The following is a 49,629-nucleotide window of genomic DNA, read 5'->3' as shown; positions in this document are numbered from 1 at the left end:
GGTGACCTCCCTTCTTCCGGCAGTGTCGAGAAAGAGGGACCTTTTCGGCACAGTGCGCCCAGGGACGGGACCCGACGACGTCGCGCGATAGCGCGACTGAGGGGGAGCACGGTGCCGGAAGGAGGGAGGTCACCTCGGACGGCGCCCGCCACCGACGCCTCTTCATCCGAATCCAGCTCAGCCCAGTAGACCGGTCAACAGGAGCGCCAAATAAAAAGGGCCGGACGCAAAGTCCGGCCCTTGTTCCATTCGACCCGGAAGAGTGCGCTTAGCGCACGGTGCCGCGGCGGAACAGGTTGACGATCGCCAACAGAATGACGGCGCCCAACAACGAGACCAGGAAGGTCGCGACCGAGATGCCCTCGTTGATGGTTCCCACGCCGATCATCGGCGAAACGATGAAGCCCGCCAGCAACGCGCCGACGATGCCCACGATCACGTTCAACAAGATACCTTGCTGTGCGTCGGTGCGCATGATGATGCTGGCCAGCCAGCCGACCACGCCGCCGACGATCAACCAAACCAGAATACCCATAAGACCCTCCTCCGGGGCGTCGTAACCAGTGTCAGCGACGAAATGAGGGGGCCTCGCGGTTGGTTCCGTCGTGGCCGTTCGTTTTAGTCAGTAAAACGGGACACCAGGCGCGCGATCACTGCCTGATGCGGCTGGTCGGGTAAATATCGGACGGACACGGTGGTGCCCACCGCCGGCAGCGAAGCCAGCGGTTCCGCGGCGGAGCGACGGTCGACATGACAACCGCGCACCGGGCCGTCCATGCCGGCAGGCTCGAACTCGAAATAAATGCGCGTGAAAGCGCCCCAGAGCTTGGGCCGCCAGACGTGCAGGATCCGGCCGTGGGCGACTTGCCCGCGTTTCAGGATGTCCTGTTGTAACTTGGCGGCGCGCGACACGCTCAACGACGACAAAATCGCCGCGACCATGGCGCCTGACAGGAAGGCGATAATGGGCATCAATTCTGCGGACATTGTTGGATCCAAGGCGGAGAGGGCGTGCGCAGGATGCGGGAGCCGCATTGCGACGGTCAGTGCAGTGGATCACGAATCCGCGCGCATTACCTTGAGGCGGAGCCTGAATTGCCGCGCCCGAAAGTCTTTTACCGACAGACTAATGTTTGCTGAGCCACGCGCCCAACCCCTGCGCGTTCAGCTCGATGTCAGTAGCCAGGACTTCACGTAGGAAAGATTCCTGCAGCGTCGATCCCGAACGCCGCAGCTCGGCGATATAGATATCAGCAAACGCTCGCTTCAACTGTTCATGCCGATGCGGCGCTTGCGCCAGCTCGCGAGCGACCACCACCATCTCGTCCACCTGCGCCAGAAACTGCACCGCCAGCTTTTCCGGATTCCCCACCGCGCCGTAATGCGTCAGGTACATCAATGACGGACGTTGAGCCAGCAAACGCGCCACCGACTCGTGCAGCGCCTTTTGGTCGAATTGCACCGGCGCCGTCGCCGGGACCACATAAGGTCCTTGCGGCGTGTGCAGCTCGGGATAAGCAATGCCGAAAGTATCGCCCGTGAACCAGCCGCGGTTCGCCTCGTCCCAAATGCAATGGTGATGCTTGGCGTGACCCGGCGTGTCCATGAAGCGCAGCGGCCGGCCGCCCAATGTCACAACCATGCCGTCGCTGGTCGTGGTCACTCTATCTTCGGGCACGGGCACGAGCTCGCCGTAATCGCGATTCGCCACTTCGACGCCATACACGGCTCGCACGCCTTCCATGAGCACCGTCGGATCGATCATGTGACGCGCCCCGCGCGGATGAATCAACATGCGCGCGTTCGGCAGCTCTCGCATCAGCAAGCCAGCACCACCGGCATGATCCAGATGCACGTGAGTTGGAATCACGTAATCGACAGCGCTTCGTTCCAAGCCCACCGCCTCAAGCGCGGCAAGCAATCTCGGCACGGCATTGTTGGGACCGGTATCGATGTACGCTGCGTGGCCGTTCTCGACGACCAGAAAAGCAGCGTCGAAGCGAGGACGAACGAAGCCGGTGTCGATGACCGTGATGCCGTGATCCAGGTGCTCGCAAAAATCAGCGGTGCTCATGAGGCTCGTTACGCAGCAGGTGAACTTCGCTGTGCTCGCTCGTCGGACGTTGCTGGCCGAGCATCCGATCCAGGACGCGGCTGACATGCTCCGGCGAACGCGTCCGGCGCGCGAAGATGGAATACACCGCCGGCACCGCGAACAACGTCAGGAACACCGAAACGATGGTGCCGTAGAACACCACGATGCCGATGGGAATACGCTGCTCCGAACCCGCGCCCGTCGCAAACAACAAAGGCAGCGCGCCGAACGCCGTACACAAGCTCGTCATCAGCACCGGCCGCAGACGCGTCTCGGCTGCCTTCACCACGGCCTCGGTGAACTCCACGCCCCGATCGCGCAACTGATTGGCGAACTCGACGATCAGCACGCCGTTCTTGGCCGCGATGCCGATGAGCATGATCACCGCGATCTGACTGAAGATATTGATGGTCGCGCCATACAACTTGAGACCGAACACCGCACCCAGCAGCGCGAGCGGCACCGTGACCATGATGATGCCCGGATGCACGAAGCTCTCGAACTGCGCCGCCAGCACCAGGAACACGATGGCGAGCGCGAAGAAGAACGTGAGATACATCTGTTCTCCGGCGCGCAGGTACTGCTCCGATTCGCCGTCCCACATCACCACCGCTTCCGGCGGCAACTCGCTGGCCGCGGTTTTTTGGAACCACTCGATGGCGTCGCCGAGGGTATAACCCGGCACGAGATCGCCACGGATCTCGACTGAGCGCAGACGATTGAACCGCGGCAGCTGCACCGGGCCTGCCGTTTCCTCGACGTGCACGACATTGGACAACGGAATCAGCGCATCGCCGCGCGCCGATCGAACACGAATGTTTGTGAGATCGGTAATGGTCTCGCGCGCCTCGTCACTGGCCTGCAGGATCACGTTGTACTCGCGGCCACGATCGACATAGGTCGTGACGATGCGCGAGCCGAGCACGGTTTCCAGCGTACGACCGACCGTTTGCAACGAGACACCCAGTTCGGCCGCGCGGCTGCGGTCCACCGAGACTCGCAACTGCGGCTTGCGCTCCTTGTAGCTGGTGTCGAGGTTGCGCAAGCCCGGATACTCACGCGCCAGGTCCAGCATCTTGTTCGACCACACCGCCAGCGATTCGTAGTCGGGACCGCCGAGCACCGCTTCGAACTGGCGACCCGAACCGCGCCGGCCGAGGCTGCCCATCTGGTTCGCCATGGCGCGCACGCCCGGCATCGTTTTCTGCGCTTCGCGGACGATGGAGTCGGCGATTTCCTGCGCCGACCGTTTGCGGTCGTGCCAGTCGGTCAGCATCATGAAGAGGCGCGCTGAATTCACATCGCCAGTTCGCGCGGGACCGCCTCCACCGCCGCCTGGCACGCGTATCAGGTAGTGTTCGATGTCGCCGTGCGCCTGCTGCTCTTTGGCAGCGATGGCTTCGAGCCGCAGAGCGTAGTCGTACATGTAATCGAAGGTCGACCCTTCCGGCCCCTCGATGCTGACACTCACGCGGCCGGCGTCGCCGGCAGGCACGAATTCCGTTGGCACTGAACGGAACGTCAACGCACCGAGCACGACCAGCGCGCCCACCGCACCGACGATCAGCCAAGGCCGACGAATCAGCGAGCGCAGCCGCCGGTCATAAACTTCGGCGAGGCGACGGAAGAAACGATCCACCGCCAGCGCGAAGCGGTTGCGATGCATGTCGGACTCGGGCAGCTTCGACGCCAGCATCGGCGTCAGCGTCAACGCCACCAGCGCCGAGAACAGCACCGACGCCGCGAGCGTGAAGCCGAACTCGCTGAACAACCGTCCCAGGTCGCCCGGCAGGAACGACACAGGAATGAACACGGCCGCGAGCGTCAGCGTCGTGGCAATCACGGCGAAGCCGATCTCACTGCTGCCTGTCACAGCGGCCACCAGCGGCGGCTCGCCGAGCTCGGTGCGTCGGTGCACGTTCTCGAGCACGACGATGGCGTCGTCCACCACCAGGCCGATGGCCAGCACCAGGCCGAGCAAGGTGAGCACATTGGCGGAGTAGCCCAGCGCATACATCACCGTGAACGAAGCGATGATGGACACTGGAATCGTCACGGCCGGGATCAGCGTCGCCCGCAGGCTGCCGAGGAACGCATAAATCACCAGCAGCACGGCGAGCAGCGCGAACACGACCGCGATGATCACCTCTCGCAGCGCCGCTTCGATCGCTATGCCGTTGTCGACGCCGACCTGCAGCTGCGCGCCGTTCGGCAAGCTGTTCTGCAACTTTTCGATTTCGGCTCGCACGCCGCGGACGATGTCGAGCGTGTTGGCCTTCGACTGCGCCTCCACAGCCATCGACACGCCGCCCTTGCCATCGAAGCGGGCGGTGGTGCGGTCGTTTTCCGCGGCCAGCTGCACTTTGGCCACTTCGCCCAAGCGGATCAGGTGTCCGTCCGAGCCACGCGCAATCACGAGATCCCGGAAATCCTGTTCGTCGTCCAATCCGACCAGCGTGCGCAACGTGAACTCGCGAGTCTTCGACTCGATGCGACCGGCGGGTAGCTCGACATTCTCGCGACGTAGCGCGTCTTCGACGTCGGTCACCGTGAGCTGGCGCGCCGCCAGCGCCTGACGATCCAGCCAGATGCGCATGGAGTAACGTTGGCCACTGTTGATGGAGACGCGCGCCACGCCCGGCACCGTCGACAACCGGTCGATGAGGTTGCGCTCGGCATAGTCGTTGGCTTCCAGCGTCGACATGGTGTCGGAGCTGAAGATGATGTGCATCACCGGATCGGCGCTGGCGTCCGCCTTCAAGACTTCCGGCGGATCGGCCTCTTCCGGCAGGTTGCCGACCACGCGCGCCACGCGATCTCGAACGTCGTTGGCCGCGCCGTCGACCTCACGATCCACGTCGAACTCGATGCGCACCGAGGAGCGCTCGTCCTCGCTGTCGGATTCGATCTTGAGAATGCCCTCGATGCCGGCGACGGAGTCCTCTATGACTTGCGTGATCTTGGTCTCGATGACCGCGGCCGAAGCGCCGGTGTAAGTGGTCGTGATCGACACCACCGGACGATCGATGTCGGGATATTCGCGCACCGCCAGTCGTTGCAGCGACACCAGACCGAAAATGATCAACAACAGGCTGATGACGGTCGCGAAGACCGGTCGGCGCACCGACAGCTCGGACAGCTTCATGACTTAGGAGCTCGTCGTCTGTTCTGCCTGGGCCTGCGCTTGCTGTTCGCGCACGGGCCCGCCATCACGCAGGTTCTGCGTGCCTTCGATCACCACGCGCTCGTGTTCCTTGAGTCCTTGCACGACTTCCACTTCACCGGGGCGCCGCTTACCGAGCTTCACTTCCCGACGCGCCGCCTGGCCGTTCTCGACCACGAATACAAACGTACGGCCCTGCTCGGGCACGATCGCGCCCTCGGGCACCAGCAGCGCTGGCGCGACTTCGCCTTCCAGCTTCACGGTCATGAACATGCCAGGACGCAGCTCGCCTTTGGGATTCGGCAGCTCAGCGCGAACCGCGATGGAACGGCTCACCGGATCGACGCGCGAATCGATCTGCGCGACCTTGCCGGTGAACTCGCGTCCCGGCAGACCCGCGGTCGCGGCGGTGACCGGCAGGCCCTTCTCGAGCACATACAAATAAGTTTCGGCGACCGTGAAATCGAGCTTGATGACGGACGTGTCGTCGAGTGTGGTGATCACCGAGCCCGGGCTCACCAGGCTGCCGACGCTGACCCGACGGAAACCGGTGTTGCCGTCGAAGCTGGCGCGAATGATGGTGTCCGCAAGGCGCGCCTTGGCCACGTCGACGCGCGCCTGATTCGCCTTCAACGTCGCCTCGATCAAATCGAGTTGCGAGACCGAGAGGGCCTTGCTCGTATACAGGTCGCGGCTGCGTTTGAAGTTGTTCTGGCTTTCGGCGAGCGCGGCTTCGGCTTCAGCGAGGGCGGCGCGCTCTGCGGCGTTGTCGAGCTCGACCAGCACCTGGCCCTTGCGCACCCGATCGCCCTCGTCGAAACGAATCGCGCTCACCGTGTTCGACGCCTTGGATGTGACTTCGACCGACTCGTTCGCGCGCGCCGTGCCGACTGCCTCGATCTCGACACCGAGCGGCTTTATCGCGGCCTCGGCCGTCACCACGTCGACTATCTCGGGTCCACCACGCCGGGCCGCTCCTGCCTGTTCACGCGAGCAACCTGCAGCCGCGATCACGAGCATCGCGCACAGGGCCCACTGCAGCGGGCGGAATCGTCGATCTGGCATGGAGTCGTTCCGTATCTTGTCGCGGGACTGAGACACCGATGGTAACCCGCCGCCCTACAGGCGCGGGTGTAACTGACAAACCTTTAAAAGTTGCCTGAGGTTCGCGGCCAGGAAAAATGAAAGTTTATGCGGCAAAACGCCGCGCGAAGCCAACAACTTGCGCCGCCAGCATCTCGAACTGCGTCTGGGTGCGCTCGTCGATGCAAGCGCCCGCCGAGTCGAACAAAGGCAGCGCCGTGTTCAGGGTGATCCCGAGCGGAGTCGGCCAGCCTCGCAAAGCGTGCACGATGGTGCGCACCGAGGTCAGTGTCGTCCCGGCACCCTGCCAGCCATACGCCGTCACAATGCAGCCCACGGCGCGGCCATCCAGATAGGGTCGTGGCTCGTCGCGCAGGTCTTCCAGCAAATCGATGGCGTTCTTCAACAGGCCCGACATGCCGGCGTGATACGCCGGCGTGGCCAGGATCAGCCCGTCTGCATCGCGCACCGTGGCGACGAACTGCTGCTGCTCCGGGGTTCGGGCCGACTCCTCCGGCGAGTACAGCGGCAACCCGGCCAGCTGCGGCCCAGCGATGACGCGAACCTCCGCGCCCAGCTTTTCGGCCGCCGCCAGGCAGGCCAGCAGCGACTTCTCGGTGGAGGAGCCCGCCTTGGTCGTACCGCCGATGCCGACGATGCGCGGACGCGAAGCAGACGAATGGGGCATCGAGAGGCGGACTCCGTTGTTTGGAATCTCACCTTATCACCGGCCGTCTCAACCGGTCATTCTTTGACGGTCGCCGCTTTGGAAGCTTCTTGAGTGGAGACGACGGCTGCTGGCAGCGTGAAGCGGAAAATGGTGCCGCGGCAGGGTTCGCTGTCGACGGTGATCTTGCCTCCGTAACGACGCACGATGCGCGCCACGATCGCCAGCCCGATGCCCACACCGGGAAATTCCGCCGCGCTGTGCAGACGTTGAAACGGTTCGAACAGACGCTGCGAGCGGGACATATCGAAGCCTGCACCATTATCACGCACCGAGAACACGATGCCGCCCGTCGCCTGCGTGCAGCTCACTTCGACCCGGGCATTGGTGGTGCGACTGGTGTACTTCCAGGCATTGCCCAGCAGATTGCCGAACAGGCTTTTCATCAGCCGCGGATCGGCGTTGACCATGAGGTTGGACTCGATGACGCAGTCCACCCGATGCCTGGGATATTGCTGACGCAGGTCTTCGACGATGGTGCGCGCCAGCGCCGAGATATCGACGCGCTCATTCAACAACTCCTGCCGCGAGACGCGCGCCAGCGACAGCAAGCCGTCGATGATTTCAGAGGAGCGCGTGACGTTGGACTGAATGCGATCGATGCGTTGAGTGATGACATCGGTCCTCACGCCCCCGAGGTCGTCTTTGAGCAGATCGTCGCGGAGCAAGCCGGCCTGGCCCGCAATGGTTCCTAGCGGCGAGCGCAGATCGTGCGAGGCGGACGCCGTGAACGCTTCCAGTTCTTCGTTGGTGAGCGCCAGCTGTTGATTGGCCTCCTGCAACTCGTTGGTGCGCGCGGCGACCCGGCTTTCCAGCTCGGCATTGAGTTGACCGAGATTGGTGTTGGCCTTTTCCAGCCGGTTGATGAAATGGCGCAGCAGGAAGGTCAGACCGATGAACAATATGGAGATGCCGACCAGCACGATAGTGAGTCCGCGCGTGCGATCGTGCCACGACTGCAGAATCGCTCCTTTCTCGCGGCTCGCCGACACCGCCAGGCGATAACCGCCAAGGCGGCGAATAGCGTAGATCCAGGTCCCGCTCGCGAACGGGCTGGACGCTTCGACGAAGCCGCCCTCTTCCGAGAGCTCGATGCTCCCTTTGAAAACGTCGCTGCGACTGACGTTGATCTGCCCTTTGTGAGCAAGGCTCGGCATCGGCACGCGTAACAGCAGATCGCCGTTCGTGGAAGTCACGCTCAGCGCGCCGTCGCGGATCGCCATGGTTTCGTACAACTGATCGAGCGCATCGACGCCGAGCAACGCACCGGCCCACACCGTCGCGCCGGAGTTGTCCACCGTGCGAATCGCGATGGGGAAAGCGCGCTGCGTGGACTCGATCGGATCTTCGATGGTGTTGCCGATGAACACGCCGCGTGTGTCGTCGAGAGCCGCCTGCAGCCAGGCCGGAGGCGCATCGAGCATCTTCACGTCGCGATTGCGGACGGCGGCGACGAATCGATTCGGCGTCATCACAAACAGGGCGCGCACATACTCGCCGCTGCTGAGCTCACGGGCGAGCAGATCGGCGGCGGTTCCCGCTGGTGTTTCCATGACGCCGCCGTTGGCGTCGATGTTCTGGGCCGCGGTCCGGGCGGCGCCGAGGCTGTCGTTGAGCACCGCTTGCAGATGAACATACATGCCGGCGGCGATGGCCCGCAGTTCGTGCCGCGCGGATTCGAGTGTTTCGGCTTTGTCGCTGTAGACCCGCCAGGTGGCATAGCTCCACAGCGCAACGAGAATGAGAACAGCTTGCGCGACCACCGCTCGTTTCACGAGCATGGGCAGTGCGCCGTCGATGAATCCTCGCTGATGCGTGCGTCCTGCTACGCGGTGCCAGTTGCCTTCCGTCATGAACTACCCGTGCGGGATATTCTTCGCGGCGGCAGTCTCTCACGCAGGCATGGATCCCGCCACCGAGATCGGGCGCTTCCCGCGCCCGTGCTCTCGGTGCCTCGACTGTTGATTTATCAGCTTGAGAAAGCCGTCACATATTGGCCCGAGCCCGATCCGCTGAGTTGCTTGCCGAAATGTCCGCATGCCCCATCGTGCGGACCACGTGGCCCTTCAGACCGTAGAACACGATGTAGGCGTAGCAAAGGGCCGGGACGAAGAACGACGAGAGCAGGCCGATGGTGTCGGCGAAGTAACCCTGAATCACCGGCACCAGGGCGCCGCCGACGATGGCCATGCACAGCACGCCCGAACCTTCGCCGGTGTGGCGCCCGAGCCTGGCGACGCCGAGTGTGAAGATGGTTGGGAACATGATGGAGTTGAACAGGCCGATGGCCAGTACCGCCCACATCGCGACCTTGCCCGCCGAGGCCATCGCGATCAGCAGCAGCGTGATCGCGCACGCCGAATTGAACGCCAGCACATAACCTGGCTTCACCTTCCGAAGCACCACCGCGCCGATGAAGCGACCGACCATGGCCCCGCCCCAGTAGAGCGCCAGATAACGACCCGCGACGTGCTCCGACAGGCCGCCGACTTCGGGCTGCGCCATGAAATTCACCAGGAAGCTGCCGATGGCCACTTCCGCGCCGACGTACATGAAGATCGCGACGGCGCCGAGCACGAGATGCGAGTGCTTCCAAACGCTGGGCACATCGTGATCGTCGGCGCCGGCGGTGGTCGCGTCAGTGCCCTTGATCACCGGCAACTTGAACTGCGCGAACACGACTGCGATCGCGAACAGCAGGCCGGCGAGGATCAGATACGGTCCCTGCACGGTCTCGATTTCTTTCGCCGTATCGACCGGCGCGCCCGCGCTCAACGCCACCGTCAAAATGAACATCGAACCCAGCAGCGGGCCCACCGTCGTGCCGAGCGAATTGAAAGCCTGCGTCAGGTTCAAACGGCTCGCGGCCGTCGAGCTGGGCCCGAGCACGGTCACATACGGATTGGCGGCGACCTGCAAAAGCGTGATGCCCGAAGCCAGAACAAACAACGCCGCGAGGAACAGCGGGTACGACTGCATGGCCGCGGCCGGATAAAAACCCAGACACGCCACGCCGGCGGTGGACAGGCCGATGATGATGCCGCGCCGGTAGCCCAGCTTTTCCACCAGATAGCCCGAGGGCACCGACATCACGAAATACGCCCCGAAAAAGCTGAACTGAATCAGCATGGCCTGCACGTAACTGAGCGTGAAGATGGCTTTCAGGTGCGGGATCAGAATGTCGTTCAAGGAGGTGATGAACCCCCACATGAAGAACAACGAGGTCAGCACCACCAGTGCAGGCAGATAGCTCGGCTGTTGGCCGCTATTGGCATTCATCTTCTTGGATCCCCCGATTGATGACCGATGCTGTCGTCGATCTGACAACGTTGTCACAGCATGCCAGAGACCGCAGGCCGGGGAAAGCCGCGTGTGCGGGCTTGTGAGTCGCGAAACCTACGAGGGAGAGAAGAAATGTTTTCGGCCGAAAACACGCAGAAACGCCGGAGCGGTGGCATGGCTTGCACCATGCCGCCGACCGGACGCACGATCACTTTTGATTACGCGCCGGTGTTCGTTGACGCCGGCGGATTCCCCTGTTGGCCTGTCGGTGTGCTTTTTAACCTGCTCGATCGAGTAAAAGCAACTACGGTAAATATCCGACGGCGGCCGCCCGCCTCGCCTGGCGACCAGGATCAGGACCGCAAACGGTAGAGATCGGCGAGCACGCCCGCGGCCGCAGGGCCGACGATCACGTGAACACTTTGAGCCATCGGCCGCGCGATACCTCGCACGCCCGCGAGATTCGAGAGATCGGCGGACACCACGGCGTCATCGTGCAACGTGAAGCACAAGCGACTCGCGGCCGCCCGCATGTCGCGAATGTTTTTGAAGCCGCCCAATGTTTGTAACAGCTGCGCAGCCGAGATATTCGTAGCAGAGCTCACAGGACCGGCCGCAACAGTCGGCGTCGCAGGAGCATTCGCCGGCAACTTGAGCCCGGCGCGAATCGAAGACGCCAGCTGATCGGCGATCGGACCCACCACCACCTGCAATGTTTGCTGTGAGGGTCGCACCACACCGCGCGCACCGAGCGACTTCAGCGCCGACTCGTCCACCGCCTTCTGATCCGCGATCGAGAGCCTGAGCCGCGTCGTGCACGCATCGACAGCCACCAGATTGCCCGCTCCACCGAGCGCACGAATCCATCCTTGAATCGAATCATCCTGCGTGCCAGCTTCGACGCGAGCACGAGGCATGTCTTCGATCTCACGCCCCGGTGTCGCGAGATTGAACCGCACGATGAAAAACCGGAACAAGCCATAGTAAAGCGCGAAGTACACCAGCCCGATGGGCACGAGCCACAGCGGCTTCGTTGCCTTCGAGAAATTCAGCACGTAATCGAACAGCCCAGCGGAAAAGCCGAAGCCGAGGCGCACGTTGAAAAAATCCATCGCGGCCATCGCCAGACCCGTCAGCACGGCATGAATGCCGTACAGCACCGGCGCGAGGAACATGAAAGAAAACTCGATGGGCTCCGTCACGCCGGTGAGAAACGACGTGAGCGCCATGGAAAACAACATTCCGCCCACCGCCTTGCGCCGATCCAGCGCCGCCGATCGATACATCGCGAGGCACGCCGCCGGCAGGCCGAACATCATCACCGGAAAGTGCCCGGACATGAACGCGCCCGCGGTGGGATCGCCCGCGAAGAAACGTTTCAGGTCGCCGGTCACGCCTTGATAGTCGCCGAGCAGGAACCAGGCGACGTTGTTCAATATGTGATGCAGGCCAGTGACGATGAGCACGCGGTTCAACACGCCATAGGCGAACAAACCGATGGAATCGGACGCGAGCACGGCCTCGCTCGCCGCATCCATGCCGCGCTCGAGAATCGGCCAGCCGAAACCGAAGCCCAACGCGAGCGCGATGCCAGCCGTGCCACTGGCGATCGGCACGAAGCGGCGACCGCCGAAGAACGCCAGATAAGCGGGCAAACGAATGTCGCTATATCGGTTGTACAACCAGCCCGCGATCAGACCGGACAACAAACCCGCCGGCACGCTCAGCTTGCCCAGCTCTCGTTCCCGAAAGGCAGCGATGGCGAAGTCGCGTGCCTGCCCCACCAATCCCGCACTGACCTCCGGCGGTACGGCGATCAACACTTCAGCGCCCTTGGTCGTCACCAGATATCCGACCACGCTGGCAAGGCCCGCCGCGCCATGATTCTCACGCGCGAGACCGACGGCCACGCCAATAGCAAACAACAGCCCCAGATTGGAAAAGATGGCGTCGCCCGCGGCGGCGATGGCGGGAATGTCGAGCAGATCCTGCTGTCCCAGGCGAAGTAACAACGCGGCGACAGGCAGCACCGCGATCGGCAGCATCAGCGCGCGGCCGATCGACTGCAAGCCGGTGATCACGTTTTTCATGGCAACCCCTGCGAATTCGTTTGTTCCCCGCGCCAGTGGCGCGGCGATTCATTCAGCCGGCAGCAACCCGCGAGCCGGAGTCATCGGCTCGTTCGCCAACGCTCGCACCGCTTCGGCGGTATCCATGCCCAAGGCTCGTTGCGCCAGCGAGCGACAGGCCTCGACGGTCAGCGTGCGAATCAAACTCTTCAGCTGTGGCACCAGAGTCGGCACGACAGACAACTCACGGACGCCGAGACCGATCAGGATTGGGACCGCAGCCGGCTCGGACGCGAGACCGCCGCATACCGCCACCAACTTGTGATGTTCGTCGGCGGCGTCGACCGTCATTGCAATCAGATTCAACACCGCCGGGTGCAGCCCGTCGATTCGATGGGCCAACTCGGCGTGACCGCGATCCATCGCAAGCGTGTATTGCGTGAGATCGTTGGTGCCGATGGAGAGGAAATCCACTTCACGAACGATGCGGCCGGCAATGACGGCAGACGACGGAGTTTCGATCATCGCGCCCACCTGCACTGGAGTGCCGATACTCAACTCGCGACGCACTTCGTCGAGCATGCGGCGGACAGCGCGAATCTCGGCCGGATCCGTGATCATCGGCAGCAGCACGCGGCATTGATCGACCGGCTGCACTCGCAGGATGGCACGCAGTTGCACGCGTAGCAGATCGGGCCGCCACAGGCTGGTACGCACACCGCGCAAGCCCAGCGCTGGGTTCTCTTCGGCAGGCAGCGGCAGATAGGGAATGGGTTTGTCGCCACCGATGTCCAGTGTGCGGATCACTAAAGGCCGACCATCGAGCGCACGCGCGATGCCTTGGTATTGCTGAAGCTGCTCGTCTTCGCTGGGCGGCGACTCGCGTTCGAGGAATAGAAATTCGGTGCGTAACAGGCCGCAACCTTCCGCGCCATGCGCCACGGCTACCTGAGCTTCCGCGATGGAAGCGAGATTGGCGAACACTTCGATGCGTTCACCGTCCGCCGTGCGACAGTCCGCATGAGCTGCCGCGCGTTCGGTTTGTTGACGCTGCCGTCGCGAAGCTAATGTTTGCTCCGCCGCGGCGAGTGCGATCTGGTCGGGCGAGATGCTCAGATTGCCCTGCTCGGCATCGAGCACCAACCACGCGCCGTCTTCCACCGCCAGCACCGCTGGCCCCAGTGCAACCAGAGCGGGAACACCCATCGCGGCCGCCAGGATGGCGACGTGAGATGTCGGGCCGCCGGCCGCAAGGCAGATGCCGGCGAGCTTCGTCGCATCCAGCGAGACGAGCTGAGATGGCTTCAGATCGTCGGCGACCAGAATGGCGCGCTCTGGCAACGCAGGAATTGCAGTGGGCGCTTCGCCGCTCAGTGCGAGCAGGACTTGTGACTCCAGGTCGATCAAGTCATCCACTCGCTCGGCCATGCGTGGATCGCCGAGTGCGCGCAACGTGTCTGCGCTGTCTCGCACGGCGCGGCGCCAGGCAAACGCGGCGCTCTTACCACGAGAGATAGCGCGGCGAGCGGAGGCGACCAGTTCCCAATCGTCGATGAATTCCAGATGCGCAGTGATGACGTCCTTGGCTGCGCCTTGCGAGTGCTGCGCGAGTTGATTCAACCGCGCGCGGACTTCATCGCGTGCACGCTCGAACTCGGCGCTTTCATGACCGATGCCGCGCCCCGCTTCAACGACGGCGATCTCGGCTGCTTTCAACGTGACGGCTCGACCGACGGCAAGGCCGCGGCTCGCAATGACGCCGCGCAGGCGACTGCCACTAGAGATAGATCGCACGCCGCCCGCTGTCGTTTCCGAAGCGCCGCGTTGTTCATGCGCACGTTCCTGGCCAGGCTCGGGCTCGCTGTCTTTGCTCGCAACGTGCGAGCGAGCCGCCTTGTCAGCACTGCCCGCATGCGGGGCTTCGCTGATGCCCAGCACCAGTTGCTTTAGCCGATCGAGCACGGATCGAGCGCCGTCGCCGCTCGCAACCAGTGTCATCTCATCGCCATGCTTCACGCCGAGCGCCATCAGCGACACCGCGCTTCGGGCGTTCGCGCTGCGGCCATGCGCCTTGATGTTTATTTCATGAGCTTGTGTCTTGGCGAAGTTCGCGATCAAAGCCGCCGGCCGAGCGTGAATTCCATGCTCCAGCGGAACGACGAAGCTCAGCGACTCTTCCTGACCTGCGCCGCCCGCCGCGGCGGCGGCATCCTCAGCGGCGTTGACCACCTTGAATAGCGCGTCACCGACATCGACGCCCACCCCCACGCATGCTTCGACGACCGAGAAGCGATCCCCGTTGGTAATGAGCATGGGCGTGATCAAACTCTTCGCGCCGCGCGCCAACACGTCGAGGTCGAACTTCAACAACGGCTGCCCCTGCCGCACACGATCGCCCGCTTGCACGAGCGCCTGGAATCCCTCCCCGGCCAGGACCACTGTATCGATGCCAACGTGCAGAAGAATCTCGGCTCCGTTCTCCGCCCGCACAGCGACCGCGTGCTTCGAAGCGGCGACCGAAACAATCTCACCATCGCAAGGCGCATGCAGCGTGTCGCCTGTGGGATCGATGGCCACGCCGTCGCCCAACAAGCGCTGCGCGAACACCTCGTCCGGCGTTTCATCGAGCGGCGCGCACCAGCCACGCAACGGTGAATGAAGCGTCAGCATGAGACGGACTCCAGGACCAGGACTGTATCGCTCATTCCGTCGCCGCCGTAGTGGTCTGCAACGCAATCGAGTCGATCACCCAGGTCGGATCGATGCTCTTCTGGGTGAACATGAAACACAGATCATGCTTGCCCTCGCGCGCCTCGAGCTGCGCCGGCGGCAAGGCGGTCACCGCATGGTTGCCAACAGCAGGCGCCAGCGGCAACACCGCGATGCGCTCGCCTTTACAGTCATCGATGCGTACCTCCAGCTCACCCGCCGGCGTGGCGGGCGCGCGCAGCGGAATCGCTTTCACGGCGTCGCCGATCTGAAAATTGAATGGCACCTGGCCGACGGCCGCGACCAGCGAGGTCACGTTGGAAAGATCGGCGTCCTTGAATAGCCAGCACGGCTCCATGATGTCTACCAGGAACACCGCCCGGTCACCGCTCACGGGTGCATCGTCCTCCAACGACAAAGCAATCTTGTCGCTGCACAAGGACAGCTCATGACTGTTGCGCCGGAACGGATCCAACGGCCGCGGCGGCGGCGGTTCGGCATAGCGAACATTGAGCGCCTTGTAGCGGTCCAGCTGCGCTGGCAAGCGAGCCGAGAAGCCCGCCCAATCCTTGACCGGCGACCATGCCACCTCGGCGAGCGCGGCGGCCCGCGGAAAGGTCATCGATTCGACACGATCGAGCGTGCGGATATGCTCTGTGAAGATATTCGCCTGCACGCCAAGGATGTGCTTGCGCTGCTCTTCATTCAAAGCGGCCGGCGCCGGGTCGAACGCATACACATCTTCCACGGTAACGACGCGAGCGCGACCCGGCAGGCTCGGCGCAGCGACAGGACGATTGTCGAAATATAACGTCGGCTGTGGCGACAGGACTGCGTCGTGCCCAGTCGAAGCCGCAGCCACCGCACCCTCGACGCCACGCCACGACATCACAGTGGCGTTCGGCGCCAGGCCGCCTTCGAGAATTTCGTCCCAGCCGATCAGGCGACGGCCCTTGCCGCTCAGAAACTTTTCCATGCGCCGGACGAAATAGCTCTGCAGCTCGTGCTCGTCTTTTGCGCCGAGCTCGCGCATGCGAGCCTGCACGCGCGGCGACGCCTTCCATTGATCCTTCACGGCCTCGTCGCCGCCGATGTGGATGTATTCACTTGGAAACAGCGCGACGACCTCGTCCAGCACGTCCTGGAAAAACTGGAAGGTGGATTCCTCGACATTGAACAGATTGGGATAGATGCCCCAATCCGCCGGCACCTGCGACGAAGGTTTATCGATCACCGCGAGTTGCGGATACGCCGCGATGGCGGCGCTCGCATGGCCGGGCATATCGATTTCCGGAACGATGGTGATATTGCGGGACTTCGCATACGCGACGATGTCTTTCACATCCTGCTGCGAATAGAACCCGCCATACAAGCGCGGCTTGCCAGTCGCCGGATCGATATCCGCCGCCGGCGCCGCACCGGCCGGCACACGCCACGCGCCGACTTCAGTGAGCCGCGGATATTTCTTTATCTCGAGCCGCCAGGCTTGATCGTCCGTGAGATGCCAGTGCAGCACATTCAACTTATGCAGCGCCATCACGTCGATGAACTTGCGTATGAACTCCGGCGGCTGATAGTGGCGCGCCGAATCCAACAGCAGCCCGCGCCAACCGAAGCGCGGCCAGTCCTCGATAAGCCCCTCGGGCACGACAATGCCGCTGTCGCTCTTTCTCATGAGCTGCCACAGCGTGACTGCGCCATAGAACACTCCGCGGGAATCGCGTGCTGAGACCAGGATTCGCGTTGGGGATGAAGCGAGCACATAGCCCTCTGTACCGAGCGCATCTGCACCATCTCTCAGCTCGAAACGAATGACATTGACGTTGGAGGCGTTGCCCGCGCCGCCGCCACTCTTGAGAGCAACGCCATGGGTTCGCCGGACGAGGTCGACCAGGTATCCGCCGAGCTGCTCGCCCTCGACGCCAGCGCCGAACTCCAAACGCGTACGACCCGTAATAACGAATTCCCCGGCGCCGATCTCAACGTCGCGAGGCGCCGGAATGACAGAAAGCGCCGCGGCCGCCGGCTCAGTGGCGGGTTTCGGAGCCTCACCGCACCCCGCCAGGACCAGGGCGGCCAGCACCCCGAGGACAGTGCGCTTCGCAGCAGCCGTTTGCTTCATGCGTGAATACTTGCCGGCTAGGGGCGGTCACCCGACGCTGACCGCCCGATGATGGATTGGCGCGACTGTACTTCGCACACGAGGACGTGCGCGAGCGTCTTGCCATGGCGAGCCCGGATCCGGGCCGCGAAGGCTCGCGGCCCGGAGGCGCTGGCTACAGGGAGAAGCGTACTCCCGCGAAGTACCGACGGCCGTTCTTATAGAGATTCAGCAGCCGGCTTTCCTCGCCCGCGTACTCGTAGTGAGTCTCATCGAGCATGTTCAGCACCTGCGCCGTGAGCTCGAGGTGGTCGGTCAACCGCCAGCCGAAGGCAGCGTCGAGCTGGGCGTACTCGTCAGTGGTGACCGCCACGCCGTTACGGCCAATCTCACGGAAGTACTTCGAACGCCAGCCGTAGGTGAGGCGGGCGTTGATGGTGCCGTTGTCGTAGTACGGCGTGAGATTGATCGTGTGCTTGGAGCTGAACGGAATCTGCAAGCCCTCGTCCGTGCTGCCATCGGCATAGGTGTAGTTGGCCTGCAGGCCGAAGTCGCCCCATAGCGAGGTCTGGTAAGTCAGCTCCGAGCCCTGGATCTCACCGCCCGCGCCGTTACGCGGACGCGAGACATCGAAAGTCTCGATCTGGCCGGAGTTGGTGTCGAACTGCTGCTCCGGCGAGGACTGACGAACGATGAACGAGCGCACGTCCTTATAGAACAGCGTCACCGCGAACAGGCCTTCATTGCCCAGATACCACTCGGCGGACACATCGAAGTTGCTGGCGCGGTACGGGTCGAGATCGGGATTGCCGCCGTTGCCGGAGTTCGTGGTGTTGTCCAATTCCAGGAACGACGCGAGATCGGCGAAGTTGGCGCGCGCCATGGTGCGTGAAGCCGCCAAGCGCACCACCACGTCTTCCGATACATCCATCGCGAAGTTGAAGCTCGGCAACCAGTCGTTGTAATCGCTCGAGAACGAGTTCGGCACGAACACGCCGTTACCCACGCCGGTCGAGCCTCGGCTGAGCTGATCGGTCATCACATAGCGCAAACCGATGTTGCCGCGGAATTCCTGGCCGCTGAAGTTGAACTGCGTGTAAGCGCTGGTGATCTCTTCTTCCACGTTGAACGCGGCATTGGGGAACTGCGTAAATACGCCGACGCCCAGCGGGGTCGGCGGCGTGGTGAACGGGTTCACCAAGGGCGCGCCACGCACGAAATTCTCCAGGGCGTTGCGATCCACGGTCATCCACCGCTCCAAGCCGGAGTTCGTGTCCGCGCCGTCCAGCATGTTTCCAGGAGTCAGGCCGCCCGCGAAATTGGACAGGCCCTGGCCCGCGAGTGCGCTACCGGCGATATTGCCCAGACGCGCTTCCTGATCCGTCTTGTGCTCGCGATATTTCGCGCCAAACTGCCATTGTTTGATCGGACCCCAGCCCAGCTCGCGCGTGAAATCGGCCTGCACATACTGCTCTTCGTCATGCGTCGGCTGCTGTCGCGACTGGCCGAAACCGATACCCGGCATCGAAGCAGGATCGGTCGGATCGTTGGCGAAGGTGACCGAGGCGCGCTCGTTGCCAATGTTGTAGCTGAAACCGCCCAGTGCCTCGTACTCGAGGAAATACTGCTGCTGAGTGCCGCCGTCGGCCTCGGTGGTGCCGATGGTGGCGCTGCCCGCCCAGCCATCGCCGCGCCAGTCGGCCTTCAGGTCGACAGCATACGTTTCCACTTCCGAACGCCGCGAGATCGCGTCGAGCAGCGTGAGGCCGTTGGAAAAATCAGCGGACGTGATCAGACCATTCTCGACCGTGGCCCGCGTGACGTTGGGCGCCGAGAGGCTGTGACCGAAGAAGGCATACCGGCTCTGGTTATAGTTGTCGTACTCGGCGTTGACGAACAGACCGGTGAGATTCAGCTCGAAGCTGTCACTCGGCTTCAACTGCACGCCGAGCGTGCCGCTGGTGCGCTTACGTTCCTGCACGAACAGCGCCGAGTTGATCGCATTGGGGAACACCGCGGAGCCATCTGCCACGACGCTGGACGGAATCCCCGCGCCGCCGGCGGTCGGATAGCTGAAGGTCTCGATGCCGTGGCGGGTCAGTTCCTCTTCGGACTGCAGCGCCGTGATGAGGACACCGAATGTATCGGCGTCGTTCTTCCAGCTGTACAGCGCCGAGTAGTTCGGCGCGCCCTCTTCGGCGCGATCGTTATATGCATAGTCGAGCGAAGTGCGCAGCGTGCCGGCGGGCAGATCGATGGGCCGGCGCGTGTTGAGAATCACCGTGCCGCCGATGCTGCCCTCGTCGATGCGCGCCTCGGGGCTCTTATAAACTTCGATGCGCTCCACGATCTCGGGCGCGAGCAGTGTGTAATTGAAAGTGCGGCCCGGGGAATCGAGGATGAACCAGTCGGCGGAGGCCACCGTTTGCCCATTGAGCAGCGTGCGGTTCAACGCGGGGTCCGTGCCACGGATGCTGACGCGCTCGCCCTGGCCGAACTGACGATCGATGTTGATGCCCGGCACATGCGACAGCGACTCGGCAGCGTTCTTGTCCGGGAACTTGCCCATGTCCTCGGCGGAAATGGCGTCGACGATGGCGGTCGACTGGCGCTTGGCTTCCACTGATTCGCGCAAGCTGCCGCGAATGCCCGATACGACAACCTCCTCCATGTCGGCGCCCGCGGTCGATTGCGTTTGGGCCCCCGCGACCTGCTGGAATAACGCCAGCGTGACCGCGGCACCGATCAGAGTCGTGCGTTTCTTACTCATGCTCCCTACCCCTGCTGATGTTTTTGATCGGACCAATATGGGTCCAATATAGTACCAGTGCAACCAAAATGCCAAGCCCCGTTAATGCCATTTCTTTTTCAGCCTGTTTTCTTGCGTATTTCCAGTAGGTTAAGGCTCCAGGTGTGCGCCGCAGGAGGTCTATTGGTATTGCATTGGTAGCATTCCAATGGCATCTTCCCACCCCATAACTGCACCAGAACAGCACCCTGTGAGCCCCAAGGAGAGGCGTTTGACGCCACTGTCCGAACACCTGCAGCCCCTCGATGAAGCCAGCTCCCTGCCGCTGTACCAGCAGTTGCAGCGGAAGCTGCGACTGGCCATCGAAAATCGCGTCCTCGGAGCGGACGACGCATTGCCGCCGGAGCGCGACCTGGCCGAAGAGCTCAATGTCTCGCGCATCACGGTGCGCAAGGCCATCGATGGGCTGGTGGAAGAAGGGCTGTTGATTCGCAAGCAAGGCTCGGGGACGTTCGTCACCAACCGGGTCGAGAAAAATTTCGCGAAACTGACTTCGTTCTCTGAAGACATGCGCGCACGCGGACGCAAGCCACGCAGCGTGTGGCTCGATCGCGCGGCTGGCGCCGTGACTCCAGGCGAGTCGCTGACGCTGCGCTCCAGCCCAGGCACGCCGGTATTTAGATTCAGCCGAATTCGTTACGCCGACGACGCGCCGATGGCGCTCGAATACGCGACGGTGCTGGCCGACTGCCTGCCCTCGGTGGAATCGGTGGAAACATCGTTGTATGAAGCATTGGAGCGCACGGGCAATCGACCTGTGCGCGCTCTGCAACGACTGCGCGCTGTTTTGCTGACGGCCGAGCAGGCGCAGCTGCTCAAGGCGCAGGAGAAAGATGCGGGCTTGCTGGTCGAGCGCGTCGGCTTTCTCAAGGACGGCCGCGCCGTCGAGTTCTCACAATCGTTTTATCGCGGCGACATCTACGATTTCGTCGCCGAGCTCAGCGCATCGTCATGACCACGGGCACGGACAGCCGCATGTACCTCGAGGCCGCACAGGCCCCGAACGCCGTCCGCGGCCAATTGGAGAACAATGCGGTCAACGTGCGTCGCATCGGCGCGCTGCTGCAAGAAATGCAGCCTCGCGCGGTTGTTACTTGCGCGCGCGGCAGCTCCGATCACGCGGCCACCTTCGCCAAGTATCTGATCGAATCGCGCACCAAACTGCTGACCACGTCGGCCGCGCCGTCCATGAGCTCGCTCTACGATGCGCAGCCTGACATGCACGGCGTGGTGTTTCTGGTGATCTCACAATCCGGCAAGAGCCCGGATCTGCTCGCCTCCGCCGAGAACGCCAAACGCAACGGCGCGGTCGTGATCGCTTTGTGCAACTCGCCTGATGCGCCGTTGACTCAGCTGGCGGATCACACGATCCCGCTGCACGCGGGACCGGAGACGAGCGTCGCCGCCACCAAGTCCTATATCGCCTCGCTCAGCGCCATCGTGCATCTGCTGGCGTGCTGGACGGCGGATCAAACTTTGATCAACGCCCTGATGCGCGCGCCGGAGCAGTTGGAACAAGCGTGGAATCTGAACTGGAACGCGGCGGTGCCCGTGCTGCAACGGGCGAACAATCTGTTCGTGCTCGGCCGCGGTTATGGGCTCGGCATCGCGCAGGAAGCGGCGTTGAAATTCAAGGAAACGTGTGGACTGCATGCCGAGGCGTTCAGCGCAGCGGAAGTCAAACACGGGCCGATGGCTCTGGTGGGTCGCGGCTTTCCCGTGTTGATGTTGTCGCAGAACGATGAGAGCCGCAGCGGCATCGCAAAGCTTGCGGCGGATTTCGTCGCACGCGGCGCGGACGTGTTGCTCGCTGGTCCGCCGGTGCTGGATACGATTCCACTGCCGACGATCGCCTCGCACGCGGTGATCGAGCCGTTGCTGATGGTGCAAAGTTTCTATCGGATGATTGCGTCGCTCGCTCCCGCGCGGGGCTTCGATCCGGATCGTCCGCCGCATCTCAACAAAGTGACCGAGACGTTGTGATGACGCTGGCTCTGGTTAATGGCCGCATCCTGCGCGACTCGGGTTGGGTCGAGAATCAAGTCGTGCTGATCGAGGGCGCGCGCATCCAGCAGATCGTCGCTCGCGACACTGACTGGACCGCGGACTCCACGTATGACATGCGCGGACAAACATTGCTGCCCGGCTTCATCGACGTGCAAGTCAATGGCGGCGCCGGCGTGCTGTTCAACGACGATCCGAGCGTCGCGTCGATCCGGGAGATCGGTCGCGCGCACCGGCGTTTTGGCACGACCGGCTTTCTGCCCACGTTGATCAGCGACGATCTCCATGTCGTGTCACGCGCCGTGCGGGCCGCGCAGGATGCGATCGAGAGCGGCGTTCCGGGCGTGCTCGGCATTCACATCGAAGGTCCGTTCTTGAACGAAGCCCGCAAAGGCGTGCATGACGAGACCAAGCTGCGCTGGCTCGATGAAGATGCGCTGGGCCTGCTCACCTCGCTGAAGGGCGGCAAGACGCTGGTGACGCTCGCACCCGAGCGCACCACGCCGCAGATCATCCGCAAGCTCAGCAACTCCGGCGTCATCGTGTCCGCCGGGCACACCAACGGTACTTACGACGAAATTCGCACGGCGCTCGATCATGGCCTGACTGGCTTCACGCATCTCTTCAACGCGATGTCGCCGCTCACCGGGCGCGAGCCCGGCGCTGTCGGCGCGGCGCTGGACGACGACGCAAGTTGGTGCGGAATCATCGTCGACGGTCATCACGTCGATCCCGTCGTGCTGAGAATCGCCATGCGCAGCAAGCGGCGGGATCGTTTCATGCTCGTGACCGACGCGATGCCCACGGTGGGCGCGCCGAATAAGTCATTCCGGCTGCAGGGCCGGCCCATTTCGGTCTACGACAACATGCTGGTGGACGAGCAGGGCCGCCTGGCCGGCTCCGATATCGACATGGCGACGGCCGTGCGCAACTCCCTGGAAATGCTGGAGGTGGACCTGCCGCAGGCGTCGCGCATGGCCAGTCTCTACCCCGCCACCTTCCTGGGCCTGGATCGCGAGCTTGGCCGTATCGAGCCCGGCTACCGCGCCGACCTGGTGCTGGTGGACGAAGGCATCAACGTCCTGGACACCTGGATCGCGGGTCAGCGCGCGACATAACCTGCCCGCCCGGCAGGGCGCTCCCGGAACCAGTAAACTGCTCCCCTGAATCAGGGCCGGGGGAGCCTGATGCGCGGTAAAGGCAAAGCCACTTCATTCGACATCGCCTATCTGGCCGGTGTCTCGCAGCCGACCGTGTCGCGCGCTCTGCGCGGCAGTCCCACTGTCAACGAGCAGACCCGTCAACGCATCCTGCAGATCGCCAACGAGCTCAATTACAAGGTCGATAAGAACGCATCGAACCTGCGCAATCAGCAGTCGGGCACGCTGGCGCTACTGTTCTTCGAAGATCCCACCCTCGACGACTCGCTGATCAATCCGTTCTTCCTGTCCATGCTCGGCTCGCTGACGCGGGCGTGCGCCGTGCAGGGCTACGACCTGCTCATTTCCTTTCAGCAGCTGTCGAGCAATTGGCACGTCGAATACGAGGACAGCAAGAAGGCCGACGGTCTGATCCTGCTGGGGTATGGCGATTACCTCGAGTATGTTTCCCGGCTGGAGTTGCTGGTGGAGCAAGGCACGCACTTCGTGCGCTGGGGCGTCGTGCTGCCCGGCCAGCCGGGCGTCAGCATAGGGTGCGACAATTATCAGGGTGGTCGCGATATGACACGGCATCTGCTCGATCAGGGCCGACGCAATATCGCGTTCATCGGCCACGCATCGGCGCACTATCCGGAATTTCTCGAACGCTACAAAGGTTATTCGGAGTCGCTGAATGCGGCGGGCCTTGCTGTACGCCCAGAGCTGCAGATAGATGCGTTCACCACGGAGCGCGCGGGCTACGACGCAGTCAATGCACTCATCGAGCGTGGTGTGGCCTTCGATGCGCTGTTCTGTGCGAGCGACCTGATCGCGATCGGCGCCATGCGCGCACTCGCGGATCGTGGCATTCGAGTGCCACAGGATGTCGCGGTCGCGGGCTTCGATGATATTCCTATCGCCAGCTTCACGAACCCCAGCCTCACGACGGTGCAACAGGACACGAAGGCGGCGGCCACGTTATTGGTCGAGAGCCTGCTCGGGCTGATTCGTGATGAGCCAGTCGAGAGTCATACGATTCCAGCGAAGCTCGCGATTCGGCAGTCGACGATGAGCAGCTAGGCCGCAGGGACTAATCGTATCCGCGTGATTTCCGACGGCGCGCCGAACCGTTTCGGCGGGCCCCAATAGCCTGTGCCGCGGCTCGTGTAGATCCACAGCGCTCCGAGCCGATCCAGTCCCGCCGTGAAAGGCTGCTGGAATCGTACGAAAAAATTCCAAGGCCAGAACTGACCGCCGTGCGTGTGCCCTGACAGCTGCAAATCGAATCCTGCAGCAGCCGCCGCCGGCGCGGAGCGCGGCTGATGCGCGAGCAATATTTTTGCTCCGGCATCCGTTGGCGCATCGGCGAGCGCCACGGCTGGATCGCTGCGATTCACTGGGTCGAAGTGATGCGCGCTGTAATCCGTCACGCCAGCGATCACTAATCTCGCGTCACCATGATCGACAACCACATGCTCGTTCATCAGCACTCGCATGCCGAGACGGCGCAGCTCGTTCGTCCACGCGCGCTCTCCGGAGTAGTACTCGTGATTGCCAGTGACGAAGAACGTTCCATATTTGGCGCGCAGCTCAGCCAATGGCGCGACGTGCGACGCCAGCTCTCTCACGCTGCCGTCCACCAAGTCGCCAGTGATGGCGATTGCATCCGCCTCGAGCCGATTCACCGCGGCGACGATGCCCTCGACATAATTGCGCCGAATGGTCGGGCCGACGTGTATGTCACTGATCTGCGCAATGGAAAATCCATGCAGCGCCGTTGGGAGATTGGGGATCGGAACATCGACATGCACCACACGCGCGACTCGTCGCGCGTTGATGAATCCAATCGCCGTTGCAAACACGGCTCCGCCGACGACGATCCATGCCGTGACGTTCTGCACGTACTCCGATATTCCTGCAGGCAGGATCAGCGCGGCAATCAGCAATGAAATATCACGCAGCAGCGTGAACACGAACAAAGACGAGAACAGCCCCATCGCGATCAGCGCCGTCCACACCAACGCATCCGCCCCGCCCGCTCGCCTCGATCTCGCCATCAGCGCGGTCGGAATGAGCGCGCACGACGCCACCAGCAACATCGCCCCCAGCACCTGCCCCGGCCAGCCAATGCCCAGATCCGGCAATAGCCGCAGCCCGATGTACACGTGCAACAGGCCAAGAACGGCCAACATCATCAAAAATCCACGCCGCAAGCGCCCGCTCCAATCACAGGGGAAGGCAACTACATGCCGCCGGCCCGAGCGATTGCAAGCGGTCTGGTTGCAGGCACCAAAAAAAACCGGCCTCCCTCAACGCGAACGGGAGGCCAAAATCATGTTCTTTCCGGAGAGCGGCTCTCCCGCAGGGAGAGAAAAACTATCTCCCTCCCGTGCACGGGAGGGGCCGGGGTGGGTCTTCCGGCCTAAACGTGGGACACCGCCTCGTCCGGGCTCACCTTGATTCGCAGCCAGGCGCGGGCGAAGCGCAGTTCGCGGATGACGGCTTCCGGAGGCAAATCTAACAGGCTGGCGGTTTCCTTGACGTTGACGCCGGCGAAATAACGTAGGTCGATCATGCGAGCACACAGCGGGTCCATGGAATCCAGCCACTCCAGCCAGGACTTTACATCGGCAAAGGTGATTTCGGTGCCGGCGATGCGGCCGTTCAGGTCCGCCGTGCCGATCACCAGTCGCCGCACCAGCGGCGCCGCGAAGAAAAGGAAGCGCAGTCGCTCGACGCCCGGCTGATTGCCGACGCGGCTGACGAACAGCGCCTCCAGGGCCTCACGCAATTGCAAGGCATTCGCAGTGGCATGCCGGCACAGCTCCTGTCGAGTGGCATTGGAGATACTCGTAAGAACCCGACCGGCCAGAGTGGACATGGATACCAAAGGAGTATGACTGGCTCGTGCCGTGCTCATTGGGCCGGACCTTGCTGCTACGCGTTGTGTCTGAAGAATCACTGCCGGTGCGTGCCATCCTGACTATTTCTAGGGCTCGCGGGCCCTCTTGTGAGGGTGACCTCTTATTCAGACGTGGCAGCGAGGGAAAAACCTCAACGCCGCTGCATATGAAGGAGCTGTAGGAAGCCAGCCTACGAAGGTCGGGGCTGGTCTTTCCTGCCGGTTCAGCGCGCGGCGGCGCCTCGCCCGCCGTGCATCGTGAGACTTCTGAGCTTGACCAGCGCGATGACAAACCGATTCAGCGAGCGCAGCGTGTCATAGCGCGGACCCAGGGACACATTGAAGAGCCGCTCGACGGCAGTGAATAAGTGATGTGAAAAAAGCGTCGTGAGCTCGCCCTCCGCACACTTGGGACCGCGCACCAGGCCGCGCTCGTGCCACTGCCGCAGCGTCTCTTCGACCTCGGTTAGCACCAGACGAAGATAAGCAAACAGGCTGGTGCGCCACTTCCACCAAAGGAAATCGTGATAAATGTGACCCCATGTGCCATAGGTCTCCCGCCAGGCCCAGCCGTTCGGCAGCTCGGGCGTGGGCCAGCCGTGATGACGACGCAACTCCCAGTCGATTTGTAGCCCTTCCAGATCGCGGTAATAAAGATCGCCGGTGGGAACGCCATCCGCGGACAGCGCCAACATCAGATCCTGTCCATGCGACTCCAGAATGACGCCGTGACGCAAGGTCAGCTCCGCCCACAGAGGCGCGAACCAGGCACACAACAACCGATCGACGAATTCCACGGGCGTCGCGTCCGTGCGCTCGAGCATCGCGAGCAACAACGGCACGCGTCCGTTATCGCCGCCAGTAAGTGAAAACAGCGGCGCGAGTCGCGTGCGCCCATCGCTGACTTCCGGCGGCACCAGTCGGAGCATTGCTCCGCTATCCAGGCGATGGCGCGGTGAGAATCCGAAGACTTCAGATAGAACATGCAGCTCACTCGGCAGTCGCTCGCGCATCTGCGCAACGAGCGTGTTCAATCCGACCGCGCGCCCGACGCCGATGCGAGTTATTCGGCGGTCGCGAAACATGGCCGAATGCACCGACGTTTTGACGAACACGGCTCGATCGCCGCTTCCCTCGGGCCACGCTAGCAGCGTTCGGATGCTCGATGTCGGCAGCGCCCAGATCCACAAACCTTCAGCCGTCGCATCGCGAGCGCCGACTTCGCGCAGCCACGGACGAAAATCCTCGAGAGCTGAAGGATGAATGGGAAATAACACTCGCTCGTCCGAAGACGGACCCGAGACAAAGGTCATCGCATCGGATGACGGCGCGCCGAGCACATGCAATCGACGGCGCGGAACCCAGTAACAGGGCAATCGGAACGGCCGCGAGTGCTGCGGCAGGTAACGAATATCGAACGATGGATCGCGCTTTGTATTTTGAAAAATATTGGGCTTGTGCAGATGGAAGCGCTCCAGCGTCATCCAATCGCGCAGCCCCGGCGAGAGTTGTTCGGTGACATCGGGTGCGACGGGCTCGGCTGACATGCGACCTCCGTGTTGCTGATTGCCTGCTCGTTACTTTCCGTCGGCAGGCGCGCTCGACCATATCATGTCCGTTCACGACATGGCGTCGGGCCGGGGATTGGCAGTCTCGAGCGGCCGGCCGACTGCGACTGACCCCGCAAACCCAAATCCAATAATCCAACTCTGTCACCCGCTGCATCGCGGTCCGACCGTAAGCTCACTACAGCATCGAAGCTGCCGTTCGCAACGCCACGGTGAGCCGTCGCCGGCCGCCCTTAACCAGGATGTGCGTAACGCGCTCAAGACGCTGGATGCACTTGAATATTCACTCGAATCGATACTCCGATGCAGCTGCCATCGACATTGTTTCGTACGACGCAACCTCATCCGACCGTGATCGCGCCAGACAGCGTCGCAGGGCACCGGGCGTCACATGTGCTGCTTGAGGTCGGCTACCGCTGCGACCAACCTCCCCGCGCCATCGTCACTGATGGCGATTCAACACCAAAGGAGTATCAACATGATCAAGCTCGGCAAAGTTTCCGAAGCCACCCGTTCCGGCAAGGACAGCTTCATCGAGGAAAGCGTGTGGGTTCCGGAATTCTCGCTGTGAGATTCCCTTGTGTCGTTCCGGTGACTCGCGTCACTGAATGATGCTCGACCGACGACGCATGACCCGCAAGGGTCATGCGTCTCTTGCTTCATAACGCAATCGGCGACTGCAACGATGAGCGGATACTTCCTGCCTCCCCACGTGCATTTCTGTCAACGCGGCGACGCTTTCGTGTTCCTCGATCTGAAACAAGATGACTACACGCTGGTGAATGGCGCCTCCGCCACGGCGCTGCAGGCATTGTCGAAGCAAATGGCTACACCTGCGTTTTTCGAGCATGACCTGAAAGATGCTCTGAACGAGCTGCTGAAGGGCGGTCTGCTGACGACCGAGAGCAACGGCAGGGCGATTGCGCCAACGCATATCGATCCGGCCGTGGAAAATCTGGTCGATCGCGAGACACTGCTCGATACCTCCGTGTCACTGGGCCAGATGGTGAACTGTTTCGCGGCTTGCATCACGGCGAAGCTCAGCCTGCGCTGGCGATCGATCGAAGCCACGGTGATGTCCGTGGCGCGGCGCAAAGCAGAGCACGCGAGCGATCGACCGTTCGACTTGGAACGCGCGCGAGCTCTCACCGCGGCATTCTTGAAGGCGCGGGGTCTGTTCCCGGCAAATTACCTGTGCCTGTTCGATTCCCTGGCGCTGCTGCACTTCCTGGCGAAGTACGGCATCTATCCAACCTGGGTGTTCGCGGTCAACCTGGAGCCTTGGGCGGCGCATTGCTGGGTTCAACATCAGCATCACACGTTCAACGAAGACGCCGAGCAAGCAGTGACCTACACGCCGGTCATGGTGATTTGATCGCCGCTCGACGCGCAGCTCGCACCGGATAAGGAACATCCATGTACCGCTATCTCGCGCTTGTATGGAATTCGCGGAATCTCGAAAGCGTGCGCACGGTCGCGGCGCTGAGCGGCACGGCTCCGTCGACATGGACCGTTGCCTATGAATGCCCCGGCATCAAACTGTTCCGTACCGATGCGCGCCGGACCGCCAGCGTCTACCCGCTCGATCGCAATGGCGGAGTGATCTTTGGCAAGCTCTTCGAAAGTCATGCCGAGGCCGAAGTGCCTCGCGAGGCCCGGTTCGACACCGACGAAGCACAGCGAGTCGTTCGCAGCGGCGGCCGTCACGTGGTCGAACGGTACTGGGGCAGCTACTTCGCCATCGTTCATGACGAGGGCGCTCGCAAGCACCACGTGTTTCGCGATCCGACCGGCACCCTGCCCTGCTACAGCACGACTCACCGCGGTGTCGACGTGTTCTTCTCCGACATCGAAGATGCGCTGCATTGCCTGCCAGGGCCCTTCTCCTTCGATCGCGATCACCTCGCACGCTGGTTGTATTCGCGCAATCTCGCGCGCGAGGCGACAGGGATCGAGAATATTCACCCACTGCCGGCGGGCGAATGTCTCACGCTGCACGAAACCACCCGCACTCGTGCACGCTTGTGGGACCCAGTAGCCATCGCTGGCGCGCCGATGTTCGAGCAGCCCGAAGAAGCCGCGCGCGCGCTTCGCTCAGCAGTACAAAGCACTGTGAATGCGTGGACATCCTGCTATCGGAACATCACGCATTTTCTTTCGGGTGGATTGGACTCGTCGATCGTGGCGGGATGCCTGGGGCAGGCGCCAGGCAAGCCAAGCCTGACCTTGTTCAACATGGCGATCGAAGCCGGCGATGCTCAACAGAAGGTCCACATGCTGGGCATGGACCCAGCGACAATGGAAAAGATGCGCGCTATCGTCAGCCACGGAGACGAGCGACGCTACGCACGACTGGTGGCGCAGCGCTGGGACCTGCCATTGGTGGAAAGAAAAAGAAATCCCGAGCTGAACATGCAGCGACTGAGCGACATCCCCCTGAGACTCAGCCCGCCGCTGTACTTCAGCGCGATGGAAGCGGACGACGCCCAGCTGGAAATCATCAAGACGCACGGCGCCGAAGCCTTCTTCTCCGGACAGTCGGGTGACACCGTATTCTGTGCGACCAGGCAACCCTTGCCTGCGATCGACTATGCGCACCGGCATGGGTTGCGTCCTGCGTTGTGGCGACATTTGCGCGCCACCTCGGCGCTCAGCAGGGACTCGCTCTGGTCGGTGCTCGGCAAGACCTTGTCACATGGACTGCTGCGCCGTCGCTACGTGTCTCAAAGTCAAACGTTCTTGCAAACGACGCTGCTGACCCCGGAACTGGAAACGCACTTGAAGCAGGTCGAGCGCGCATTTCACGACGCGCATCATGAAGCGAGCGCTGCGCTGCCACCGGGAAAGCAGCTACTGGCGCAAGCCGTTGCATCGGTCGATTACCACGAATTCGTCATTCACGCCGCGGGGTTGGCCGACAACATCAATCCACTCGACGCTCAGCCGGTGTGGGAGGCAGCGTTGCGCATTCCCACTTACACGCTGCTCAAGGGCGGGACCAGCCGCGGCCTGGCGCGATATGCGTTCCGGGACATACTGCCCGACGAGATTCGCAAGCGTATCGCCAAGGGCTCAGGAACGGCGTTTTATCAGCACGTTGTGCAAAAGCATCGGGCGTTGTTGCGGGAGCAGTTGCTGGATGGACACTTGGTGACGGATCGGTATCTGGATCGCCGCAAGCTAGAGGAATGCCTCGCCGCCGATGATCCTTCCACACTGATGCGCGCCGCGACGCTGCTGTGTTATCTCTCCGCGGAGATCTGGATGCAGCAGTGGAAGCAGGTCGGCACTGCGACGGCGGCGCGCTATCGCAACGCCGTTTCCTGAGAGCCCCGAGCCGCGCGGCTCGCCTGTTGTTGTTCCCTGAGCTTGCGCCAACGCGCGTATTGATCGGCCTTCGCAGGATCGGGATCCTCACGATCCTGCAGCCAGAACGCGAACCAGTCGAGATTCCGCTGCACGCTGGCGTGAAGATGCGCGGGCTGCCACTTCGTGTGTGTCTCGTCGCGGAACACATAAGCGTCGTAAGGTTTGCCTGCCTCAGCCAGGTGTTTCACGAGGCGGATGAGATTGAGCATCTCGGCAGCCGGCGCATTGATCAGAATCGGCGCGTTGATATTCGCGACATTGTCGGCGGCGTCGACGCCGCGCCACAGGTTCATGCCCTCGCCTTCCGGCTTGGTCCACCATGCAATGCCGCCAGCGCTTTTTGGCATGGCGCTCGTCGCGAGGTAATAGTCCAGCTGTGACCAAACGCCGCCGGAGATGGCTATCGCCGCCATGCGCTCGTACCTGTGCGCGATGAAGATCGACGTGTTTGCTCCTTGGCTGACTCCGCCGATGCCGATGCGCCGCTCGTCGATGAAACCTCGAGCGATGACGCTGTCGAGCGCCCGCAAAGTGGATCCGACATTGATACTGAAGTGAGGGAAACCCAACTCCGCGGCGTGAATCAGTTTGAGCGATTCCTCGCTGGGGTTCAGCGGCAGCAACAGCGGAAAACTGGTGCCCAACACCACCATGCCGCGCGCCGCGAAAACATGCGACGGCGTCTCCTGGTTGGTAATATTCCCGAAGCCGTGGTTGGCATAAGGATTGATGTACACCGGATATTTCTTGCTGGCGTCGAATCCGGGTGGATAGAAAATGTATCCGGAGGCGCGCGACTCATAGAAGCCGTGCAACGGCTGCCCGGGTTCGTTCCAGGGAAAGCTCGGCGTGTCCCATTCGAAGCGTTCCACCTTGCCCAGGCGGATATTGCGAAACTCGGGATTGATATCCGCCACTACCGTGGTGCGCCCGGAGGGAACATCGATCGCGGCGAGATGGCTTGGCAGCGTCGGCGTTTCGCGCATGCAGACCAGACGATTGTTGGCGCCCAACTCGCATTGCCCATAGAAATCGTCCTGTGCTCGCAGTACCGTCCTCACAGTGCCACCGGCCGGGTCCCACGTATAGATACCCTGCGTTCCCCCACGAATTCCTTCACGGCGCCAGAACAGCACCCGGTCGCCAACCCACCAGATCCTTTCGATTAAACCCGAGCACTCCGACGCCGCGCACTGGATCTCCTTCGATGGAGCTTTTGGTAGTGAGGCATGCACCCGATACGAGCGCGACAGAGCTTCGCCCGACCGAACCAGCCACGCTCGCGCGCCGTCAGTGCGCACCGCTTGGATCACCCTGCCCGCTTCCATCGCGCGGCGCGAGCTGCCCACCGTTGGGGCAGCTCGGCCGCGAGCCTGGTCGAACTCGGCACGGTCCGCATCGCTTGCCAGTTGCTCGTCATGCCCGTCGAACGTCACGGTCCACACTGTCGTGGCCGCGTTGGGCGCTGCATGCCTCAACCGGGGCAGCATCAGATCCGCGATGGAATACAGATCCTGGTCGTAGCGATAACCTGCGCGCTCCCTGGCTTCCGTGATCGCTTGCTCTTCGGCGCGCGTAGCCCCCACGGTGAAGTGAAGGAATCGTCCGTTCTCACTCCACTCGAATTCACGGACGTCCGCAGCGTTGTTTGTGAGTTGTTGCTGGGAGCGGCCCTCGGCGTCGCTGCGCCATAACTGAATCTCACCGTTTCGCAACAGCGTGTACGCGATCCAGCGGCCGTCGGGCGACCAGCGCGCGTCCGGACGTTCGAATGTGCCACCGGGTCGACTGGTCGCTCCATGCCCGTCAAGACGGGTTTCGCCGCCATCGCCCACGAAGGTGAGCGCGCCACCGCGCACACTGCCGGCAAACCAAGCTCTGCGATATTCGTTGGCCGCCGCATCCCCCTGTCGAACCAGTAGAGCGAAACGGGCGCCGTCGGGCGACAGGCTGAATCTCTCTACGGTGCGAAGCTTCGCAAAGTCATCGGGCGTGATGCTGCGTGGCGTGCCTGTTGGCACATCGGGAATCGTCAACGTCTGTTGGGCGGAAGTCTCGGCTGCAAACAACGCGGCAGCCACGAGCAAGACGCGACGCAAGGGAAACTTCATCTTCTCGACCTCGGACAGAAATCGGGGGCTTTCTCGCGAAAGCCCCCAGTGCCCCCACCCCGATAGAACCTATCAGCTCAAACTCACCACGTCTTGGTGAACTCCAACGCGATCAGCCGGCCCAGCGGATCGGCATTGACCGGATCGAAGCCCAGATCGAAGGTCGCGCTGGTCGGCGTTACGAACACCGACGGCGGATCCTCATCGAGCACGTTCTGCGCGCTCAGCGCCACGTTGAACCCCGACAGGAAGCCACTGCTGAAGTTGTTGGAAAAGTCATAAGCGAGCCGCAGATCGAGCGTGGTGAGCGAATCGATCTTGGAGTTCGCCGGCGGCGTCGTGATCCGGTTATCGACGTAGCTATCGACGTGGTTGACGAACATGTTGGCGGCAAACCCATGGCGCTGCCAGGTGACGAAACCACGCGCACGGTAGCTCGGCGGGTTATAGATCGTATCCGCGGTGTCGACCTCCGCGCTGGTGTCCGTGACCTGTTGGTCCCGATTCAGCACGTAAGTGCCACCCACGCCGATGAAGAAACGGTTCTCGCCGACGTTGAAGTTATATTCGGTCGCGAGATCGATGCCGTTGCTGCTCACCACGCTCAGGTTGCGGCGACGGCCATCGACGATCACGTCGATCAGAGCTGGCGTGAAGTTGGGAATCTGCGAGAAAAAACCCTGCCCCAGCTGGCCGATGGCGATGAATTGGTTCACTTGATCGACGCTGGGGTCGAAGATGAGCAGGTCGCCGTATGCCGCTGTATCCGCCAAGAGAGTCAATGGCGCCCCGGGCGTCGCAATCAAACCGGTATAGCGGATCTTGTAATAGTTGAGCGACACGGACAGGCCGGAGACGCTCTCGGGCGTGAATTCCAGACCGAACGAGGAGCTTTCGGATTCCTGCGGGCTGAGCGAATCGACCGCGATTCCTCGGACCGACAGGATGCGCGTCAATCCCAGACCGGGCACGTTGCCTTGCAGGGCCTGCGTGCTGTTGCTGGCCAGGCTGTAGTCGACCAGGTTGGGCGCTTTGTATGAGGTGCCGTAGCGTGCACGCAGACGCAGGCCCTTGACCGGTTCCCACATGAGGCCGGCCTGCGGATCGAACGACGAACCGGCAGTCGAGTAGTCGTCGTAGCGACCCGCCAGCGACAGTTCCAGACTCTGCACGCCGCTGATCGCGTTGGCCTCGCTGAACAGCGGTACATACATTTCGGCGTAGGCGCTGGTGACGTCCTGATCGACGTCCTGCGACGACAGCAGAGCGCCCATCCGGCGATTCACCTCTTCATAGTTCTCGGTGCGATACGCGCCACCGATGGCCATGCTCACCTTGCCGCCGGGCAGGGAAAACAGCGAACCGTCCGCCTTGAGCTCTGCGGTTTGCGAATCGAACGTGTATTCACTACGGGAGGCCAAGAGGGGGGCGGCGAGCGTGGGCATCTGCCGGGCGTTGGCGAACAGCTCCGACTTATTCTCGTTGTAACCTGCCGACAACTGGACGTTCCAATCGCCGGCCACGTTCCAATCCACGCCCAGCGTGGTGGCGATCTGGTCGTTCTCGTTCGAGAAGGATTCGGAGAAGTTGCTGCGCCCGGTATATTCAGAATCTCGCCTGGTGTACAAGGCATCCGCGAACACGCTGAACGAGCCGCCGATATCCTGCTCACCCGTGAGCATGGCCGAGTACTGCTCGTTCTCCGGCAGCAGAGTATCGATCACCGTGCCGGCCCCCACGAAATCCCGATCGGCGGCAGCCAGCCGATCCCGTTGCAGATATTCGATCGAGACCAGGGCATTCCCCGACTCCCAGGCATTGCCCAGCGCCTGGCTGCCGCGGTACTCGTTCACGCCATCAGCCACGCCGGCGCGCAGCCGCGTCTCGGCCCCTTCGAAATCTTCGCGCAGAATGAAGTTCACCACACCGCCGACCGCGTCCGAGCCGTACAACGCCGAGGCGCCGTCCGGAAGAATTTCGACGCGCTCGATGGCGGACAACGGCAGCGCCGAAATATCCACTGCCGCCGAGCGATAACCCGGAGCGAGACGCCGTCCGTTCAACAACACCAGTGTGGTGCCTTCGCCGATACCACGCAGATTGACGCTCGAACCCTGCTCGCGCGTAGGGGTCACGCCTGGCGTGACCTGACCGCTCTGGTTCGCCAGCGCGAAGTTCTGCGTAACCGATTCGAGCAGCTTGCTCACAGTGCTGTAACCGGTCGCATTGATGTACTCACGCGACAGCACGGTCACGGGCGCGGTGTTGTTCTCGATGCCACGAATGTTGGTGCCGGTGACGACGATTTCTTCGATGTCTAGCAAAGTCCGGCCTTCGATCGTCCGGGGCCCCCGAGTGCCCTCGCCTTGCGACGTCTCCGCCTGCGCCAGACGGATGCGGCCATCGCTGTTATATGCAGCGCTGGTAGTAGCCATCGGATCCGTGCTCGCCAGCTGGATGGTGACGGTCTTGTCGTCCAGCTGACGATAGGTCAGGCCCGTGCCTTCCAGCACTTGCGAGAGTGCTTCCTCGGCGCTGGCCTTGATTTTCAACGGCCGCGCCTGCTGGCCGCTGACCAGCTTCTTATCGAAGATGATGTTGCTTTCGGATTGTGCCGCAATGTCTCTAAGCGACTTGGCGAGCGGTTGGCCGGGCAGATCCCATTCGGTCACTGCCTGGGCGTCAGCCGCCGTTCCGAGAATGGCCAGTATGCTCGCCGCCAGCGTTCCGGCCGGCGAAAAACGAGATGCGGCACGAACCTTCCGACTATTGGTGCTCAAGGTGGTCTCCTAACCAGTTAGCAGCCCCGCGGTCCCCATCTCCCGATCTATTCGACGGAATCGAACGTCAGGATTTTTGACACACGTCGGTTAATCGACGTTGTAGCGTCTGGAAATCCTCAGTTGGGAAATCCCCACACTGGAAAACCTCACCTTACTGAACAGGTTTGCCGGAAAGTACGATGTCGTTACCCCGCTTGCTCACCGTGAGCCCGTATGCTTCCGCGACTGCATTGGCGAAATGAGTCGAGTCGCCCGCCTGGAACAATCCGTTGATCAGGAGCTCGCCCGCCTCCACATCCTCGACGACCAGTTTGGACTCGTTATATCTATTCATTTCCGCGGCGGCGGTCCGCAGCGGCGTATCGTCGAGGATCACCTGGCCGCGACGCCAGGCGGTGGTCTTCTCGACGGCCGGAGTATCGAGTTTGGCGGGCGCGCCCGCACTGAAGGTGAGGCGCTGGCCGGCGGACATTGTGAATTCGCCATTATTGCGATTCTCCGCCTTGGCTGGCGTCTGCTCGACCGCGACGGGCGCATCGACGACCGTTTGCATCAGTTGCGTGATGGCAGGCGGCACTGGCGACACCTGCACGCTGCCTTCCACCAGGGTGACCGCGAGGCGCTGCGCGTCCCGGCGGACCACAAATGACGTGCCCAGCGCCCGCACCTGGCGATCGCCAGCCGTGACGATGAAGGGCCAGTCGCTTTGTTTGGCCACGTTGAACAGTGCTTCGCCCCGACGCAGCTCGACCCGACGCGCGTGCTCGTCGTACTTCACGACGATCGCGGTATCGGTGTTGAGAAACACGCGCGTGCCGTCTTGAAGCACCAGCTGGCGTTGCTCGCCGACGTTCGTCGAGATCACACCGGCGTACTGGTACCAGACCACGGCGACGAGGACGAGCACCATCGCACAGGCCAGCGCCGCGAATGCCGGGCGCCACGCGGAACTGCGCTCGATCTGAGTGGCTGGCCGGAATGTCACGAAGCGGCGCAGGTTCTCCGCATCCTCCCAAACTTCGGTCGCGAGCTCGAACGCGCGGGCATTGTCAGGATGAGCGAGCAACCAGCGACGAAAGCCGTTATCGATCGCACGCCCGCGCGAATCGCCGTGGAGTTTGGCGATCCAGACGCTGGCCTCGGCCAGGACTTCGTCCGGCACGGGCTTGCTGTTTTGCGACTCGGTCGGGCTCATTCTCTCTGCCGATCCATAGCCAGGATGGTCACGGCGCTCGCCACATGTTTCTCCACGGCGCTGACGCTGATCCCCAGGCGGCGCGCGATCTCGGCGTGACTGAAACCGTAGAGACGATGCATGAAGAATACTTCTCGGGTTCTGGGGTTGGCGCGATCGAGCGCCTCCCGCATCTTCATCAGACGTTGCTCGGCGGCGAAAACCTCATCTGGCGAGGGCTGCAGATCGGGCAAGTCGAGATTTTCGACCGGCTCGCTCTCGTAGCTGTCTTGCCGGGCGTGACGATGCTGGTCGACCGCGAGGTTGAGCGCGGTTCGCGTCAGGAAAGCTTCCTGGTTCTGGATCTGGCCGCCCTGGCGGGTGTAGGCGTGAAGACGCAACACCGCTTCCTGGACCAGATCTTCCGCCTGGTCCGTCGTGGCGCCACGCCGGCGTAGTAATTTCTTAAGGCTGCGTAGCTGCCTCAGGAGCACATCCATATGAGGGCCTCGATCTCACGCGACGGTGCGTCGGCTTCCCTGTGAGCTGCCCCGCGCCCGTGACTTCTTGAGGCAGACAACATGTCTGCCGTGGAAACTTCGCAACGAACGTCCCGATCGGGTTCGCGTCGGCGCGTAGCGGGCGGAATTTTGCGTGATTCCCTGCATATCTGACAACGTTGTATCTGCCACCAGGGCCTTTCTGCCGAAAAAAAACAACCTCTGCGCAACTGCAGCAGCGAGCGGCATAATGGGCAGCTCGATTTACCGGACAGTATCCTCCGCCCCCAACAAGGAGCCGCTGCTTGTGAGCACTCGTTTTCTATCGCGCGCATTTGCCATGACGGCACTCGCGCTCACGTCCATTGTTGTGACGAACACACACGCGGCGGAACGCCGCGCAGTCACGCATGAGGACCTCTGGTTGCTGCCCAGGGTCGGCGCATCCGCGGTCAGCCCCGATGGCAAGCTCGCGGTGTTCAGCGTCACCGAGCCTGCATACAACAATGACCAGCAGACGACCGATCTGTGGCTGGTGGCTACCGACGGCAAGTCGCCGCCGCGCCGTCTGACACAGACCCGCCCGGCCGAAGCCGGCGTGACCTGGAGCGCGGACAGCAAACGCATCGCCTTCTCGACCAAGCGCGAGGGCGACGAAATCAATCAGATCTACATTCTCGATATCAGCAGCGGCGGCGAAGCATTACGGGCGACGACGCTCAGCACCGGCGCCCGGTTGCCGAAGTTCTCACCCGACGGTCGCAAGATCGCGTTTACCAGCGACGTGCCGCCGGAAAGCCGCAATGACGAAGACAGCAAGCGCATCGTCGCCGACGAGAAGGCGCGCAAATATAAGATGCGCGCCTACGACGACTTTCCGATCCGTAATTGGGATACCTGGCTGCCCGAGAATCGCCAGCCTCATGCGTTCGTGCAGACCATAGGTGCGAACGATCCGCGCGATCTGCTTGCCGGCACCGAGCTGATCAAGCAGCCGGGCTTCGACGGCCGCAGTTCCCAGAGCGCGAGCGAGCTCGACATCGTGTGGACGCCCGATGGCGAGAGCCTGATCTTCTCCGCCACGCGCAATAGCAATCGCGGCGCCTTCGATTACACCAACACCGAGCTGTGGCAAGTGTCCCTCAGCGGCGGCGAGCCGCGCCGCCTCACCGGCAAGGACGATCTCAAGGGCGGCGATAGCTGGAGCGAGGCGAAGTTCAGCCCTGACGGGCGCAGCCTGTATGCGTTGCGTGAGGTTCGCGACACTTATGTTTTCAGTCCGACGCACCTCGCCGCGTTCGACTGGCCCTCGATGAAACAGCGCACCGACATCACGCTGCCGGCGGAACGCGATCCGCTTGCCGTGGTGATCGCGCCGAATAACCGCGACGTTTATTTGCTCGGCGAAGACGCCGGTCACGTCAAGATCTATCGCGGCAAGAGCACTGGCGGCGAGGCAAAAGTAGCGTTCGAAATGCAAGCTGGCATGTACAGCAATCTGGTGGGCGCGGACAAAGCGAGCTCGCCAGTGCTGATCGCGAGCTACGACAGTGCGGTCAGCCCGGCGGAGATCGTGCGCATCGATCTGCAGCGTGGCGGCCATCGAGGGCTGACTGCATTCTCGACCGAAAAAATGGCCGCGCTCGATATGTCGCCGGTCGAACACTTCTGGTTCGACAGCAAGCGTGGCGCGCGCATTCACAACATTATCGTGCGCCCGCCCGGCTTCGATCCGACCAAGAAATATCCGCTGCTGGTGCTGATGCACGGCGGTCCGCACAACATGTGGCGCGACAACTTCTTCCTGCGCTGGAACTATCACCTGCTCGCCGCGCCCGGCTATGTGGTGCTGCTGACCAACTACACCGGCTCGACCGGCTTCGGCGCTGCGTTCTCACGCGGCATCGAACGCGATCCTCTGGAAGGCCCGGCGCTGGAGATCAACCAGGCCGCGGACGAAGCCATCGCGCGCTATCCGTTCATCGACGGCAGCCGTCAGTGCGCAGGCGGCGCAAGCTACGGCGGCCATCTCGCGAACTGGATGCAGGCGAGCACCGATCGTTATCGCTGCCTGATCAGTCACGCGGGCCTGATCAATCTCGAAAGCCAGTGGGCCACCAGCGATATCACTTATACACGCGAGAAGAACATGGGCGGGCCGCCCTGGCAGCAGGGTGTGGACTGGAACAAACAAAACCCCATCCGCTACGCGTCGCAATGGAAAACGCCGGTGCTGGTCACCGTCGGCGAGCGCGACTTCCGCGTGCCGCTGAACAACACGCTGGAATACTGGAACGTGCTGCAACGACAGCAGATCGAGAGCCGGCTGCTGATCTTCCCCGAAGAGAACCACTGGATTCAGCAAGGCGAAAACAACCGGCAATTCTTCGTCGAAGTCCATCGGTGGCTGGATCGCTGGTTGAAGAATTAGGCTGAACGCATCGAGCGGGCGCATTCTCGCGCCCGCTCGTCGCAGCAGTGTTGCGTCGGGCGCGGCAAGCTCAGTAACTTGTCGGCTTCGAAACAGGAGAGTCTGCAATGTCTACACGCCGCCAGTTCATCGGTCAGTCCTCCGTCGCGCTCGCGGGGTCGGCGCTGTTGGGCGCGACTTCGTCGTGGTTATCGGTGGCGGCGGCCGCAAGCGAGGGCAAGATGCTTCGTAGAGCCATTCCTTCCAGCGGCGAGCTGGTGCCGGCGATCGGCATGGGCACCTCCGGCAGCTTCGAAATCACGCCGGGCGGTCCGGAATATCAGGCGCTCAAAGAAGTGCTGAAGCGCTTCTTCGACGGCGGCGCGACTTTGATCGACACCGCGCCCACGTACAGCAATGCCGAAGACGTGCTCGGCCCGCTGCTGGACGACGCCAAGCTGCGCCCCAAAGCATTCATCGCCACCAAGTTGTCGGGCGTGACCGGCCGCGACAAAGGCCTGGCGCAGTTTCAGAAGACGCTCAAGTCCCTGCGCACCGACAAGGTCGAGCTGCTCCAGGTGCACAACCTGGGCGATTGGAAAACGCAGCTGGCGCTGGCGCGCGAGCTGAAGGAACAAGGCAAGGTGAAGTACACGGGCATCACTCACTACCTCGACTCCGCGCACGACCAGCTCGCCGACGTCGTGCAGGAAACCAAGCCTGACTTCCTGCAGATCAACTATTCGGTCACCAATCGCGGCGCCGAGCGTCGCTTGTTCCCGATGGCCAAGGAGCTCGGCGTGGCCGTGCTCGCCAATCGCAACTTCAACGACGGCAAGCTGTTCAACCAGGTAAAGGGCAAAGCGCTGCCCGCGTGGGCCAAGGAAGTCGGCGTCACTTCCTGGGCGCAGATGTTCCTGAAGTTCTGCCTCAGCCACGAAGCCGTCACCGCGGTGATTCCCGCCACCGGCAAGCCCGACCGCCAGAGCGACAATCTCAAGGCCGGCTTCGGTCCGCTGCTGTCGGCGGCTCAGAAGCAGGAAGTGATCGCGCTGGTCGGCTGATCGTCGGCGCCGGTCGGCCGAAGTGCTTCGGCCGATCGGTCAGCTCTTGGTCTTGCCGGCAGGCGCATCGGGTTTCGGGAGCGCGACCAGCGCGGACACCGTCAGCTCCGGCGTCTGAATCGACACCTGGCGTGGAATGCACTTGACCTGATCGGCGACGATCTTCACGCCGAGCTTGGGAAACACGTGATCGCGCAGCCCTTCCATCAACTCGCAGTCGCCGGGCTCCAGGTCCAGCTTGCGATCGCGCGACAGCTCGATGGTTTTCCATTCAGCGGGGAATGTTTCATCGAGCTTGGTCGAGGCGACGCCCAGACGCTTGAGCAACTCGTCGCGGCTGGTCGTCGTCTCTGCCTTGGGCGGCGCGTCCGCAAGCGGCACCGGAGCCGCCGTCGTAATGGTGACGAAGAAATTTCGCGACGGGCGATTCAACGTGCACCCTTGCGCCATCACGCGTGTCTGCTCGTGTGCGCCCACCTTGCGTAAGATCGCTTTGATCCGATCCTCGGCGGCGTCGCAGTCGTAGGCTGTCGTGAACCCGGTATAGCTGTACCGAATCTCCTGCGTCTTCCAGGTCGCCTGAACCGGTGCTGAACTCTCGGCCGCCTGGCTCGCGAGCGGCAACAGCGAGCCGCACAACGTCGCGATGAACAAAGCTCGTGATCTATTGGCTGAGTCGCGCATGTTAGCTCTCCGAAAGACTTGCTTACTGGTTGGACGGGTGGCGCGACGGCATGTTCCCAACGCCCGGCCCCGGCGTCATTAAAAGTCGTTCATGATCGTTACGTGAACTCGCGCCGCTGCTCCAACAGAAACGGACGGTCGATCTGCTCGGCGTACAGATCGATATCACCTCGCGTCACGCCACACGCCTGGTAGTGCTTCTGCCAGTCGTTCACGACCGCCACCACCTCACGCACCTGCTCGATCGCGGCGTTCTTTTTCAACGAAAACATCGCGGCCATCGACAGCGCGTTCGCCAGCGTCGAATCGGCCTCCTCCTCGCCCACCCGCATCTGCTGAAATCCCAGCGCCTGGCCGGAGGGCAGCACATCGTAAGCGGGCGACAATCGATACTGTTGCGCGTCGGTGGCGATCAGCGCGTGATTCTTTTCGTGATCGTCGGTGTTATCGATGAGAATATTGAACACCATGCGACGAAACAATTCGTGCATGTCACGTTCGTTCTGATCCCCCTCCACGACGCCGCGACGACGCAACAGCTGCGCCAGCTCGGGATAGCCGTAACGCTCGCCCGCGGCTCGCAGCGCCACGCAGGCCGACAAGCAATGCAAGCGCCCGCCGCGCTCACGATCGAAACGTTTGATCGCGACCGCGTGACCGTCCGTGAGCCGCACCGCCTGAGTCGGCGCGACGCGAATGTTTGCTTTCTGCGCGAGCAGCATGGATGCATGCTCGACGAGCGGCGTATCCGCCGGCTCGCCGTCGGCGAATTTGATCACCCACTGTTCGCCGGCGATGTCGATCAACGCCTTGGGCCGCGCCCCGCCCAAGGTCACGCCGGGAGAAATCAGGCGCTTTTGCTCTTCGGGCACCGGCTCGTTGTCCTGAACCTTGCGAATCAGCTCGTGAATGGTGTCGGTATCGGCGAGCGCCGGCAGCGGCCCGAGCGTGCGCGGCCGATACTCTTCGGCGGAGGTCGATACGCCGAGCGCGCCGAAGCGATCGTCACCGGCGAAATACAAATATTCGAGCAGCGACAGGCGCGGCGGCTTGTCGAGGAAACGGATGACGCGCTCGCCCCAACGATCCGGACGCGCATCGTCGACTGCGCCGATGGCGATGCCCGAGTCGGTGGGCAGCAACTCATCGTCGATCAGCGGCAGGTCTTCGCTCAGGGGAAAGCCGTGCTGAAGCCATTCGGGCGCATAACGCAGCGACACGCCGCGCGTGGTTCGAATCAAATGCAACTCGCCGATGAGCACCGGCCGCGTGGGCTGCGTCACCAGCCACAGATACAACTGATCGGTGGGTTTATAAGCGACCGCCTTGCGCGCAATGTTCATGAGCGCACCGTCTTCTTCGGCTGCTTGCCGCGAGCCAGACGGGCTTCGACCGAAGCCGCCGAGCGAACCGCCCTGCGCTTGAGCGCCCCGCGCACATCGCTTTCCAGCGCGCCTTTGTCCTCGGCCGGCGCGGCGATGGCGGACAGTGCATTTACCCGTCCCATGAGCCACAGTGCCGTCACATAGATGCCGGCGCTGACGCCGGCGTCGCCGCGCTCCATCCGAATCAGGGTCGGCACCGAAATACCCAGGCGCTTGGCCCAGGTGCGCTGGGACTCCCGGCGCCGAACTCTGGCGATGGCCAGGTTTTCCCCTAGGGCGCGCAGCGCCTGGGCGGCGGCGGGGGGTAGGGTCTGCAGGGCTTGGGGGGTGCTTGGCATAACATAGAGTTTATCGATTGCAGCCTTTTGGTCAACTCTATGTTAGTTCAGCCCCTCGGGCGGAGGAGGTCGGCCGCAGGCCCGCCTTGGAATCCACCACCCTCGCCCCCACCCCTGCGGACCCGCCCGAAAAATCACGACATCCATGACGCCCGAAGACGCGCCCCCGAATCTGGTCGAGGTTTTTCGCTCGCTGCGGATGCCCGACTGCGACCAGCAGACCCTGATCCTCTCGGCGGTGGGCATTCATTCCTGGACGGTGGTTCGCGGCGGAATGTTTGTCGTCGTGGTGGCGGAAGAATCGGCCGATCTCGCGAGACATCACTTGCGCGAGGTCGCCCAGGAAACGGTCGCGCCTGTTCCGGTCCCGAAGCCGCCGAAAGCGCACCCACGCGCCTGGCATGGCTCCATCCTCTACGCGCTGGTGATGATCGCGAGCGCCTACGCGGCCGGCAGAGATTCGTTCGGTTTCAACTGGCTGGAGCTGGGCTCGCTCAACGGCGCGATTCCCGCTTCCAGCGAATGGTGGCGAGTCGTGACCGCGCTGACCCTGCACGCGGATGTCGGCCATCTGTTGAGCAACCTGCTGTTCGGCATCGTGCTCGGCTTTTTAGCGTCGCTCGCGGTGGGCGGAGGTGTCGCGTGGGCGAGCATCCTGATCGGCGGGATGATGGGCAATGCACTGGACGCGCTGTGGATGCCGTTGGGACACAACGCCATCGGCGCGTCGACCGCGGTGTTCGCGACGCTAGGCATTCTCAGCGCCTATGCGTGGACACTGGAAACCGCGACCAACCTGCGCTGGGCCAAACGCCTCGGCCCTCTGATTGCCGGCGTGATGCTGCTCGGCTTTCTAGGCGCGGGCGGTGAAAACACCGATGTGGTCGCGCACGTGACCGGTTTCGCCAGCGGCTGTCTGCTCGGCTTCGTGCTCGGAAAGATTCCCGAGCGACGTTTCGAATCCCGCGCTCTGCAACTGGCGACCGGCGCCTTCACCCTCGCGACCCTTGCCGTCGCGTGGCTGTTCGCGCTGCGCTGAGCGCTATTCTTCCAGCTGGAAATTCAAGCGCAGCCGATGACGCTGGTTCTTGCAGGCGCTGCTCATGACCATCGCGCTCACCGCCTTCACGGCCGCGTCGTCGAGCCGCGGTGACAAGCTGCTCGCGACCACTTTCACGTTGGTCGGATTGGTGGACTTGCCGGCCACCGTGAACTCCACGACCACCGGCCCCTGCTCGTCCAACTGGCGGGATTCCTCCGGATAGAAGTCGGAGATGTTGATGGTCTTCACGACTTCGTACTTGCAGCCTTCCTCGGTGTGCAGCGGTGGCATGGGCGCTCGCGGCTTGCATTCCGCCTCGAAGGTCGAGGCATTCACGCCCTGCTCCGCCATGCTCGCCACGACGGCGCGAATGGTCTGCTTGAGCACCACGGCCTGCGCCTCGGTTTGCGGGCGGCCCTGAGCGTCGGCGCCTTCGTACTTGATATACGCCTTGCACTCGAGCTCCTGGTCCGAACCGTTCGTCACAAAGACGGTACGCTTCACGCACGGCTTGTCGGTCTTGTCGGCCCCGCAATAACGCGGCGTGTCGTCGCGAATCAGCGTGTAGCTCCAGCGACCGCCTTGCGCCTCGAAAGAATGGCCGTCGGCCTCTTTCACGATGTTGCTGGGGGTGGGTGTGCCGCCGGGCGCGGGTCCCGGAGTGCGATTCTTCGCGGACGCCATGTGCGTGGAGCAGTCGGCCGTCTTACCGCCGGCGCCGCCCTTGGTGCTGCGGTAAGCTTCCAGCTGAGCGTTGAAGCAGGTCGCCAGGCCGGCCAGTTCGTCGGCCGCGGAATTATGGGAGGCGACATATTCCTTCAGGATCTTTTCGCGCGTCTGATCGTCCTTGCCGACCGTGGCCTGACTCGCGTCACCCTTGATACAGCGCAGATATTCGCCCACGTCCTTATCCAGCTTGAGCAGCGCCTGGGTGGCGGTCTTCATTTCCGCTTCGGTGGCAGCCGCGCCGTCCGGCATGGCGATCTTGGTGTCCGGACGCGTGCAGGCCGCATGCGCCGGGCCCAAATGCAGCGCCAGCGCAACGAACGCGATAGCGTAGGCTGAGAGTCGCATATCTCATCTCGAAGCTTGTGATCCGCCGATTGTCCGCGATGCGCGGCACTCGCGCCAGCGGTCGGGAGCCTTTACTCTCGGCTCATCATGAGTCCCACAGCCCGTGTCGACATCGACGCCACCGTGCGGCAGGCATTGGCCGAGGGCCTGGCCCCGACCGCGCTGTGGTCGCTGTTGCTCGATGTGTTCGAGCGCCGGGCCGCGCAGCGCAGCCCGGCGATGGTTCGCCAGCAATGGGAGAACGATCGATTCGTGCAGCCGTGCGCGATCGATCAGCGCACGCTGAATTCGCTGGATACGCACCTGCTCGCGGCAGCCGCAGACTTCGAGGCGCTGGAGCTGTCGCCGCTCGCACCGCTCGGCTCTTGCTCAACCGTCGCACTGACCAGCCAGAACAGAATCGTTTCCACCGCTCGCGGCGCCGAGGTCGTTTCGGATCCGACCAACGTGCTCGCGCTGGAATGCGCGAAGCGCCTGCGAGCCGCGCCGGATGCGGTCGTGAAACTCACCACCAGTCACCGCTGTGTCCGCGCTCAAGCAGTGCCGAACCGGCCTGGCTTTGCCCCCCACTTCCGAATGTTTTGTCTGGTGTCGGCGGCTCACGAACGCAAAGATCATGCATTCCTGACCGAGGCCCTGATCGAGCACATCCGCACTCATATTGCCGCGCTCGATCTGCTCGAGAAACACGGTTATCGCTTTCCAGACCGCAAGTTGCGTCTGCTCGCAACGCCGGAGCGCGCGCACCTCGCGAAGCGCATCGCCGAAACCATTACGGCGCTGCCCGTGACGCAGGAACCGTTGGAACACAAGTATTACGATGGGCTGAGATTCATGCTCGACGCAGGCACACCCGACGGCAACTCTGTTCCATTGATCGACGGCGGCGCGTTCGATTGGCTGCAAAAGCTCACCGCCAATCGCCGCATGGTGATGGTCGCGAGTGGCATGGGCTCGCAGCTCGCGGCGTTCATGTTCCGCCGCGTGGCCATGCTGGCTTGAAGAAGGCCCTCACCCCCTGGCCCCTCTCCCTCTGAGAGAGGGGGAAATAATTTTTTTGTTTTCCTGCGGGGCGGATTCGGAAGCGCGGAGCTTGATGTTTAAGCGCGTCTACGGAACGGCGAAGTCGTCGCGGTCGCGGCGCGCTCGGCGGAAAGGATCGTGTTGTGCAGGAGCATGGTGACGGTCATCTGCCCCACGCCGCCCGGCACGGGCGTGATGTAGGACGCTTTTTCTTTCACGCCCTCGAAATCCACGTCGCCGACGATGCGGCCGTCGGGCAGCCGATTGAAGCCCACGTCGATGACCACCGCGCCGGTCTTCACGATCTGCGGCACGATCAGATTCGGCACGCCGGCCGCCACCACCAGGATGTCCGCGAGCAGCGTGAAGTTGCCGAGGTCCACGGTCTTCTTGTGACATATGACGACAGTCGCATCCTGCTGCATCAGCATGAGCGCGGTGGGCTTGCCGACGATGTTACTGGCGCCGACCACGACTACGTTGCGGCCTTCGACGGGAATATTCTCGTGCTCCAGAATCTTCTGCACACCGTACGGCGTGCACGGCGAGAACACGGTGTTGCCGGTGACGAGGCCGCCCATGTTGTACAGATGGAAACCGTCGACGTCCTTCTCGACGGAGATCTTTTCCAGCACGCTCGACACCCGGATGTGCGCCGGCAACGGCAGCTGCACCAGAATGCCGTGCACGTTCATATCGTTATTGAGACGCTCGATGTGATCGAGCAGCTGCTCTTCGCTCGTGCTGGCCGGCAACTCGACCAGCTCGGAGCGGATGCCGACTTCCTTGCAGCCCGCGATCTTGTTGCGGACGTAAGATTGTGACGCCGGGTTGTCGCCGACCAGGATCACGGCCAGCGCCGGCGTCACGTTATAACGAGACCGCAGCACATCGACGCGGGCGTGATATTCCGCTCGCAGCTTTTTCGCGATCGCCTTGCCGTCGATGATCTTTGCTGTCACTTCAATACCACTGTCTTGTTGCCGTTGGCGAACACACGCCGCTCGGCATGCCACTTCACGGCGCGATTCAACACCACGCTCTCGAGGTCCGCGCCGATGTTCACCAGCTCTTCCGGCGTCATGGTGTGATCCACGCGCGCCACTTCCTGCTCGATGATCGGACCTTCATCCAGGTCGGTCGTCACATAGTGCGCCGTGGCTCCGATCAACTTCACGCCGCGCGCATGCGCCTGGTGATACGCCTTGGCGCCCTTGAAACCGGGCAGAAACGAATGATGGATATTGATGGCGCGACCGGCGAAATATTCGCAGGCCGTCGGCGTGAGAATCTGCATGTAACGCGCCAGCACCAGCAGCTCGCCGTCGACCTTTTCGAACAGCTCGATCATCCGCCGTTCCTGCTCGGCCTTGCGGCCGTCGAGCACCGGCAGATAGTGATAAGGCACGCCGTGCCATTCGCTCAGGCTGCGCATGTCCTGATGATTGGAAACGACCGCCACGACTTCGATGGGCAAGGTGCCGGTGCTCCATCGATGCAACATGCTGTTCAGGCAGTGCCCATGCCTGGACACGGCCAACACGGCTCGACACTTGCGCCGTGCTTCGTGAAATTTCCAGCGCATGCCGAAACGCTGCGCGACAGTGCCGGCGAAGGCTTCGTCCAGTTTCTGCAGCGACGGCGTGCCCTGGCCGTTGTCATGAAACACCGTGCGCATGAACGACGTATCCGAAACGGGGTCGTCGTAGTGCTGCGCCTCGGTGATCAAACAATTGTTCGCGGCCAGGAAACCGGACACGGCCGCCACCACGCCGGTGGTGTCGGGGCAGGCCGTGGTCAGGACCATGCTCGGCGGCTTTTCCACCCCCGGACCTCGACCCGTACCCGGAGCTACAGCACGGGACAGGGCATTCAGGTTCGCGGGAATCGAGCCGTCGGACATGGTCATCTCCTCGTGGTTACGGGAGCCATGCCCCGCCGCCGGTGGCGGCGGGGCACATCCCGCGGATTAGTAACGGTAATGGTCGGGCTTGTACGGACCCGCCTTGTCCACGCCGATGTACTTCGCCTGCTCGTCGGTCAGCTGCGTGAGCTTGACACCGAGCTTGGCGAGCTGCAGTCGCGCCACCTTCTCGTCCAGGTGCTTGGGCAGCACATAAACGCCGATGGGGTACTTCGCCGTGTTCGCGAACAGCTCGATCTGCGCCAGGGTCTGGTTGGCGAAGGAAGAGCTCATCACGTATGAGGGATGACCGGTCGCGCAGCCCAAGTTAACCAGGCGACCTTCGGCCAACAGAATAATTCTTTTGCCGTCCGGGAAAATGACGTGGTCGACCTGGGGCTTGATGTTCTCCCAGGTGTACTTCTTCAGCGACGCCACGTCGATTTCATTGTCGAAGTGACCGATGTTGCAGACGATGGCGTTGTTCTTCATCTTCTTCATGTGATCGTGAGTGATCACGTGGAAGTTGCCGGTCGTGGTGACGAAGATGTCGCCGAGCGCGGCGGCGTCTTCCATGGTCACCACGCGATAACCTTCCATCGCCGCCTGCAGCGCGCAGATCGGATCGATCTCGGTGATCAGCACGGTCGCCGACAGCGCGCGCAGCGCCTGCGCCGAGCCCTTGCCCACGTCACCGTAACCGCAAACGACCGCGACCTTGCCGGCGATCATCACGTCGGTGGCGCGCTTGATGCCGTCGACGAGCGACTCGCGGCAGCCGTACAGGTTGTCGAACTTGCTCTTGGTGACCGAGTCGTTGACGTTGATCGCGGGGAACGCCAGCGCGCCTTCCTTCGCCATCTGATAGAGGCGCTTCACGCCGGTCGTGGTCTCCTCGCTCACGCCCTTGATCTGCTTCAGGCGCGTGGAATACCACTTCGGGTCGACCTTCAGCTTCGCGCGGATCGAGTTGAACAGCGAGGTCTCTTCTTCGCTGCCCGGCTTCGCGATGACGCTCGCGTCGGTCTCGGCGCGGGCGCCGAGATGCAGCAACAGCGTGGCGTCGCCGCCGTCATCGAGGATGAGGTTGGAGTAACCACCGTCGGTCCACTCGAAGA

36 protein-coding genes are annotated in these 49,629 nt (G+C 62.6%); 10 read left to right on the top strand and 26 right to left on the bottom strand.

Going from position 1 to position 49,629, the window contains the following annotated elements:
* Positions 1 to 268: 268 nt before the first annotated feature.
* From VGD45_RS15505 to VGD45_RS15450, 12 genes are all read right to left on the bottom strand, one after another.
* Positions 269 to 535, bottom strand: a complete 267-nt coding sequence (locus tag VGD45_RS15505; protein ID WP_331156233.1) for a GlsB/YeaQ/YmgE family stress response membrane protein — start codon at positions 533 to 535, stop codon at positions 269 to 271.
* An 83-nt stretch (positions 536 to 618) separates the two neighbouring features.
* A complete protein-coding gene (locus VGD45_RS15500) occupies positions 619 to 987 on the bottom strand; it encodes a DUF3592 domain-containing protein (protein ID WP_331156232.1) in 369 nt (122 codons plus the stop codon).
* A 139-nt stretch (positions 988 to 1,126) separates the two neighbouring features.
* Positions 1,127 to 2,074, bottom strand: coding sequence for an MBL fold metallo-hydrolase (locus tag VGD45_RS15495; protein WP_331156231.1), 948 nt, complete (start codon positions 2,072 to 2,074; stop codon positions 1,127 to 1,129).
* A complete protein-coding gene (locus VGD45_RS15490; protein WP_331156230.1) occupies positions 2,061 to 5,240 on the bottom strand; it encodes an efflux RND transporter permease subunit in 3,180 nt (1,059 codons plus the stop codon). Before VGD45_RS15490 ends, VGD45_RS15495 begins: the two co-directional genes overlap by 14 nt.
* A 3-nt stretch (positions 5,241 to 5,243) precedes the next feature.
* Complete coding sequence (locus VGD45_RS15485) at positions 5,244 to 6,323, bottom strand: efflux RND transporter periplasmic adaptor subunit (RefSeq protein WP_331156229.1); 1,080 nt, start codon at positions 6,321 to 6,323, stop codon at positions 5,244 to 5,246.
* A gap of 124 nt (positions 6,324 to 6,447) precedes the next feature.
* Entirely contained in the window at positions 6,448 to 7,029 is a 582-nt protein-coding gene (locus VGD45_RS15480; RefSeq protein ID WP_331156228.1) for an NAD(P)H-dependent oxidoreductase, read from the bottom strand.
* Positions 7,030 to 7,085: 56 nt separating this feature from the next.
* The gene (locus VGD45_RS15475; protein ID WP_331156227.1) at positions 7,086 to 8,921 is read right to left on the bottom strand and encodes a sensor histidine kinase; all 1,836 of its coding nucleotides are present in this window, start codon (positions 8,919 to 8,921) and stop codon (positions 7,086 to 7,088) included.
* 133 nt (positions 8,922 to 9,054) lie between these two features.
* Positions 9,055 to 10,347, bottom strand: a complete 1,293-nt coding sequence (locus VGD45_RS15470; RefSeq protein ID WP_331156226.1) for a sugar MFS transporter — start codon at positions 10,345 to 10,347, stop codon at positions 9,055 to 9,057.
* 356 nt (positions 10,348 to 10,703) lie between these two features.
* On the bottom strand, positions 10,704 to 12,440 hold the full coding sequence (gene nagE, locus VGD45_RS15465; protein WP_331156225.1) for an N-acetylglucosamine-specific PTS transporter subunit IIBC: 1,737 nt from the start codon (positions 12,438 to 12,440) through the stop codon (positions 10,704 to 10,706).
* Between the two features lie 48 nt (positions 12,441 to 12,488).
* On the bottom strand, positions 12,489 to 15,089 hold the full coding sequence (gene ptsP, locus VGD45_RS15460) for a phosphoenolpyruvate--protein phosphotransferase (RefSeq protein WP_331156224.1): 2,601 nt from the start codon (positions 15,087 to 15,089) through the stop codon (positions 12,489 to 12,491).
* 31 nt (positions 15,090 to 15,120) lie between these two features.
* Positions 15,121 to 17,250: a family 20 glycosylhydrolase gene (locus VGD45_RS15455; RefSeq protein ID WP_331156223.1), complete on the bottom strand. Its 2,130-nt coding sequence runs from the start codon at positions 17,248 to 17,250 to the stop codon at positions 15,121 to 15,123.
* 154 nt (positions 17,251 to 17,404) lie between these two features.
* Positions 17,405 to 19,999, bottom strand: coding sequence for a TonB-dependent receptor (locus tag VGD45_RS15450; protein WP_331156222.1), 2,595 nt, complete (start codon positions 19,997 to 19,999; stop codon positions 17,405 to 17,407).
* Positions 20,000 to 20,249: 250 nt separating this feature from the next.
* Between VGD45_RS15450 and VGD45_RS15445 the strand changes: the two genes are divergently transcribed.
* The 4 genes from VGD45_RS15445 (at position 20,250) to VGD45_RS15430 (ending at position 24,261) form a co-directional block, all read left to right on the top strand.
* Positions 20,250 to 20,993, top strand: coding sequence for a GntR family transcriptional regulator (locus VGD45_RS15445; RefSeq protein ID WP_331156221.1), 744 nt, complete (start codon positions 20,250 to 20,252; stop codon positions 20,991 to 20,993).
* On the top strand, positions 20,990 to 22,021 hold the full coding sequence (locus VGD45_RS15440) for an SIS domain-containing protein (protein WP_331156220.1): 1,032 nt from the start codon (positions 20,990 to 20,992) through the stop codon (positions 22,019 to 22,021). The genes VGD45_RS15445 and VGD45_RS15440 overlap by 4 nt, the downstream gene beginning before the upstream one ends.
* Positions 22,021 to 23,160 carry an N-acetylglucosamine-6-phosphate deacetylase gene (gene nagA / locus VGD45_RS15435; protein WP_331156219.1) on the top strand — a complete coding sequence of 380 codons (1,140 nt, stop codon included), beginning with the start codon at positions 22,021 to 22,023 and terminating at the stop codon, positions 23,158 to 23,160. The genes VGD45_RS15440 and nagA overlap by 1 nt, the downstream gene beginning before the upstream one ends.
* Before the next feature lie 69 nt (positions 23,161 to 23,229).
* Entirely contained in the window at positions 23,230 to 24,261 is a 1,032-nt protein-coding gene (locus tag VGD45_RS15430; protein ID WP_331156218.1) for a LacI family DNA-binding transcriptional regulator, read from the top strand.
* Here VGD45_RS15430 and VGD45_RS15425 read toward each other — a convergent pair.
* From VGD45_RS15425 to VGD45_RS15415, 3 genes are all read right to left on the bottom strand, one after another.
* A complete protein-coding gene (locus tag VGD45_RS15425) occupies positions 24,258 to 25,376 on the bottom strand; it encodes a metallophosphoesterase (RefSeq protein WP_331156217.1) in 1,119 nt (372 codons plus the stop codon). The two genes, VGD45_RS15430 and VGD45_RS15425, sit on opposite strands and share 4 nt — an antisense overlap.
* A gap of 227 nt (positions 25,377 to 25,603) precedes the next feature.
* Positions 25,604 to 25,972, bottom strand: coding sequence for an ECF-type sigma factor (locus VGD45_RS15420; protein ID WP_331156216.1), 369 nt, complete (start codon positions 25,970 to 25,972; stop codon positions 25,604 to 25,606).
* A gap of 335 nt (positions 25,973 to 26,307) precedes the next feature.
* Positions 26,308 to 27,630: an IucA/IucC family C-terminal-domain containing protein gene (locus VGD45_RS15415; protein WP_331156215.1), complete on the bottom strand. Its 1,323-nt coding sequence runs from the start codon at positions 27,628 to 27,630 to the stop codon at positions 26,308 to 26,310.
* 706 nt (positions 27,631 to 28,336) lie between these two features.
* Here VGD45_RS15415 and VGD45_RS15410 point away from each other — a divergent pair.
* Both VGD45_RS15410 and VGD45_RS15405 read left to right on the top strand, forming a co-directional pair.
* Entirely contained in the window at positions 28,337 to 29,026 is a 690-nt protein-coding gene (locus VGD45_RS15410; RefSeq protein WP_331156214.1) for a lasso peptide biosynthesis B2 protein, read from the top strand.
* Positions 29,027 to 29,067: 41 nt separating this feature from the next.
* Positions 29,068 to 30,978 carry an asparagine synthase-related protein gene (locus VGD45_RS15405; protein ID WP_331156213.1) on the top strand — a complete coding sequence of 637 codons (1,911 nt, stop codon included), beginning with the start codon at positions 29,068 to 29,070 and terminating at the stop codon, positions 30,976 to 30,978.
* On the opposite strand, the gene VGD45_RS15400 is transcribed toward VGD45_RS15405, so the two are convergent.
* From VGD45_RS15400 to VGD45_RS15385, 4 genes are all read right to left on the bottom strand, one after another.
* A complete protein-coding gene (locus tag VGD45_RS15400; RefSeq protein ID WP_331156212.1) occupies positions 30,957 to 33,131 on the bottom strand; it encodes an Atxe2 family lasso peptide isopeptidase in 2,175 nt (724 codons plus the stop codon). The two genes, VGD45_RS15405 and VGD45_RS15400, sit on opposite strands and share 22 nt — an antisense overlap.
* An 83-nt stretch (positions 33,132 to 33,214) precedes the next feature.
* A complete protein-coding gene (locus tag VGD45_RS15395) occupies positions 33,215 to 35,911 on the bottom strand; it encodes a TonB-dependent receptor (RefSeq protein ID WP_331156211.1) in 2,697 nt (898 codons plus the stop codon).
* Between the two features lie 154 nt (positions 35,912 to 36,065).
* Positions 36,066 to 37,109 (bottom strand): FecR family protein, encoded by a 1,044-nt coding sequence (locus VGD45_RS15390; protein WP_331156210.1) that lies wholly within the window; start codon positions 37,107 to 37,109, stop codon positions 36,066 to 36,068.
* Complete coding sequence (locus VGD45_RS15385; RefSeq protein ID WP_331156209.1) at positions 37,106 to 37,588, bottom strand: RNA polymerase sigma factor; 483 nt, start codon at positions 37,586 to 37,588, stop codon at positions 37,106 to 37,108. Before VGD45_RS15385 ends, VGD45_RS15390 begins: the two co-directional genes overlap by 4 nt.
* A 307-nt stretch (positions 37,589 to 37,895) precedes the next feature.
* Between VGD45_RS15385 and VGD45_RS15380 the strand changes: the two genes are divergently transcribed.
* Together VGD45_RS15380 and VGD45_RS15375 are read left to right on the top strand one after the other, a co-directional pair.
* Positions 37,896 to 40,019, top strand: a complete 2,124-nt coding sequence (locus tag VGD45_RS15380; RefSeq protein WP_331156208.1) for a S9 family peptidase — start codon at positions 37,896 to 37,898, stop codon at positions 40,017 to 40,019.
* Positions 40,020 to 40,126: 107 nt separating this feature from the next.
* Positions 40,127 to 41,062 (top strand): aldo/keto reductase, encoded by a 936-nt coding sequence (locus VGD45_RS15375; RefSeq protein ID WP_331156207.1) that lies wholly within the window; start codon positions 40,127 to 40,129, stop codon positions 41,060 to 41,062.
* A gap of 39 nt (positions 41,063 to 41,101) precedes the next feature.
* Here VGD45_RS15375 and VGD45_RS15370 read toward each other — a convergent pair whose 3' ends face one another.
* The 3 genes from VGD45_RS15370 to VGD45_RS15360 form a co-directional block, all read right to left on the bottom strand.
* Positions 41,102 to 41,746, bottom strand: coding sequence for a hypothetical protein (locus VGD45_RS15370; RefSeq protein WP_331156206.1), 645 nt, complete (start codon positions 41,744 to 41,746; stop codon positions 41,102 to 41,104).
* Positions 41,747 to 41,844: 98 nt separating this feature from the next.
* Positions 41,845 to 43,089: a HipA domain-containing protein gene (locus VGD45_RS15365; protein WP_331156205.1), complete on the bottom strand. Its 1,245-nt coding sequence runs from the start codon at positions 43,087 to 43,089 to the stop codon at positions 41,845 to 41,847.
* On the bottom strand, positions 43,086 to 43,469 hold the full coding sequence (locus tag VGD45_RS15360) for a helix-turn-helix transcriptional regulator (RefSeq protein ID WP_331156204.1): 384 nt from the start codon (positions 43,467 to 43,469) through the stop codon (positions 43,086 to 43,088). Before VGD45_RS15360 ends, VGD45_RS15365 begins: the two co-directional genes overlap by 4 nt.
* A 145-nt stretch (positions 43,470 to 43,614) precedes the next feature.
* On the opposite strand from VGD45_RS15360, the gene VGD45_RS15355 reads away from it, so the two are divergent.
* Positions 43,615 to 44,508, top strand: coding sequence for a rhomboid family intramembrane serine protease (locus VGD45_RS15355; RefSeq protein ID WP_331156203.1), 894 nt, complete (start codon positions 43,615 to 43,617; stop codon positions 44,506 to 44,508).
* A gap of 3 nt (positions 44,509 to 44,511) precedes the next feature.
* On the opposite strand, the gene VGD45_RS15350 is transcribed toward VGD45_RS15355, so the two are convergent.
* Positions 44,512 to 45,585 carry an energy transducer TonB gene (locus VGD45_RS15350; RefSeq protein WP_331156202.1) on the bottom strand — a complete coding sequence of 358 codons (1,074 nt, stop codon included), beginning with the start codon at positions 45,583 to 45,585 and terminating at the stop codon, positions 44,512 to 44,514.
* Between the two features lie 87 nt (positions 45,586 to 45,672).
* Here VGD45_RS15350 and VGD45_RS15345 point away from each other — a divergent pair, with 87 nt between their 5' ends.
* The gene (locus tag VGD45_RS15345; RefSeq protein WP_331156201.1) at positions 45,673 to 46,587 is read left to right on the top strand and encodes a hypothetical protein; all 915 of its coding nucleotides are present in this window, start codon (positions 45,673 to 45,675) and stop codon (positions 46,585 to 46,587) included.
* Positions 46,588 to 46,685: 98 nt separating this feature from the next.
* Here the strand turns inward: VGD45_RS15345 and folD are convergent, their stop codons facing one another.
* The 3 genes from folD to VGD45_RS15330 form a co-directional block, all read right to left on the bottom strand.
* Positions 46,686 to 47,570, bottom strand: coding sequence for a bifunctional methylenetetrahydrofolate dehydrogenase/methenyltetrahydrofolate cyclohydrolase FolD (gene folD, locus VGD45_RS15340; RefSeq protein ID WP_331156200.1), 885 nt, complete (start codon positions 47,568 to 47,570; stop codon positions 46,686 to 46,688).
* Positions 47,567 to 48,511: a formyltetrahydrofolate deformylase gene (gene purU, locus VGD45_RS15335; RefSeq protein ID WP_331156199.1), complete on the bottom strand. Its 945-nt coding sequence runs from the start codon at positions 48,509 to 48,511 to the stop codon at positions 47,567 to 47,569. The genes folD and purU overlap by 4 nt, the downstream gene beginning before the upstream one ends.
* A gap of 66 nt (positions 48,512 to 48,577) precedes the next feature.
* A partial coding sequence (locus VGD45_RS15330) for an adenosylhomocysteinase (RefSeq protein WP_331156198.1) occupies positions 48,578 to 49,629 on the bottom strand: 1,052 nt, incomplete at its 5' end.

The sequence above is a fragment of the Steroidobacter sp. genome, from assembly GCF_036402275.1.
In the GTDB taxonomy this organism is placed as follows: domain Bacteria; phylum Pseudomonadota; class Gammaproteobacteria; order Steroidobacterales; family Steroidobacteraceae; genus Steroidobacter.
Note: the sequence above shows the minus strand (reverse complement) of the source record. Positions and strands in the feature narration are given on the sequence as shown.

Bases quoted from the DNA above. Each gene is read 5' to 3' on its own strand.
- VGD45_RS15505 (WP_331156233.1), bottom strand. From the start codon at position 535: ATGGGTATTCTGGTTTGGTTGATCGTCGGCGGCGTGGTCGGCTGGCTG.
- VGD45_RS15500 (WP_331156232.1), bottom strand. From the start codon at position 987: ATGTCCGCAGAATTGATGCCCATTATCGCCTTCCTGTCAGGCGCCATG.
- VGD45_RS15495 (WP_331156231.1), bottom strand. From the start codon at position 2,074: ATGAGCACCGCTGATTTTTGCGAGCACCTGGATCACGGCATCACGGTC.
- VGD45_RS15490 (WP_331156230.1), bottom strand. From the start codon at position 5,240: ATGAAGCTGTCCGAGCTGTCGGTGCGCCGACCGGTCTTCGCGACCGTC.
- VGD45_RS15485 (WP_331156229.1), bottom strand. From the start codon at position 6,323: ATGCCAGATCGACGATTCCGCCCGCTGCAGTGGGCCCTGTGCGCGATG.
- VGD45_RS15480 (WP_331156228.1), bottom strand. From the start codon at position 7,029: ATGCCCCATTCGTCTGCTTCGCGTCCGCGCATCGTCGGCATCGGCGGT.
- VGD45_RS15475 (WP_331156227.1), bottom strand. From the start codon at position 8,921: ATGACGGAAGGCAACTGGCACCGCGTAGCAGGACGCACGCATCAGCGA.
- VGD45_RS15470 (WP_331156226.1), bottom strand. From the start codon at position 10,347: ATGAATGCCAATAGCGGCCAACAGCCGAGCTATCTGCCTGCACTGGTG.
- nagE (WP_331156225.1), bottom strand. From the start codon at position 12,440: ATGAAAAACGTGATCACCGGCTTGCAGTCGATCGGCCGCGCGCTGATG.
- ptsP (WP_331156224.1), bottom strand. From the start codon at position 15,089: ATGCTGACGCTTCATTCACCGTTGCGTGGCTGGTGCGCGCCGCTCGAT.
- VGD45_RS15455 (WP_331156223.1), bottom strand. From the start codon at position 17,250: ATGAAGCAAACGGCTGCTGCGAAGCGCACTGTCCTCGGGGTGCTGGCC.
- VGD45_RS15450 (WP_331156222.1), bottom strand. From the start codon at position 19,999: ATGAGTAAGAAACGCACGACTCTGATCGGTGCCGCGGTCACGCTGGCG.
- VGD45_RS15440 (WP_331156220.1), top strand. From the start codon at position 20,990: ATGACCACGGGCACGGACAGCCGCATGTACCTCGAGGCCGCACAGGCC.
- nagA (WP_331156219.1), top strand. From the start codon at position 22,021: ATGACGCTGGCTCTGGTTAATGGCCGCATCCTGCGCGACTCGGGTTGG.
- VGD45_RS15430 (WP_331156218.1), top strand. From the start codon at position 23,230: ATGCGCGGTAAAGGCAAAGCCACTTCATTCGACATCGCCTATCTGGCC.
- VGD45_RS15425 (WP_331156217.1), bottom strand. From the start codon at position 25,376: ATGATGTTGGCCGTTCTTGGCCTGTTGCACGTGTACATCGGGCTGCGG.
- VGD45_RS15415 (WP_331156215.1), bottom strand. From the start codon at position 27,630: ATGTCAGCCGAGCCCGTCGCACCCGATGTCACCGAACAACTCTCGCCG.
- VGD45_RS15410 (WP_331156214.1), top strand. From the start codon at position 28,337: ATGAGCGGATACTTCCTGCCTCCCCACGTGCATTTCTGTCAACGCGGC.
- VGD45_RS15405 (WP_331156213.1), top strand. From the start codon at position 29,068: ATGTACCGCTATCTCGCGCTTGTATGGAATTCGCGGAATCTCGAAAGC.
- VGD45_RS15400 (WP_331156212.1), bottom strand. From the start codon at position 33,131: ATGAAGTTTCCCTTGCGTCGCGTCTTGCTCGTGGCTGCCGCGTTGTTT.
- VGD45_RS15390 (WP_331156210.1), bottom strand. From the start codon at position 37,109: ATGAGCCCGACCGAGTCGCAAAACAGCAAGCCCGTGCCGGACGAAGTC.
- VGD45_RS15385 (WP_331156209.1), bottom strand. From the start codon at position 37,588: ATGGATGTGCTCCTGAGGCAGCTACGCAGCCTTAAGAAATTACTACGC.
- VGD45_RS15375 (WP_331156207.1), top strand. From the start codon at position 40,127: ATGTCTACACGCCGCCAGTTCATCGGTCAGTCCTCCGTCGCGCTCGCG.
- VGD45_RS15370 (WP_331156206.1), bottom strand. From the start codon at position 41,746: ATGCGCGACTCAGCCAATAGATCACGAGCTTTGTTCATCGCGACGTTG.
- VGD45_RS15365 (WP_331156205.1), bottom strand. From the start codon at position 43,089: ATGAACATTGCGCGCAAGGCGGTCGCTTATAAACCCACCGATCAGTTG.
- VGD45_RS15360 (WP_331156204.1), bottom strand. From the start codon at position 43,469: ATGCCAAGCACCCCCCAAGCCCTGCAGACCCTACCCCCCGCCGCCGCC.
- VGD45_RS15355 (WP_331156203.1), top strand. From the start codon at position 43,615: ATGACGCCCGAAGACGCGCCCCCGAATCTGGTCGAGGTTTTTCGCTCG.
- VGD45_RS15350 (WP_331156202.1), bottom strand. From the start codon at position 45,585: ATGCGACTCTCAGCCTACGCTATCGCGTTCGTTGCGCTGGCGCTGCAT.
- VGD45_RS15345 (WP_331156201.1), top strand. From the start codon at position 45,673: ATGAGTCCCACAGCCCGTGTCGACATCGACGCCACCGTGCGGCAGGCA.
- purU (WP_331156199.1), bottom strand. From the start codon at position 48,511: ATGTCCGACGGCTCGATTCCCGCGAACCTGAATGCCCTGTCCCGTGCT.